Origin of the sequence: Pseudomonas sp. ANT_H4 (assembly GCF_008369295.1) — a bacterium.
GTDB lineage: Bacteria > Pseudomonadota > Gammaproteobacteria > Pseudomonadales > Pseudomonadaceae > Aquipseudomonas.
In genome coordinates, this window is sequence record NZ_VOBG01000002.1 from 340966 (window position 1) to 398636 (window position 57671).

The window sequence follows — 57671 nt, forward strand, 5'->3', positions numbered from 1 at the left end:
ATTTGCTCACCAGCTCCAGGGTTTCGGCCCATGGCTCTTCATTGACGATCACTGGCAGCACTTGCGCCGGGAAGAAGGGCCGATTGTGGATCGGGATGATGTAGACCTTGTCCGGCAGGTTTTGCCCAGGCAGGGCCAGGCCGGTGTTGGTGGAGGCGTGTTCGGCGTTTTCCGGATCGGCGTAGTCGTTGAGGTCGATATCAGGGAATTCTTGCTGGTCGCTCATGGGGCACCTGCATGGGGAAGTATGCAGGTTAGATGGGGCAGGTCAGCAGTGGTTTCAATGGTGGGGCGTTGTTAGCAACAAATTGCATGGTATTTGCTGCGACACATTTTGATCGGGTACATTCAGCTGATTTTGTTGAGGTAGCCTGGCAGCGGCTGTTCCGGCAGCACCGACAACACCTTCAAGCGCTGCAACATCCGCTGTCGGGCCCGTTGCAGGTGCTCGCGCAGGTTTAGCGCGGCGGCGTCGAACGCGCCGTGCAGCAGTAGCTCCAGGATCAGCCGGTGCTCGGCCAGCATCGCCGGATCGGCGCCGATACCCAACAGGCTGTAGAAGATCCGGCTGATGATCATCGGGCTCTGGCCCTGGCGGATCAGCGCGGCGATCTTGCGGTTTTGCAGGCCCGCCAGGCAGTGCTGGTGCAGATCTTCTTCAAGTTGTTCGATTTCTTCCAGGCTGCAATGGTCGCTGTTTTGCGCATCGATCACCCGCTGCAGCATGGCCTCCAGCATCTCGCGAGCAAGGCCCGGCGCGCTCTGGCGCAAGGCTTCGGGTTCCAGGCAGGCCCGCAACTCGTAGTCTTCGGTGACCTCCCGGGCGGTCAGCGGCCCGGCCAGCCATTGGGAATAGGGTTCCTTTTCCACCAGGCCGCGGTCTCGTAGGCGCATCAGTGCTTCACGCACCACCGCGCGGCTGACACCGTAGTGTTCGGCCGCGGCTTGTTCATCGAGGCGGTAATGACCAAAGGCAATGCAGGTGGACAGAGCCGCACCGATCTCCTCGACGATTCGCTCGCCCAGGGGCCGGGTGTCCATCAGTTCGGCCTCACCGTTAAGGCCCAGGTGCGCATGGCTCAAGGGCAGGCGCAGTGGCTCCATGTCCAGGCCATCGGGGTTGATCAGGTAGCCACGGCCATCGAAACGGCAGATCAGTCCTTCTTCATGCAGCAGGTCCAGGGCCTTGCGCACCGGGACGCGACTGGTGCCGAACAACTCGGCCAGCGGCGCTTCCAGCAGTACTAGGCCGTGGCGGGCGGTGCCGTTGACGATGGCGTCGCGCAATACCTGGTGGATCATCGCGTAACGGGAAGCCGAGGTTGACACTGCTTTCATCGGGTTCTCTGGAGCAAACGGGTCGGTGGCCTCGGATTCTCTCATAGATGTGCCTGTCACTCTGCGCCACGTCGGTGGCACTTTTTTGGGGCCTTGCAGGTAAGAATGTTACTTTTCTGCACCAAAATGTACTTATTAATAAATAATACATTATTTGACTCTGGGGGTGTTTCCGCAGGCCTGTGGGATTTTTGTTGCGGGGTTAAACCCATCTATCCCGTATGTCTGGGAGATATTCCTGATTCCCCTGAAGCGCTGTGTATCTCCATGTGACTGAGATTGGCACGAAAGCTGCCTTTGTAAAATGTATATTTTATTAATATGTACATTTATAAAGGGTCCTTCCTATGTCAGACGCCACTTCATTGGCCGAGGACTTCGCCAGCGGTCGCAGCGACCCGGTGCAAGCCCTCGAACAGGCACTCGATCAGGCGAGCCAAGTCCCAGGTGTATTTATCTCGCTGACCCCGGAGCGCGCCCTGCGGGAAGCCCAAGCGTCGGCCGCCCGCTGGCGCGCTGGGCAGCCGTTGAGTGTGTTCGATGGCGTGCCGTTGGCCTGGAAGGACCTGTTCGATGTGGCAGGCAGCGTTACCACTGCCGGTGCTGCATTTCGTCGTGATGCACCCGAAGCCCTGCTCGATGCGCCAAGCGTGGGCCTGTTGTGCCGCGCTGGCATGATCAGCGTCGGCAAGACCAATCTCAGTGAGCTGGCCTATTCCGGCCTGGGCCTGAACCCGCATTTCGGCACGCCCCACAACCCTCACGGCACCGATCAGCCACGCATTCCCGGTGGTTCGTCCTCAGGTTCCGCAGTGGCGGTGGCCGCCGGCATCGTGCCAATTGCCATGGGCACCGACACCGCCGGCTCGATCCGCATTCCCGCGGCCCTCAACGGCCTGGTGGGGTATCGCAGCAGTTGCCGGCGCTACAGCCGCGACGGTGTTTTTCCCCTGGCACATACCCTCGACAGCCTCGGCCCGTTGACCCGCAGCGTGCGTGATGCGCTGGTCATCGACGACGTGCTCAATGGTCGTGATAACCAGCAGCCGCGCAACGTACGCAGCATCAAAGGCCAACGCTTCTGGATAGAGCAAGGCGTGCTGGAGGATTCCGGGGTCGAACACAGCGTGCGTGAGAACCTTCAGCATTGTGTTGCGCAACTCCAAGCGAGCGGTGCGGTGCTGGACGTGCGTCCCTCAAAGACCTTTCAAACCACCCTTGAGCTGATCCAGCACCAAGGCTGGCTCGGCTCCTTTGAGGCCTTCGCCCTCCACGAAGCGCTGCTCGACAGCCCTGACGCAGCTCAACTCGACCCCCGCGTGCGCCGTCGCCTTGAAGCTGCTCGCACGCTGCCGGCCAGTCAGTTGCTCGGCCTGTATGACGCTCGTCGCCGTCTGCAACAGCAACTGATCGACGAACTCGACGGCGCCATCCTCATCACCCCCACCGTGGCCCATGTCGCCCCGGCTCTGGCACCGCTGGAAGCCGACGATCAACTGTTCGTCAGCACCAACCTTGCCACCCTGCGCCTGACTATGCCCGGCAGCCTGCTGGACATGCCCGGCGTGACCCTGCCCAGCGGCCGCGATGCACTGGGCCTGCCCACCGGCCTCTTGCTCAGCGCGCCCAGCGGCGAAGACGCACGCCTGCTCAGGGCTGCCCTGTCAGTCGAAACAGCACTCATTCTTTAAGGAGACACATCATGGCTAAAGACATCCTCTGTGCATTTGGCGTCGACGTCGACGCGGTCGCCGGCTGGCTCGGTTCCTACGGCGGCGAAGATTCCCCGGACGACATTTCCCGTGGCCTGTTCGCCGGTGAAATCGGCGCGCCGCGCCTGCTCAAGCTGTTCGAACGTTACGGCTTGCGCACCACCTGGTTTATCCCTGGCCACTCGATGGAAACCTTCCCCGAGCAGATGAAAGCGGTAGCCGACGCCGGCCACGAAATTGGTGTGCACGGCTACAGCCACGAAAACCCCATCGCCATGACCGCCGAGCAGGAAGAAATCGTCCTCGACAAGTCCATTGAACTGATCACCCAGGTCACCGGCAAACGGCCCACCGGCTATGTCGCGCCGTGGTGGGAATTCAGCAAGGTGACCAATGAGTTGCTGCTGAAAAAGGGCATCAAGTACGACCACAGCCTGATGCACAACGACTTCCACCCGTACTACGTGCGCAAGGGCGACAGCTGGACCAAGATCGATTACAGCCAGCACCCCGACACCTGGATGAAACCCTTGGTGCGTGGCGAAGAAACCGACCTGGTGGAGATCCCGGCCAACTGGTACCTCGACGACCTGCCGCCAATGATGTTTATCAAAAAGGCCCCCAACAGCCACGGCTTCGTCAACCCGCGCCACCTGGAAGAGATGTGGCGCGACCAGTTCGACTGGGTCTACCGCGAACACGAACATGCGGTGTTCACCATGACCATCCACCCCGACGTTTCCGGCCGCCCACAAGTGCTGTTGATGCTGGAACGGTTGATCGAACACATCCAGAGCCATGCCGGTGTGCGCTTCGTCACCTTCGACGAAATCGCCGATGACTTTATCCGCCGCCAACCCCGTACCTGACCCTTTGCCACCCCATCGAGGCGCGATTCATGTCTATCTACAACAAGCTTGATTTGACTGGCTGGAAACCCCGGCAACTGACGCCTAAGGAAGTGCGCTTCGCCACCTGGATCGCGTTTTTCGCCTGGGTATTTGCGGTGTACGACTTCATTCTGTTCGGCACCTTGCTTCCTGAGATTGGCCGGCATTTCGGCTGGGGTGAAGTGGAGCAGGCTGAAATCGCGACCTGGGTGGCGGTGGGCACCGCCGTCGTTGCACTGGCCATCGGCCCGCTGGTGGACAAACTGGGGCGGCGCACGGGGATTATCTTCACCGTCGCAGGTTCTGCCTTGTGCTCGGCGCTGACCGCCATCGGCGGCGCGTGGGGTAAGTCACCGTTGATCTTTATTCGCTCGTTGGGCGGCCTGGGGTATGCCGAGGAAACGGTCAACGCCACCTACCTGAGCGAGCTGTACGCCGCGTCGGATGATCCGAAACTGGCCAAGCGTCGTGGCTTTATCTATAGCCTGGTGCAGGGCGGCTGGCCGGTCGGCGCGCTGATCGCGGCGGGGTTGACTGCGTTGCTGCTGCCGGTCATTGGCTGGCAGGGCTGCTTCATCTTCGCGGCGGTCCCGGCCATCGTGATTGCGATCATGGCCCGCAAGCTCAAGGAGAGCCCGCAGTTCCAGATCCACCAGCGCATCACCCAACTGCGTAAAAGCGGCGCGGTGACTGAGGCGAAAAGCGTTGCCGTGACTTACGACGTCGACTACGACGAACACAGCAAGGCAGGCCTGAAAGCCGCGTTCCGTGGCCCGGCACGTCGTGCAACGTTGGTGATTGGCGCGGCGATCCTGCTCAACTGGGCGGCGATCCAGGTATTCAGTGTGCTCGGCACGTCAGTGATCGTCAGCGTGCACCACATCTCGTTTGAAAACTCGCTGATCATTCTGGTGCTGTCGAACTTGGTGGGTTACTGCGGTTACCTGAGCCACGGCTGGATGGGCGACAAGATTGGTCGGCGCAATGTCATCGGCCTGGGCTGGATGCTCGGCGGGCTGGCGTTTGCCGGCATGCTGTATGGCCCGAGCAATATGCCGATGGTGGTTGGGCTGTATAGCCTGGGCCTGTTCTTTCTGATCGGGCCGTACTCGGCGGCGCTGTTTTTCATCAGTGAAAGCTTTCCCACCAGCATCCGCGCTACCGGTGGCGCGATCATCCATGCCATGGGGCCGATTGGTGCTGTAGTCGCAGGTTTCGGTGCGACGCAGGTGTTGTCCGCCGGCGGTGACTGGCAGACCTCGGCCCTGTATTTCGGCGCGCTGCCGTGCTTTCTCTCTGGCGCGCTGATGTTTGCCGCGCGCCATGTGCGTCCGGAAACCGTTAAGTAAGGAGTCAGTTAGATGCTTCGTAAAGTTGCCTTGATTACCGGTGCCGCCAGCGGCATCGGCCAGGCCCTCGCGTTGGCCTATGCCCGCAGCGGCGTAGTAGTGGTTGGCGGGTATTACCCGGCCGACCCCCATGACCCGCGCGAAACTGTAGCCCTGGTGGAAGACGCCGGTGGCGAATGCCTGATGCTGGCGCTGGACGTGGGCGATACCGCCTCCGTCGATGCCCTGGCCGAGCAAGCCATCCAGCACTTCGGCCGCCTTGACTACGCCGTCGCCAACGCCGGCCTGCTGCGCCGCGCGCCGCTGCTGGAGATGACCGACGAGCTGTGGAACGAAATGCTCAATGTTGACCTGACGGGGGTGATGCGTACCTTCCGCGCGGCGACAAGGCATATGCACGAGGGCGGGGCGTTGGTGGCGATCTCCTCGATTGCCGGTGGTGTGTATGGCTGGCAGGAGCATTCCCATTACGCGGCGGCCAAGGCTGGGGTGCCGGGGTTGTGCCGTTCGCTGGCGGTGGAGCTGGCACCGTTGGGGATTCGCTGCAATGCGGTGATTCCGGGGTTGATCGAGACGCCGCAGTCGCTGGACGCGAAGAACTCCCTGGGACCGGAAGGTCTGGCGAAAGCGGCGCGGGCGATTCCATTGGGCCGGGTAGGGCGGGCGGATGAAGTCGCGTCACTGGTGCGGTTCTTGACCAGCGAGGAATCGAGTTACCTGACCGGGCAGAGCATTGTGATTGATGGTGGGCTGACGGTGCGCTGGCCGGATTAATACATTACCTATTTGTAGGCGATGGGGCTGTTGTGGCAAGCGGGCTTACTGTGGCGATCCGACAAGCCCGCTCGTCACAGGGAATGCAATCAGCCATAGATTTAGTGTGACTAACCAGGAGTTCAAAATGCCCCAACTGCATAACCGCCGCGCCGTGATTACCGGCGCTGCCAGCGGCATCGGTGCCGCCATCGCCCGCGCCTACGCTATTGAAGGCGCACGTCTGCTGCTGGCCGACCGCGACGGCTCACGGCTGGCAGAAACCGCCCGAACTTGCCGCGACCTGGGCGCCGAAGTCTTCGAGTGCGTGGCCGACGTAGGCACTGTCGAAGGTGCCCAGGCCAGCGTCGATGCCTGCGTCACCCACCTGGGCGGCATCGATATCCTGGTCAACAACGCCGGCATGCTGACCCAGGCCCGCTGCGTCGACCTGAGCATAGACATGTGGAACGACATGCTGCGTGTCGACCTCACCAGCGTCTTCGTCGCCAGCCAGCGCGCCTTGCCGCACATGCTCGCCCAGCGTTGGGGGCGGATCATCAATGTTGCCTCGCAACTGGGCATCAAGGGCGGCGCCGAGCTGACCCATTACGCGGCGGCCAAGGCAGGTGTGATTGGCTTCACCAAGTCCCTGGCCCTGGAAGTGGCCAAGGACAACGTGCTGGTCAATGCTATTGCCCCTGGCCCGATTGAAACGCCCTTGGTCGGTGGCATCAGCGACACCTGGAAACGCGCCAAGGCCGCCGAGTTGCCCCTGGGCCGTTTTGGTCTCGCGGACGAAGTGGCACCCACCGCCGTGCTGCTCGCCAGCGAGCCCGGTGGCAACCTATTTGTCGGCCAGACCCTGGGCCCGAACTCCGGCGACGTCATGCCATGAGCGAGCAATAACCATGTGCGGACTCTGCGGACTGCTGGGTGAAGACCTGCACTGGAGCGATCCCCTGGGCGATGAGCTGCCTCGTCGTCGCGAACGTTTGCGCCGGATCGCTGCGATCAATCAGGTGCTGGCGGTGTTTCGGCTCAAGGTCGAAGACTTCCAAGGTGCGTCCTACCTGCTGCTGGGCGCCACTGGAAAACAGGAACTGGCCAGCGGCCTGGATCAATTGTGGCGGGCGGCAGAAACCATGCTCGGCCGACCGCTGGACCCCCTCGACCCGCGCCTGCTAGACCACCTGGAGCAACAGGACGCCTAGTTCTTGCTCACGAAAAACTCAAAGGCCCCGCGTTTACTCAGACAGTACGCGTCATCGTTAACGACCATCGCGAGCAAGCTCGCTCTACAGGTGAACCTATGAGTATCGCCCTCAACGTCATCACCGGCTTTCTCGGCAGCGGCAAGACCACCTTGCTCAAACGCCTGCTGCAAGGCGAAAGCCTGGGCGACACGGCGTTGCTGATCAATGAGTTCGGTGACGTCGGAATCGACCATCTGCTTGTGGAGGAAGTGGCGCCAGACACGGTGTTGCTGCCCAGCGGTTGCGTCTGCTGCTCCATTCGTGGCGAGTTGAAAGACGCCCTGCTCGGGTTGTTGCAACGCCGCGAGCGCGGTGAGATCCCAGCCTTCAAACGGGTGATTCTGGAAACCACCGGCCTGGCTGACCCGGCGCCGATCCTCGCCACCTTGAACAACGACGTGCAACTGCGCGGGCGCTTTCATATTGGTCTGGTGGTGACGTTGGTGGATGCCAGGCACGCCGCGTTGCAAGAGCGCCTGCACCCGGAATGGTTGGCGCAGGTGGCGGCGGCGGATCGCTTGTTGTTGAGCAAGACCGATCTTGTCGACGACTGTGATCAGTTGCGCAAACACTTGCAGGCCCTGAATGCAGGCACGCCGATCCTTAACACCCATGAGGTCGACAGCGGCGATCAACTGCTGCTCGGTGAAGGGTTGCGCAGTTCGACACCCGCATTGGAAGTCAGCCGCTGGAAGCTGCATCAGGCCTCATCGACACCTTCGACCCATGGCGCGGCGCAAGTCTGCTGCCTGACCTTAGACCAGCCACTGGACTGGGTCGGCTTCGGGGTCTGGTTATCGATGCTGTTAAGATGCCACGGCGAACGTATTCTTCGCGTCAAAGGACTGCTCAACGTGAACGCAAGCTTGGCCCCTATCGTCATTCATGGCGTGCAGCATTGCCTGCATGCCCCGGTCCACTTGCCCGAGTGGCCGGGTACGGATCGCCAATCGCGCCTGGTGTTTATCTTGCGCGGCCTCGATCCGGCATTGTTGCGCCGCTCCTTTGAAGTCTTCTCTCGACGGTTCGCCGCATGATTACTTTACGTGTCCTCGGCACTTCGGTGACTTTGCTTGAAGCCTTGCGTGTACGCGCCGAACAGGATCTGGGCATTCGCCTGGTCTACCAGGTGCACGACGTCGAACAGGCCCAGCGCATCGCCGTGATGCAGCCCGACAGCTACGACCTGTACGACCAGTGGTTTCACAACGTCGACTTCGTCTGGCCGGCGCGGGCGATCCAGCCCATCGATACCCGACGTATCGCCCTGTGGCATGAAATCAACGACCTGCCCAAGCGCGGTCGGTTGTCGGCCGGCGACCGCCTCGGCAGCGGCAGCGTGCCCAGCGAGCGCTTGTTTGTACAGCACGACGGCAGCCTTGGCAGCACCGTTACCGAACGCATCAGCATGCTGCCCCTGACCCACAACGTCGACAGTTTTGCTTATCGCCCTGAGCGTCTGCCCGAGGGTTTTAGCCGTGCCAATGAAAGTTGGGGCTGGCTGCTCGACCCGGCCTGGAGTGCCCGCGCCGCGCTGCAAAGTGATGCTGCCATTGGCGCTCTGGATGCTGCGCTGGCGGTGCAGGGTGCTGGCCTTGCGAGCTTCAAGGACATCGGCAACATGAGCATCGAAGAGATCGATGTGCTGGCCGATATCCTGGTGCGCAAACAGAAGGAAGGCCACTTCGCCGCTTTCTGGTCCGATGATGAAGAAGCGGCGCAATTGATGCTCAGCCCCAGCATCGATATCCAGAGTCTGTGGTCACCCACTTTGATGCGCCTGCATCGGGCCGGGGTCAAATACCGTCTCGCGGTACCCAAGGAAGGCTATCGCGCCTGGTTTGGCGGCCTGTCCCTGTCGCGCCATGCCAAGGGGCCGGTGCTGGACGCCGCCTACGCCTATCTCAACTGGTGGCTCTGCGGTTGGCCCGGCGCGGTGATGGCTCGCCAGGGTTATTACATCGGTAACCCGGCTCGCAGTCGCGACCACTTGAGCAGCGCTGAATGGGACTACTGGTACGCAGGCCTGCCGGCCCGCGAGGAACTGCTGGGCAGCGATGGTTTGCCGCTGATCGACATCGGTGAAGTGCGCGATGGAGGCTCCTACGAGCAGCGCATGGGGCATATCGCGGTGTGGAACTCGGTGATGGATGAACACAACTACCTGGTGCGGCGCTGGGGCGATTTCATGCGGGCACGGATGTAAGTAGGCAGCGATCTGTCGCCAAATTAATGACAGTAAATCTCCCGTGTTTATTAGGTTTACTTCTGCTCGCTGACAGCTAATCTGGATCGATCAAATGTTCTTAATGAAAAGACATTTACTTGACGGCAGGTCTGTAGTCGCGAGGGACGCGTATGACGACGGGACGTTTCGGCTGGAGGGGACAGGCGCTGCCAGAGGGGAGGCGGATGAGGTGGCGCCACTCGTTTCAGACACGACTTGCCGCGGTGTTGGCCTTGCTGCTGTTGGTGGTGGTGGGTGCGGTGTATTTCGCGGTGAAGGCGGCCACCACTAGCGCCGTGGAAAACCAGGCTCAGGTGCAACTGGAAACCGGCAGCCGAGTGTTCGAACGCCTGCTGGACTTGCGCGGGCGCCGTCTTCAATACGGCCTGGACTGGCTCACGGTAGACGCGCAATTTCGCCAGGCTGTCGCCGAGGGCCGCACGGCAGACATCCTTGCTGCACTGCAGCGCCATGGCACCGGCATCCGCGCCAGCGAGGTGTTTGTGCTGGGGCTCGATGGGCAAGTTATCGTCAGTACCCTGCAAGGCGTTCCCCAGGGGCAGGCCTTTCCCTTTACCGATGCGTTGCGCCGGGCGCGGCGCAGCTCCCTGCAAATGTTGATCGTTGCTCTGGCCGGTCAGCCTTATCTGCTGGTCCAGGAAGAAGTCGTTGATTCACTGCCCATCGCCCGCGTGGTCATGGGCTTTGCCATGGACGAGATTTTCGCCAGCGAACTGCGCTCCATGAGCAACCTGGAAGTGTCGTTCATGACGCTGCAGAACGACCAGCCCGGTACGCTGTTCAGCACGCAGCCAGCGGCCGACCGGGCAAGCATCATCAGCATGCTGCAAGGTTCACGGATCAACCCGATGGCGCAGATGAGCCTGTTTCACGGCCAGCGCTTTCTCAGCCAAACCTTGCTATTGGCCAATACCGGTGACGGCGGGCAGGTGATGGTGCTGCTGCAAAGCCCTCTGGACCACGCATTGCAATCCTTCGCGCCCCTTGATCGGCAATTTCTCGGCATCGCGTTGGCGGCGTTGCTGGTGTCACTGGTCTGGGCGTTGTTCATGGCGCGGCGGGTGTCGCGCCCGCTCAATGCGCTGGTGCAAGCTGCCGAACGCATCGGCGCTGGCGACTATCGCTCGCCGGTGGTGGTGCGTAGTAACGATGAGTTTGGCCTGCTGGCCCGGGCCTTCAACGCCATGCAAAGTGGCATCGCCGTGCGCGAACGACAGTTGGCCCACAACGCCTTGCACGACCCGCTGACCGGCCTGCCCAACCGCGCGCTGGCCATGGAGCGCTTGGGCAGCGCCATCAGCGCCCGGCGGCCGGTGGTGTTGCTGTACCTGGGCATTGAAAATTATCGGGTGATCAACGAGGGATTTGGCCCACAGGGTGTCGAAGAAATGATGCGCGAAGCCAGCCGCTGCCTGCTGTCGAGCCTGTCAGCCAGCGATACGGCAGCGCGGATCACCGGCAGCGAATTCTTGCTGTTGCTGGAAAACACCGAGATCGACCGCGCCGTGGCTCGGGCCGACCGGTTGTACGGCCTGTTGACGGAGCCGCAGCGCATTGGTAACGATGAGCTCAGGCATGAAGTGAGTATCGGCATCGCCGCTTATCCTGCCGATGGCCAGCAGGTCGAGGAGCTGATCAGCCGCGCGGCCATTGCTCGCCACGATGCGGCGGCATTGCCTGGCCACTTGCAGATCTACCAACAGGACCGCGACCTGGCCCATCAGCGCCAGATCAGCCTGATCCGCGACCTGCGCCGGGCGGTGGTCGAGCGCGAGCTGTTCCTGTGTTATCAGCCCAAACTGGACTTGAACCACGGCCATGTGCGCCAGGCCGAAGCGTTATTGCGCTGGCAGCACCCGACCCTGGGCCTGGTCTCGCCCGCTGAGTTCATTCCCCTCGCTGAGCGCACCGGTAGCATGTCCAGCCTGACCCACTGGGTGATAGAAGAGGCCATTCGCCAACTGGCCGAGTGGGACCATCGGGGCCTGCAGGTGCAGTTGTCGGTGAATATCTCGGTGGATGACCTGGCGGATGATGGTCTGGCGCTGCGCGTCACCGATTTGCTGGGGCAGTACTCGGTATTGGCCGAGCAACTGATTTTCGAAATTACCGAAAGTGCGATCATGCACAACCCGGAGCAGGCGCTGCGGGTTCTGGAGCAACTGCGTGGTTGTGGTATCAGCCTGTCGGTGGACGACTTCGGCACTGGCTACTCGTCCCTGGCTCAACTGCAACGCTTGCCGGTGCAGGAACTGAAAATCGACCAGTCCTTCGTGCGTAATCTGGACAGCGCCAGCGGCGATGGGGTAATCGTGCGCTCGACCATCGAGATGAGCCACAACCTGGGGCTCAAGGTGGTGGCCGAAGGGGTGGAGTTCGAGCCCAGCCTGAAACTGCTCAGGCAATGGAAGTGCGACACCGCCCAGGGCTACTTGATCAGCCGACCGTTGAATGCCATGGCGTTTGAGATCTGGATGCGCCGCGAGCATATGCAGGTGTAACGGCACACAATCGACCCGTGGCGAGGGAGCTTGCTTCCTCGCCACAGGGGGGTAGGGCAAGCACAAAAAAAGGCGGCTACCCTGAGGTAGCCGCCTTTGTTTTACCGCCAGTCCCGCTTAATCCGGCAGTTTAAACGCCATCACATAGTCACCCTGCTTGGTGCCCAGGGAGCCGTGACCGCCGGCCATGACCAGCACGTATTGCTTGCCGTCCTTGCCGGTGTAGGTCATCGGTGTGGTTTGGGCGCCTGCTGGCAGGCGGCCTTCCCACAACTGCTTGCCGTTTTTCACGTCATAGGCACGCAGGTACTGGTCGAGGGTACCGCTGAGGAAGGCCACGCCACTGGCAGTGGTGAAAGGCCCGCCCATGCTTGGTACGCCCATGCTCAACGGGAGCGGAACCGGCGAGTTGTCACGCACGGTGCCGTTCTTGTGCATCCAGATGGTTTTGTGGGTGGTCAGGTCGACCGCCGCCACGTAACCCCAGGCAGGTGCCTGGCACGGCAGGCCGATCGGCGACAGCATCGCTTCCAGGACGACGCCATACGGAGTGCCTTTGTTTGGCTGCACGCCTTCGGTTTCGCTGACCCGTGGGCCCTGGGCGGCGATTTTTTCCGCCGGGATCATGGTCGACTTGAACGCCATGTAGCTTGGGTTGACGAAGGCGATCTGACGCACTGGGTCAACCGAGATGCCGCCCCAGTCGAACACACCAAAGTTGCCTGGATAAACGATCGAGCCTTGCAGCGACGGCGGAGTAAACGGGCCATCGTAGCGCAGGGACTTGAAGTCGATCCGGCAGAGCATTTGGTCGAACGGGGTCACGCCCCACATGTCACGCTCCTTGAGGGGCGGTGGCATGAAGTTCAGGTCCGACTTGGGTTGGGTTGGTGAGGTGTGATCGCCAGCCACAGCGCCTTGCGGCACAGGGATTTCATTGATCGGCACCACTGGCTCGCCGGTCGCACGGTCCAGCACGTAAATGCTGCCTTGCTTGGTCGATGTCATGACGGCTTGTTTCACGCCAGCGGCGGTCTTGATGTCGATCAGGCTTGGCTGGCCGCCCACGTCCATGTCCCACAGGTCATGGTGCGTGAACTGGTAGTGCCAGCGCACGTGGCCGGTGTCGATGTCCAGGGCAGTGAGGCCGGCGGCATGCAGTTCCGAGGCAGGAGTGCGATAGCCACCGAACTGGTCCGGGGTCTGGTTGCCCATTGGCAGGTAGAGCATGCCGAGCTTTTCATCGACTGCGAACATCGACCACATGTTGGGCGAGTTGCGGGTGTAGGTCTTGCCTTCGGCAATCGGCGTGGTGTCGTCCGGATTGCCGCTGTCCCAGTTCCACACCAGTTTGCCGGTGTGTACGTCGAACGCGCGGATCACGCCGCTTGGCTCGTCGATGGAAACGTTGTCGGTAACGTGACCGCCAATCACCACCAGGTTTTTGGTGACCGCAGGTGGCGAGGTGGAGTAGTAACCACCGGGTGCGAAGGTGCCGATGTTGGCGCCCAGGTCGACCTGGCCCTTGTCGCCGAAGTCTTCGCACATCTTGCCGGTGTCGGCGTTCAGGGCGATCAGGCGGGTGTCGGCGGTCGGCAGGAAGATCCGGCGTGGGCAAGCGTTGGCGGTCGGCGCAGCAGCGTCGGTGGCCGGGCTTTGCTCGGTGGCGGCATAGGCGGCGTCATCGTGATACGAAACGCCACGGCAGGTCATGTGCGCCCAACCCTTGAAGTTCTCGGCTTTTTGCGTCGAGAGCTTCGGATCGAAACGCCAGATTTCCTTGCCAGTGTCCGGATCAAGGGCAATCACCTGGCTGTGGGGCGTGCACACGTAGAGCATGCCGTTGACTTTCAGCGGGGTGTTTTCCGCGGTGGTTTCACCGGGATCGCCTGGGCCAGGAAGATCGCCGGTGCGATAGGTCCAGGCTGGTACCAGCTTGTGAGCGTTTTGCGGGGTGATCTGCGCCAGCGGCGAGTAACGGTCACCGAAGGCCGAGCGGCCGTAGGAATTCCAGTCGCCATCGGGTTGGGTCGGCGCGGCGTTGGCCATGCCCGGTACCGCATCACGGTCCAGTTGGCCTTTGATTTCACCAGGGTTGGTGAATTGGCTGGCCAAGGCGGCGGCGCCGGCCAACACCACGGCCACGCTCAGCGCGCCGGTGCCCAGCGGGGCCGTTTGGCCACGCAGCAATGGGCGACGGAACCACGGCAGCAGCATGACGATGCCCAGTGCAAACAACAGGGCCAGGCGCGGCACCAGTTGCCACCAGTCCAGGCCGACTTCCCATAGCGCCCAGACGGTGCTGGCAAACAGCACCAGCGCGTACAGGCCCAGGGCGGCGCGACGTGTGGCCAGCAGCAGGATGCCGGTCAGGGTGAGGCCAATACCGGCCAGCAGGTAGTACAGCGACCCGCCGAGCAGACTCAGCTTGATACCCCCGGCCAGCATGGCCAGGCCCATTATCAGCAGCAAAATCCCCAGCAGCCTGGGCAGCAGGCGGCTTGGACTCGAAGCACCATCAGCGCTCATAAGTGTGTTCTCCGTGACGTTCAAATGTTTCAAATGTTGTAGTCCCGTGCATGTTCACTGTAGATGACGATTCAGCACGGGCTTGGTTCAGCTTTAAAAAGCTCTGTTTGGCTTTTTTTCTCCAAAAAGCGCGCAAAACACTGCTCGCGAGTTATTCGATGGCGCTCTGTCTTTGAAAGACAGCGCTGTCCAGGGGCTGGATACATCGTTCAGGGGGCGACATCGAAAGGGATAAACCGCGTTCAGAAAGGTGGAGAAGGGTGATGAAACGTTTCAGTTTGTTGCCAGCAAGGATAAAGCGCCTGCTCTGGGAGAGAAAGGGGCATTCGCAAGATGGATCGTTTCGGATTTGGTAACAGTGAGGTGAAAGGTTGATATTTGTGGCGAGCGGGCAAGCCCGCTCGCCACAGTGGATTTAGAAGGTAGTACGCACGCCGAACTCAACACTACGTCTTGGCGCTGGCGCAATATCGCGCAGGATTGAGCTGGCATAGCGCACGGTCTGGTTGGTCAGGTTTTCGCCGTTGACGAAGGCCAGCCACTGGCTACCACCGACATTGAAGCGATAGCCGGCGCTGGCACCCAGGGTGGTGTAGCCGTCGGTGCCGCTTTCGTTGTCGGGCACCCGGCCTTGGCCTGCGGCGTGTTCGATGTCGATCCGTGCCTGCCAGCGGTCCAGTTCCCATAGCAGGCCGCTGTTCAAGCGCAATGGCGCAATGCGCGGCAAGGCTTCGCCGGTATCGAGGTTGGTGGCGCGGGTGTAATCACCCGACAGTTCCAGGGCGAACTTGCCGTAGGCACCTTCGCCCAGCTTCCAGTGATCCTGGGCTTCAAAACCGGCGAAACGGGCGCGCACGCCGGAGTATTTGTACTCAGGGATGCCGCCAGCGTCTTCCTTGTCTTCGTCGTTCAAGGTCCGCCCACTGCCCAGCAAGCCGATGTAGTTGGAGAAGTGGCTGTAGAACACCCCGAAGCTGCCCTTGTGGGTGCCGTTGTCAAAGCGCAGGGCCAGGTCGCTGGAGACGGCTTTTTCTTTCGACAGGTTGGCGTCGCCCACTTCATACGTGCCGGTGGCAACGTGGGCACCGTTGGCATACAGCTCGTAGAAGGTCGGGGCGCGTTCGGTGTAGCTCAGGGTGGCGGCCAGGGACCAGATCGGCGTTAGGGTATACACCGCGCCGGACGACAGGCTGCCGGCGGTGAAGCTGTTGGAACTGTCGGCACTGGCGAAGCGCTCGTTGCCTTTGCCGTCCGGGTCGACCGTGGTGTGTTCCAGCCGCCCGCCCAGGCTCAGTTTCAGGCGTTCGGTGGCCTGCATTTCTTCGAGGATAAACAGCGCGCCGGCATTGGTGTCGGTTTGCGGTACGAAGGCTTCTTCGCCCAGCGCGGAAAACTCATTGCGACTGACCTGGGCGCCAATCACCCCGTTGAATGGTCCGATGGGCAGGTGCCGCGCCTCGATCCGCGCCTCATAACCCTTGTTCTTGAAGGTGGTGCCGGTTTCGCCACCTTCGATTTCCCGATGTTCGTAGTCGGTGTAACCGGCATCGAGTTTCACCGAAGTGAAGGGGCCTTGCAGGTTACGGATCTCGGATGCGAAGGCGTAGTGATCCTGCTTCATGCGGATGCGCACGTCCTGTTCGGCGGGCGAGCCGTAGTTGCTGTCGTAGTTGCTGTAGGAAAGTCCAGCGTAACCATCGTCCCAGGTGTAGGAACCGCCGAGCGCACCGCCGTCCTGACGCCCGTCGCTGTTGCCCAGCCGGCCGCGCTTGCCATCACCATTATCACTTGGCGCGGCGTGGCGGCTGCGGGCGTAGCCTGGGATTTTCAGGTCGTTGAATTGCCGGGAGTTGGCGTCCAGGTGCAAGGCGAAGCTGCCGTTGCCGGCTTCCAGTTTGCCGGCGCTGCTGCGGGTGGTGTCGGCGCCGCCGTAGCGCAATTCACCGGCACCGTGGATGCCTTCGATGGCTTCGGTGGGGATGCGGTTGTCGAAGGTGTTGACCACGCCACCGATGGCACTGCCGCCGTAGAGCAGGGCGGCCGGGCCACGGACAATTTCGATGCGTTCGACGTTGACCGGGTCCAGCGGTACAGCGTGGTCATAGGACAGCGACGAGGCATCTAGCGCGCCAACGCCGTTACGCAGGATGCGAATGCGGTCACCGTCCTGGCCCCGAATGATCGGACGGCTGGCGCCCGGGCCGAAGTAGGACGACGACACGCCGGGCTGCTTGTTCAAGGTTTCACCGAGGCTGCCTTTTTGTTGCAGGGTCAGGTCGTCGCCTTCCAGCACGGTGGTGGGCGAGGCGAGTTGTTCGCTGCCCAGCGGGTTGCCGGTGATGACTTGAGGTTGCAGCTCCAGGGCATGGGCTTCGCTGCTGATCAACAGCGCGGCAGCTACGGGGGTAAGGCGCCACAGCAATGGACGGGGAGATGAGCTAGACATCGGTTATTCCTTGGCAAGCGGCGCACATACGCACGCCCTGAGTCGAAAAGAGAAGGATGAAGACGGTAATTTTGATAGCTATAGTTACAATATAACATTACTTTCCTCTCTGAGGATGGGAACTTTTTTCAAGGGCTATAGTGAAGGCATCGCTTCCACCGGCATCGCCCCTCGGCTAAGGTGCGCGGCTTCATTCTTGAATTCTTGGCAAAGGCCCGGCATGACTGCACAAAATAACGACCCCCTGCACGGCGTCACCCTGGAACAGGTTCTCACCGCACTGGTGACTCACTATCAATGGGAAGGGCTGGCCGAGCGCATCAACATCCGCTGTTTTTCCAGCGACCCGAGCATCAAGTCGAGCCTGTCGTTTTTGCGCAAGACGCCATGGGCACGGGAGAAGGTCGAAGGGCTGTACGTCAAGCTGATGCGCACCAAACGTCCGCAGGATTGATGGCGTGAGTGGCAGGTTGCCTGGCTATGTGGCAGTGGCGGCACTCACCGGTTGGACGGGCCTGGTGATTCAGCAGTACCTGATTTTTTATTCCCGTTGGACTTCAGGCGCCAGCTTGCTGGGCGGCCTGGTCAACTTCTTCAGCTTCTTCACTGTGCTGACCAACATCCTGGCGGTGGTGGTCTTGAGTTATGCACGGGTGAATCATCCTTCAGCCGGTCGACGGTTTTTCCTGCAGCCTGCGGTGAGCAGCGCGATAGCAGTGAGCATCGTTGTGGTGGGTTTGGCCTACAACCTGTTGCTGCGACATTTATGGCACCCGCAGGGTTTTCAGTTCATCGCCGACGAGTTGCTGCACGACGTGATGCCCCTACTGTTTCTTGGCTATTGGTGGTTCGGCGTGCCCAAAGGCACCTTGCGCCTCAAACACATTGGCCTGTGGGTGATCTACCCCCTGGTGTACTTTGCTTACGCGCTATTGCGCGGGCATTTGCTGGGGCAGTATCAGTACCCGTTCATTGATGTGGATACCCTGGGTTATCCACAGGTGTTTGTGAATGCCGGGGCGATATTGCTGGGATTTGTGGTGATTGCCTTGGCGATAGTCGGGCTGGACAGGGTCGCTAAATCACCGCAGGGCTAATGTGGCAGACTTGCCAGTCGCCACCTCTATTTGATCTTCATTGTGGTTGAGTCCGGCTTACGCTTTATTCGTCTTCGCTGCTGTCGGCACGCCAGTACCCGACGGCCTTGACGAACGAGTCATCGAGCTTGTGCTCATCGAGCAGCACCCGGCGAACTTGCCGCGACAGCTTGGTTTCTGTTGCCACCCAGGCATACAACGATCCGTCCGGTACGCGCAATTGCTGGACGGTGGCGAGCAAGTTGTCCACACCGCGTAGAACCCAGATCACCTCCACATCTGCAGCACTCTCCAGTGTTTGTCGTTCAGCCGCATTGGCCACTTCAATCACCGCCAGCACCTCGCGCCCTGCTGGTAATTCTTCCAGGCGCCGGGCAATGGCCGGCAGGGCGGTTTCATCGCCGATCAGCAAGTAGCTGTCGAAGATGTCCGGCACGATCATCGAGCCTCGAGGTCCGCCGATGTACAGGTGTTGGCCGACCGCTGCCTGTTCGGCCCAGGTCGATGCGGGGCCATCACCGTGCAAGACGAAGTCGATGTCCAGTTCGCCAATGGCCAGGTCGAACCGCCGCGGGGTGTAGTCGCGCATGGCCGGTTGTGGCCCGTCGCCCTTGATACTGAAGGTCGGGCTTTGCAGCGCCACGTACTCGGCGGCGGTCTGCGGGAACAGCAGCTTGATGTGATCATCACTGCCCAGGCTGACAAACCCTGCCAGTTGCTCACCGCTGAGGGTAATCCTGCGCATGCGCGGGGTGATATCGACCACCCGCAGCACGTCCAGGCGACGGCGTTTTATCTCGTGGGTGACGCGGTGGATGACGGGTGTGTTCATGGATTTTCCCCCTGTACAGGTTGGACGACCGGGCCGTCGACGATGGCGTGGGCGGTGCCGTTGAGCAGGCCCGCGACGCGGGTGATTTCTTGCGCGCTCCAGCGCCCGTGATGCAGTTGCAGGGCATGGCGCAGGTTGTGTACCGCCTCGTGAATTTCCGGCGGCCGGTCATGGCCGCGCAGCGAACGCTTGCTGACATCGATGCGCATGCGTACGCCGTCCAGTGCAACGGCTTGTTCACTTAAAGAAAGACGTCCAGCGTCGGTGATTGTGTAGCGTTTTTTTCCGCCATCGACGTCGCCGGTGATCAATTCGCTTTCTTCCAGGAACGTCAGGGTTGGGTAGATCACCCCTGGGCTGGGGCTGTAGGCGCCGTCGAACAAACCTTCAATCTGGCGGATCAGGTCGTAGCCGTGGCACGGCTGCTCGGCAATCAGCGCTAGCAACAGTAGTTTCAAATCCCCCGGTGCGAAGACCCGTGGGCCACGACCACCGCGTTCGCGGCCTGGGCGTTTCTCGAAGCCATCGCGGCCGTCACCGGGTTCACGGTGGGAATGAGGGTCTCTCATGGTCATGCTCTCTGCGTATTAGTTAGACATAACTTAAGATATATCTTACTGGCTGAGCAAGATCCATTCCGACGAACGGTTTTCCGACAGGGTCGAGCCAGGTACGGTGATTAGATTGTCCGCAAACGCAAATAACTATTGAATAGAGTAACTATTGTTCCAGGACGTGAATGTCTTCACTTTTGCTATGTTCAGGGCGCCTGACACGCGGTGTGCTCGCCAGGTTGCAGGTAAGGCGTCAGGAGGGGCGCCATGCCCTTAAGTACCTGTACGGGCAGTGCCGAGGTGAACGTGAAGGTTTGCGCCGAGCTGCCTGGCACAAACGCCGTCAGGGTGCCGAAGTGCTGCTCGCCAATGTAGAACACGAAGGTGGCGGTGCGATTGATGGACTTGGAACTGAGAATGCGTCCACCGGCACCGATGGCTTCGATGCGGTTGTCACCTGTGCCGGTTTTACCGCCCATGGTCAGGGGCGTGCCATCCGCCAGTTTGAAACTGCCGGAAACCCGTTTCGCGGTACCGGCGTCCACCACTTGCGATAGCGCTGCGCGCAAGGCGCTGGCGACGTCGCTGGGCATCACCCGTTTACTGCGATTGGGGTCATTGATCAAGCGCGTTTCATAGGGAGTGCCTGCAGCAAAATGCAGGCTGTCGATGCGCAGTGTCGGCTCGCGCACGCCATCGTTGAGGATAACTCCCACCAGTTCCGCCAGGGCGGCCGGGCGATCACCTGAGCTGCCAATCGCGGTGGCGAGGGACGGCACCAGGTGGTCGAAGGGGTAGCCGACGGCCTGCCAGCGTTGATGAATATCGAGAAACGCTTCGATCTCCAGCATGGTGCGGATACGACTGTCCCGGGCGCTTTTGTGCCGGCTCTTGAACAGCCAGCCATAGACTTCCTGACGCTCATACTCGCTGGCGGCGACGGCCTGGGTGAAGGTGGCGTCGGGGTTGTTCAACAAGTAGCCGAGCAGCCACAAGTCCAGGGGGTGGACCTTGGCGATGTAGCCTTGGTCCGGCAGGTCGTAGGCACCGGGGCCGTAGTTTTGATAGAGCTTTTCCAGGCGCTCATCGGTGAGTTTTTCCGGGGCCTTGGTGCTGGTCAAATGGGCACGGACAAAACTGTTGAAACTCTTTTGACTGGCCTGGGGCAGCAGGTAGCGGTGCACGGCGGCCAGGCGGATGGCGGTGGGGTGCAGGCTGTCGAGGAAGGTGTCGAGCCGGGCCTGGGTGTCCTTGTTGCGGTACTTTTTCCAGAAGCGCAGTAGGAACGAGGTGCCTTCGCGGTCGGCAAATTTCGCCAGGTATTCCTGACGGCGCGGGTCGCTGTCGTCCTTGAGCAATTGGGCACTGCTGCCTGGTGCCTGGTAGGTGCTGTAGCGCACCAGGTCGCGCATCAGGCGAATGAAGGGCAGGTTGATCGATTCGCGCAGTGCTTCACGCAGGGTAGGGTTACGGCCGTTGTCTTCGTTGCGAAAGTTATGGAAGCGATGCAAGCCGCCACCGGTGAAAAAGCTTTCGCCGGGGTTGGCGGAATACTGCCGGTTGAGTGCCGCGTCGAGCATTATCGGCAGGCTTTGATCGGTGTTTTGCGCCAGGTAATCCAGGGCCCAGCGGGACAGGCGATCCTGGTCGCCGACCTCGACTTTCTGCAACGCGGCAGGCGTTTGGCCGGCATAGCGGTCGTGCAGTTCGCTGATGATTTGCAGGTAGGTAGTCAGCACCCGCAGCTTGGCGGTGGAGCCCAACTCCAGCTTGCTGCCTTCGTTGATGTCAAAGGGCTGGTCGGTGCTGTCGGTCTGCACCCGTACACGGGCGCCGTCGGCTGTCATCTCGTACAAGGTGAAGCTGTAGCGTACCTGGGCGGTGCTGGCGGGGGTCAGCAGGCGCGGGCCGAGCAGGCCCAGTTGGCCAGCGAAGGCCGGGTCGGCCAGGTGCTTGAGGTAGGCGGTGGCCTGGGTTTGCAGGTCACTTTGCAGGGTGCTGGTGGCGGACAGGTCAAGGCGGTCCAGGTCGTACAGAGGCCGCTTGAGCAGCGCGGCCAGGCGGCTGCGGGCGACGCTGATGCCCTTGTTGGTTTCGATGGGTTGGATCGTGGGCTGTTGCTGCCAGTCGCGGTAACTTACTTTGCTGGCCAGGGCGGCAGCGGACAGAGCCGGGTCGATCACGTTGTTTTGCGCCAACAGGCGGATATGGCTGTCGGTGAGGTCGGCCAGCTCCGCGCGGCCCTTGGACAAATAGTGGGAGGGCCGGCGCTGGGCGATCATCAGCGATAACACTTCACGCAGGGCCAGGGCTTTTTGCGTCAGGTTTTTTGGGTCTGTGCTGGTCAGGAGGGCATTGCTCTGGTTGAAGTCGGCGCCGTACCAGACACGTAGCCCTTCGGCCATGCCATGGACCTCGCCGTGGCCCGGAACGGCGGACAGCGGCACGCTATTGAGGTAGTCGCGCACGATGTTCTGCCGCGCCTGTAAGGTGCCCGGGCCGTCCTGGTAGGTGCGCACGCTGGCGGAAATCATCTGGCGAATTTTCTCGCCACCGGACAGGGTCAGGCCGTCAGGAGAGTGGCGGTACTTTTCCAATTGTGTGGCCAGGGTACTGCCGCCCGCCGTCTGGCCAGGTAGGTGCAGCAGCTTTGCCACCTGGGACCAGGCCGCCCTGGCAAAGCGAGGCCAATCCACGGCGGGGTTGGCCTGGGGCTGGGCGGGGTCCAGCAGGTCCCGGTTTTCGATAAACAGCAGGCTGTTGACTACCACCTGCGGAATGGCCGCGAAGGTCGGGTAAAACTGTTGGGGATAACTGAAACGGTACAGCGGTTCAGCGCGGCAATCGGTGATCGACAGGCCTGCCTGGATTTTTTCGGGGTAGGGCACAAACAAGCCGTGGCGGGTGTAGTCCATCAGGGCCTCGGAGAAGCGGGCCTGATTCTGTATCACATAGTCGCGCTTGAGCAGGCGCGGCAAAAAATCACCGAGCGCGCTGTAGCCCAGACGCTGGTCGAAGGGGCCTGCACCGGGGTAGACGATGGCATCGCTGGGGCCGGGTTGCAGGTCGTACGTCAAGTTCGCCGCGACCCGACTGAACTCTCGGGCTTGCCACTTGGACGTACGCATTTCCCGAGAGACGGCGAAACCGAGGGCGATCAACCCGATCACCAGCAACAGCCACAACAGCCGCCATCCCAGCCACCGCTGGCGGGGGCTTTGTGGCAATGGCTGTTCACCCGTGCTGTCGGTTGGCACCGCAGTCTTGGTCGAACCGGTTTGCCATAAAGCGCCCATAGTCGATTGATCCATTCACGCAGATTGATCGGACTTGCCTGAAGCTTAGACGGTGGTGGGCATGTAGGAAGGATTTGTGTAGGCAATCGATAGTTGAGGTGAGTGCTTGTTGTGGCGAGTGGGCTTGCCCGCGCTGGGCGGCGAAGCCGCCCTAAAACCGGCCATGGAGATCTGCCTGGAAAAACGCAGTGACTTTATTGGGTCTGCTACGCAGCCCAACGCGGGCAAGCCCGCTCGCCACAACAGGCCCTTTTGCCAACAGGGGTAGATGTCTGGCTCAGAGCCAAGCGGCGTCCCAGAGTGGATAGTCGCCAATATTTTCCACCAGTCCAGCGCGAAGTGGATTGGCGATGATGTAGCGGGCAATCGGGCAAAGGTCTTCTTCTGCTCGAACCGCACGATCGTGATAGCCCCGTTGCCAGAAAGCACCTGAGCTGCCGCAAGCACGGTTGATGGTCAGCGTACTCCGGGACTTGGTTCTTCCCATTACCTGAGATAGCGGCGCTTCTTGCAGTTCAAATAACCAGTGAAAGTGATCCGGCATGACGACCCACGCCAATGAGTTGACCAAGCCCAGGTCATGGCTTTGCTTGAGTTCGGCAACCAGCAACCTTCCCAGGTGAAAGTCGCGAAACAGTGGCCGTCTGTCATGAACCACGACAGTGATCAGGTAGGCGCGACCTGATTGTGAATATCGGCCACGGCGTAGCAGGTGAGAGTTGGGGTGATGGGGCAATCCTTTGCTCCTTTGAATGGATGAGTAGCCCATTGACGCTAGCACCTGGCAGCGGAGGGCGATCGTGAGATCAATGTGCGGATATATCTGTGATCAGACTCTTGTGACTAGCAGGCTGGCTCTTGTGGCAAGCGGGCCTGTTGTGGCGAGCGGGCTTGCCCGCGTTGGGTGGCGAAGCCGCCCTAAAACCGGTCATGGAGATCTGTCTGGAAAAATGCGGTGACTTTATTAGGACTGCTACGCAGCCCAACGCGGGCAAGCCCGCTCGCCACAACAACTCGGTGACTGGCTACAGAAGGTCCGTCCTAGAGCCTTCTTTCCAGGTAAATACACCCAAGGTAGGGGCATGACGGTGCACCATTGCTGTGCAATACTCGCCGCCGTTTATTGAGGGTGATTTCTGCATCCTCCAGGCGATGACCCTTCGTATAGGGGGCTTTTTCCAAGAGTTCTAGCTGAATTTTACTGTTTATAGAGTGAAAAGCCCTGCTCATGGCTTTTTATACTGCACGCCCGCTGAGCTGGCCGGTTTACTCGGCCAGGCAGGTTCGCCCAAAAGGTGAGCCTGGCAGGAAGGCGTCATGGCGACCTGCTGTGACGTCGAACGCTCGGTGATTCATATCCAATAACAACATGAGGTTGTACTCCTATGCCCGCTGGCAATCACCTGCCCCACGGCGAGACCGCTTCGGGCGGCCCGCTTAAACGCGAATTGGGCGAACGGCATATTCGCCTGATGGCGCTCGGCGCCTGTATCGGTGTCGGCCTGTTTCTCGGATCGGCCAAGGCCATCGAAATGGCCGGCCCGGCGATCATGCTGTCTTACATCATTGGTGGCCTGGCCATCCTGGTGATCATGCGCGCCCTCGGCGAGATGGCTGTGCATAACCCAGTCGCCGGCTCGTTCAGTCGTTATGCCCAGGATTACCTCGGCCCGCTGGCGGGCTTTCTCACCGGCTGGAACTACTGGTTCCTGTGGCTGGTGACCTGTGTCGCAGAGATCACTGCGGTGGCCGTGTACATGGGCGTCTGGTTCCCCGATGTGCCGCGCTGGATCTGGGCCCTGGCGGCCCTGATCAGCATGGGCACCATCAACCTGATCGCGGTCAAGGCCTTTGGTGAGTTCGAATTCTGGTTCGCCCTGATCAAGATCGTCACCATCATTGCCATGGTCATCGGCGGCATTGGGGTGATCGCCTTCGGCTTCGGCAACGATGGCGTGGCGTTGGGGATTTCCAACCTGTGGGCCCACGGCGGCTTCATGCCCAATGGCGTGCAGGGCGTGCTGATGTCCCTGCAAATGGTGATGTTTGCCTACCTGGGCGTAGAGATGATCGGCCTGACCGCCGGTGAAGCGAAGAACCCGCAGAAGACCATTCCCAATGCCATCGGCTCGGTATTCTGGCGCATCCTGTTGTTCTACGTGGGTGCGTTGTTCGTGATTCTGTCGATTTACCCGTGGAATGAAATCGGCACCCAGGGCAGTCCGTTCGTGATGACGTTCGAGCGCCTGGGCATCAAGACCGCCGCAGGCATCATCAACTTCGTGGTGATCACTGCCGCTCTGTCGTCCTGTAATGGCGGGATCTTCAGCACCGGGCGCATGCTCTACAGCCTGGCGCAGAACGGCCAGGCTCCAGCAACGTTCGGCACCACTTCCAGCAATGGCGTACCGCGCCGTGCGCTGCTGTTGTCGATTGTGGCCTTGTTGCTGGGCGTGCTGCTCAACTACCTGGTACCGGAAAAAGTCTTCGTCTGGGTCACCGCCATCGCTACTTTTGGCGCGATCTGGACTTGGGCGATGATCCTCCTGGCCCAGCTCAGGTTCCGCCAAGGCCTGAGCCCGGCTGAACGAGCCGCCTTGAAGTACCGCATGTGGCTGTACCCGTTCAGCTCCTGGCTGGCGCTGGCGTTCCTGGTATTAGTGGTGGGCCTGATGGCGTACTTCCCGGACACCCGTGTTGCGCTGTATGTGGGCCCGGCGTTCCTGGTGCTGCTGACGGTGCTGTTCTACGCGTTCAAGCTGCAACCGATCAACACCACCCAAGGCGCGGTGCGTTCAGCGTCCTGACCCACACGTGAGTCACAAAAAAGCCCCGGTCAGATGATCGGGGCTTTTGTTTTTACGGCGATGATCAGGCCGTTGTGGCCCGTGCCGGTTGCGTCAAACGCTTGTTCAAGTCCAACCAGGCGCCGAGCAAGGCCATCAAGCCGGCACCTACCAGCGCGGTGAATATCTGCATGGCGAAGGCATCGCCGGCCATGGCGTTGACCATATCTGCCAAAGGTGCCAGCAACACACCCAGGCAAAACACTTCCAGGGAGTAGCGTCCCATCCGGCTGGTTTGTTGCGCCAGCCAGTTTTGCGTCCACTCGCGACCGGGCAGCAGCTTGGCGGTGACGTAGGCCAGGGCCAGGAAGTGCAGCAGGCGCACTGGCGACAGATCGGTCTTGCTGATGGGGTACAACACATCGCTCAACACGCTGGGCATGAATGCATCGTGAATGTGCGGCCAGCGCCAGGAGACAGTGATGATCCCGGTCACCACTACGTAGCTGGCCGCCGCGATAAACAATGGCTGGCGCGACAGCGGGCGGGTTTGTGGCAAGCGTGGCCGCTGCCCGTGAATCGCCGCAGCGCCGCCGAGCACAAACAGCAACTGCCAGGTGACCGGGTTGAAGTACCACACGCCGTCGGCAATCGCCGCCAGGTTCCAGCCAAGCCTTGGCGCCAGCAGGTACACCGCCAGCGACACCGCCACCACCGCCCAGGTCTTGCGCACCAGCAATGGCAATACCAGTGGCAGGCCAGCCAGCAGCACGATATAGAGCGGTAACGGGTCCATGAGGTTGGGTTTGAAACGCAGCAGCAACTCATCCGTCAGGGCTTGCTGAGGGTTGGTGATGAAGTGGGTCAGGCCCATTTCCTGGACCAGGTCGCGGGTTTCTACATGGCTGTTGGCAAAGAACACGATGCCCATCAGCATCGCCAGCAGGAAGATGTGCACCACGTACAGCACCCAGGCGCGCCGAAGGATTTTCACGCAGGCGATCCAATAGCCTTCGCGCTGCAGGATCTTGCCGTAGGCCAGCACTGCTGCGTAGCCAGCGAGGAACACGAAGATTTCCGCTGCATCGCTGAAACCGAAGTTACGCAGGGTGATTTGACCGAGGGGGTTGTGGGGGACGTGATCCCAGAAAATGAAGATCAACGCCAGGCCCCGAAAAAAGTCGATGCGCGGGTCGCGTCCGTTAAGCATGGCAGCGGGCTCTTGAATAGATGGTTTAGTAATGACAAGCGGACGGCGGCGATCGCTCACACCGCACGTCGGGCGCAGGTTGGCGCTATTTATAAGCAATTGCAAAGCTTAGGTTTTACTGGATGTCTCATTGCTTCGACTAAACATCGATGATCACCAGCGTACTGTGGCTGCCCGCGAGGAATAACCGGGACGCGCAATAGCCGGGTTCAGCGGGAAGTGGGTGTTGTTAAAAAGCGTCCATCAGCAGCACTCGGCAGGGCTTGGCCTGATAGGCATTGATCTGCGGCACCAGCCGGGTGAAATGCTCAGTCTGGCAGTGGGTGTCCAGCGCGGCCTGGTCGGGCCATTGCTCGATAAAGATAAAGTGCCCCGGGTCTTTCTGGTCGACGAACAGATCGTAGGCAATGCACAGCGCCTCCAGGCGGGTTTTTTCCACTAGCTCCAGGTACCAGGGGTGCACGGTGTCGAGGTGTTCGTGTTTGATGAAGTCTTCGGCAATCACTTTCAACATGGGTCAGTCCTTTGGGAGGCGCCGTTTCCGGCGCCTGGATCATTTTTAAGCGGCAGCCACTTCATGAGGTTCGAAGCTGTCGGCACGTGCCATCTGCCACATCCGTGAATAAAACTCGCCGTTCACTTCACCGGTGAGCAACTCACCGGGTTTGAGGAACACGTGCAGTTGCGAGAACAGCTTGATCTCGGTGGCCGACATGCGTCGCACCAAATGCTTGGCTGACAGTTGCGACGGGTGATCCAGCCCCGCGGCGGCAAGCATTTCCGCCAGGGACTTGAGGGTGTTGCGGTGGAAGTTGAACACCCGCTGGGCCTTGTCCGGCACCACCAGCGCCCGTTGGCGCAGTGGGTCCTGGGTGGCGACGCCGGTGGGGCATTTGTTGGTGTGGCAGCTTTGTGACTGGATGCAGCCGATGGCGAACATGAAGCCCCGCGCCGAGTTGGCCCAGTCGGCGCCGATGGCCAGGACGCTGGCGATGTCGAAGGCGCTGACGATCTTGCCGCTGGCACCGAGTTTGATCTTGTCCCGCAGGTTCAGGCCCACCAGGGTGTTGTGTACGAACAGCAAGCCTTCACGCAGCGGCACGCCGATGTGGTCGGTGAACTCCACGGGCGCAGCACCTGTGCCGCCTTCCTTGCCGTCGACCACGATAAAGTCCGGCAGGATGCCGGTTTCCAGCATGGCCTTGGCGATGCCCATGAATTCCCATGGGTGGCCCAGGCAAAACTTGAACCCCACCGGTTTGCCGCCGGACAGTTCACGCAGTTGCGCGATGAACTGCATCAGCTCAATGGGGGTGGAAAACGCGCTGTGGCGCGACGGTGAGATGCAGTCCTCACCCATCATGATGCCGCGGGTCTCGGCGATTTCTCGGGTGACCTTGTGCTTGGGCAGAATCCCGCCGTGACCAGGCTTGGCGCCCTGGCTCATCTTGATTTCGATCATTCGCACTTGCGGGCTCTGTGCTTGCACGGCGAAGCGTTCCGGGTCGAAGCGGCCGTCGCTGGTGCGGCAACCGAAGTAACCGCTGCCCAGTTCCCACGTCAGGTCGCCGCCGTTTTCCCGGTGATAGGCGCTGATGCTGCCTTCGCCAGTGTCATGGGCAAAGTTGCCCAGCTTGGCGCCCTGGTTTAGCGCGCGAATGGCATTGGCGCTCAGGGAACCGAAACTCATGGCCGAGATGTTGAACACCGATGCCGAATACGGCTGCTTGCATTGCGGGCCGCCGACTATCACGCGAAAGGCGCTGGGGTCGCTCAACGGCGCCGGGCGCATGGAGTGGCCGATAAATTCGAAACCGGACTGGTACACGTCGATCAGCGTGCCGAAGGGTTTGTCGGCGCTTTCATTCTTGGCCCGCGAATACACCAGCGAGCGCTGGGCCCGGGAGAAGGGCAGGGCATCACTGTCGGATTCCAGCAGGTATTGGCGGATTTCCGGACGAATAGCCTCCACCAGGTAACGAATATTGCCCAGGATCGGATAGTTGCGGCGCACCGCGTGGGGGCTTTGCAGCAGATCGAAGATGCCAATCAGGCTGAGCACACCGGTGATCAGGGTGATGGGCCACAACCATTCGTGTTGGATAAAGGGGATGCTGGCGAGGGTGAAAATGACACAGACAGCAAAAAAGGCGTAACGGCTTAGCAACGACAGGCTCATTCTGTTTTCCTTGGTTCGGACTCATCAGGCATACGGTTTTTCAGGCGTTCTGTGCCTGGAGAAAAATCGATAACAGCTCGGACCGGGATTTGATCCCTGGCTTGCTGTACAGATGCCTTTTATGGGCTTTCACGGTTTCAACACAGGCTTGCAGCTTACGAGTGATTTCCTTGCTGGAGCAACTGCCAAGCATGACCCTACATCTCTTTTTGTGAGCGCTGATACCTATGCCCATCGCAGGCAAGCTCGGCTCCCACATTAGATCTTCATCAGCTTGTAGATAGAGGGTATTGCTCCACCGCCGTCTGACGGATCGGCAATATCACCCGAAACGTAGTGCCCTTGCCCACTTCGCTGGTCACCGAAATATCGCCGTGGTGTTTCTTGACGATGCCATAGGACAGCGACAGCCCCAGCCCTGTCCCTTCCCCCACCGGCTTGGTAGTGAAGAATGGATCAAAGATTTTCTGCACACTTTCTGGCGCAATCCCGCAGCCGTTGTCCGCGACTTCCAGCCAGACCCGATCGCCCTCGGTGCCATTGCTGATGGTGATGGTGCCGCGCTCCGGGCCCATGGCCTGGGCGGCGTTGATCACCAGGTTCATCACCACCTGATTGATCTGTGAAGCCAGGCATTCGATGTCCGGCAACGGCTGGTAGCGTTTGACCACATCCGCCTTGTACTTGAGTTCGCTGGCGACAATGTTGAGGGTCGAGTCGATGCCCTGCTGCAGGTTTGCCCATTGCCATTTGTCGTCGTTATCAACCCGGGAGAAATCCTTCAGGTCCTTGACGATTTGCGCCACACGGCCGATGCCTTCCTTGGTTTCGCGGATCAGAATCGGGATGTCTTCCTTGAGAAACTCCAGGTCCATGCCTTTGCGCAGGGTTTGCAAGTGCTCAAGGCATTCCCCTGGCGCCAGGGCTTCTTCGGCCTGTTGATAGGCGTCGAACATTTGTTGTAGCTGCTTGAAATAGCCGTCCAGGGTGCCTAGGTTGGAGGAGATAAACCCCACCGGGTTGTTGATTTCATGGGCTACGCCCGCTGCCAACTGCCCCAGGGACGCCAGCTTTTCCGACTGCACCAGTTGGCTTTCCAGCTGCTTGCGCTCGTCGATTTCCAGTTGCAGTGCATGGCTGCGTTGCTCCACCAACTGCTCCAGGTGACTGGTTTGCAGGCTGGCACGACGGGCCATTTCCCATTTGGCGGCCAGGGTGTTGGCCATTTGCTGGACTTCGATGTTGTCGAAGGGTTTTTTCAGGATCAGCAGGCGGTCGTGGGCCTGCAGGCGAAACAGTAGCTCTTCCCAGGAATAATCCGAGTACGCGGTACACACCACTACTTGCAGGTCCGGATCGACTTTCCACAGTTCTTCGATGGTTTGTGCACCGTCCCAACCCTGAGGCATGCGCATGTCGACAAACGCCAGGGCATAGGGGCGATCCTGCTCCATGGCCGCGCACAGCCGTTGCAGGCCCTCCTGCCCGCCGTAGGCCGAGTCCAGCTCAAAGGCCTGGACCTGGGCCTGGGGTTTGACGGTGCCGCCGAACAGTGCGGCTTCCATCTCATCGAGTTCCAGGTTCTGCTCCACGGGCGGGGTTAGGATCTTGCGAAAATCCTCGTGAATCGACGGTGTGTCGTCGATCAGCAGAATGCGCCGGTTCGGCAGTTGATTCATGGTCAGGTCTCTGCGCGGTCAAGGGGGATGTGCAAGGTGAACAGCGCGCCTTTGCCGGGCCCATCGCTGTGGGCGCTCAGGCGGCCTTTCATTTCCAGGGCGGCCAGTGCGCAGCTGTGTAGGCCGAAGCCGTGACCTTCCTTACGGGTGGTGAAGCCGTGGGTGAAGATCCGCGTCATGTTCTCGGCCGGGATGCCTTCGCCTTCGTCCTTAACGCTGATCTGCAAGGTGCCGTCATCCAGGGGGAGGATCGACAGGGTCATCTGCCGTGGTCGGTCGGCGAGGTTGGACATGGCGTACTTGGCGTTGCTGATCAGGTTGACCAGAATCAGCAGCAGACGATGCTTGTCGACCATGATCTCTGGCACTTCGTGGTAGTCCTTGACCACCGTCACATGGTGGCGGCTCAGGGCCCCTGAATTCATGCGCAGGGCGTCTTCCATCAACGCGCTGATGTGCACCGGTTCCAGCAGGCTGGAGGCGCCGGCATAGGACTGCTGGGTGGAGACGATGTCCTTGATGTGATCGACGCTCTTGCTCAACTGCGCCAGTTCGTCGGCGATGCCTTGCTGTTCGACGGCGATGGCGTCCACCAACTGGTTCAGGTAACCGGGCAACAGCTTGCCTTTTTCATCCTCGGTGATGAAGGTGCCCAGGTCATGGCGGTGCTCGTTGATCAGTTGCATGGCCTTGCCCAGCCCCAACGCCTTGCTGGTGCGCAGCTTGCGGGCCACCAGGTCGGCGGAGATGTTCACGCTGTTGAGCACATTGCCGACGTTGTGCAGCACGTTGGTGGCGATTTCCGCCATGCCGGCCTGGCGAGCGCTGTCCAGCAGTTCGCTTTGGGCGTCCTTGAGTTCCTGGGTTCGTTCTTCGACCCGTTGTTCGAGGCTTTCGTTGACCGAGTGCAAGGCACGATTGCCCCGGTTGATCTCGGCGAAACTGCGCAACAGGCGAACCGCCAGGTAGAGCAGCAACACCACCAGCAAGGTCGAGAATACCAGCAGGTAGCGGTGGTATTTCTGGTCGACCAGGTCGGCGGCCTGCTGGTCCTGGTTGAGCTGGTTGGTCAGATCGTCCAGGTGCACGGACAGCGGAATTGCGGCGATACGCTCCAGCAAGTCGTTAACCAGCGGTTGCTCGCGCAAAATCAGTGAGATGTGGTTGCTGAGGATCTCCACCGGTGCCTGGAATTCCTCGGGCAGTCGCTCCTTGTTAAGCACCAGCTTGTTCAGCCCGACGAGGATATCGGCCGCCTTTTCGTCGCTGGTTACCTGGGCGAATTCCAGGCTGCTGAGCAGCAGGTCATAGGTGTCGGTGGCGACGTTTTGCAGTGCCAGTTTCTCACTGTCATCCAGGCGGGCGAACTGCTCCTGGATGTCGTCCTCGGCGGTCGGCAGAAACGCCAGTGAGTTGCGCAGCAGCGCATTGTGTGACTTGAACTGGTCGACCAGCCGGGCCTTTTCCTGGATCGCCTGGCGATAGGCATCCTCGATTGCATTCCAGCGGGCGAGGTCCGCATGATTGTGTTGCGACTCTCTCGCCTCAAGGCTCGCCCACAGGCTGGTCATCTCGGTGAGGGGCGCCACCAGCGGGTCATAGTTGTGGGTCAGGGCAATTCGTGCCTTGAGCACCTCACTGTCCCATTGCGCGTTCAGTTGCTTGATATGGCGAATCAGGTCCCGTGACTGGGTGTAGCTGGTGGTCTGGTCCATCGAGGTTTTGACGTACAAAAACAACAGGGTCGAGGCCAGCACCAGGGTTATGGCGCTGAGCAGAAGCTGGCTGGCGCGGCGGGATATTTTCATAAAGGCCTGTTCATAACGGTTTGCCCGCCCATTCGCCGGTCAGTGTCTTGAGAAATTGGATGATAAGGGTTTTGTCTTCAGTCGAAGGCGTGCGTCCCAACTGGTACTTGAACATCACGTCGACCGCCTCTTCCAGGGTCCTGGCCGAGGCATCGTGAAAATACGGGGCGGTGACGGCCACGTTGCGCAGGCTCGGCACCTTGAATACGTTGCGATCCTCGTCGTCCTTGGTCAGCAGGTAGCGCCCCAGGTCGGTTTCGCTGGGGGTGCCCCGGGCTTTGAAGTAGTCGCCCATCACGCCGAACTTCTGGTACATGTTGCCGCCGATGTTGATCCCCTGATGGCAGGCGATGCAGCCGTAGTCCTTGAAGCGTTGGTAGCCGTATTTTTCCTCGCGGGTGAGGATCTCGGTGTTGCCCAGCAGGTACTGGTCAAAGCGCGAATTGGGTGTGAGCAGGGTGCGCTCATAGGTGGCCAGGGCATTTTGCACGTTGGCCGCCGTGATGCCATCGGGGTAGGAATGGGTGAATGCGCTCTGGTAAACGGGCAGGGCGGCCAGGGTTTCGACCACCTTCTCCCAGTCGCTGCCCATCTCCATGGGGCTGGTGACCACCTGTTCAATCTGCTTCTCCAGGGTGTCCACCCGAGCGTTCCAGAACTGTTTGAAGTTCAGGCTGGCGTTAAACACGGTTGGCGTGTTGAGCACCACCGGCTTGCCGTCGTAACCCAGGGAAAACGCCTTGTTGTCGGCGCCACCCGTTTCCAGGTGATGACAGCTGGCGCAGGATAGGGTGTTGTTGACTGACAAGCGGTTTTCGTTGAACAGTTGTCGCCCCAGTTCGACCCGCGCCGCATCCAGAATGGGCATGGCGGGCAGCGGTTTCAGAGCCTCGTCCAAGGGCGCCGCAACCGCCGGCCCGCAACTGCCCAGCCATAGGCCCAAGGCAAGGCTGATCCTGTGTGACGGCCGATAACAATGAGGGTGTGGTGCTTCGCTCAACGTGAATTCCTTGTGAGCAGGGGGTTATTGATTGGGCATGAGGGTGCGTTTTCCAGTTTCCAACAGCCGGGCAAAGTCCTCTGCGGCGATAGCTTTGCTGAACAGGTAGCCCTGGCCTTCTTCGCAGTGTTTGGCTAGCAGGACGTTCAGTTGTTCGACGGTCTCCACCCCTTCGGCGATAACGGTCAGGTCCAGGCTCTTGCCCAGGCTGATAATGGCACTGATCAACTGCAAGTCCTGGTCGTTTTCCCCCAGGCCGCGAATAAACGATTGATCGATCTTTAGCACATCAATGGGGAAACGACGCAGGTAACTGAGGCTGGAGTAGCCGGTGCCGAAATCATCGATAGCCAGGCGCACGCCCATGGTCTTGATCGACCGCAGGGTGTTCACGGTGTCGTCGACGTTTTGCATCAGCACGTTCTCGGTAATCTCCAGTTCCAGCAAGGCGGGCGCCAGGCCAGTCTGTTCGAGGATGGCGGCGAGGTTGGCGACAAAATCCCGCTGGCGGAAATCAATGGCCGAGATATTTACCGAAATACAGATCGGCGCCAGGCCCTGGTCTTGCCAGCGTTGCGCCTGCTCGCAAGCCTGGCGTAGCACCCATTGGCTCATGGGGATGATCAGGCCGCTGTCCTCGGCCACCGGAATGAACGCCGACGGGTAGATCCAGCCATGGTCGGGTTGATGCCAGCGAATCAAGGCCTCGGCGCCGACGATCCGTCCGGTCTTCAGGTTCAGTTTCGGCTGGTAGTGCAAGACAAATTCTTTGCGCTCCAGGGCCAGCCGAATCTCGGCCTCCAGGGTTTGTTGCTGGCGGGCGATCAGGTTCATGTCGTCGATGAAGAAACTAAAGTCGTTGGGGCCGTGATCCTTGATGTTACGCATGGCGGTTTCGGCTTTCTTGATCAACTCCATGGCGCTGAAACTGTCATTGGGGTACACGCTGATGCCCAGGCTGGCCGTGATGCTCAGGTCATGGCCGGCCACATGGCGGGTACTGCTGATAGCTTTGAGCACTTTCTCGGCAATGATCTGGGTCTGCTGGGGGTGATGAACGTCGTTGAGGATCATCACGAACTCGTCGGAACCGTAGCGGAACACCGAGTCGGACTCGCGCACCGTCGCCACCAGGTCCCGGCTGACCTGCTGCAGCACCTCATCACCCACCGGATGACCGAGGGCGTTATTGATGCGCTTGAAGCGATCCAGGCCGATAAACATCACCGCCAACTGGGTATCGTGACGCCGACACAGGGCGATGGCCTGGGTCAGCCGGTCACCCAGCAGGGTGCTGTTGGGCAGGCCGGTGAGGCTGTCGTATTGCAGCAAGTGCGAGACCTTGAGCAGTTCCTGAACCCGTTCCTCGATGGTGCGTTCAAGGCTCAACAGCTTGAGAGCGGCGTCCTGCGCCAACTGCCATTTCCAGGTCAGGGCACTGGCCATCTGGCGGATTTCCAGGTTATCGAAGGGTTTTTTCAGGATCAGCAACTGATCGTCGAACTTCAGGCGCGCTTCGATGGCTTCGAAGGAATAATCGGAATAGGCGGTACACAGGGCGATTTGCAGGTTGGGGTCGACGTTCCACAGCTGTTCGATGGTTTCCAGGCCATCCCAACCCGGCGGCATGCGCATGTCGATGAACACCAGGGCGTAGGGTGAGACGTCGGCCAGGGCCTGAATTACCAGGCCGAGGGCTTCCTGACCCTGGTAGGCGGAGTCCAGCAGGTAGGTCTGGCGCAACGCAGGTGCGGTGCCAAACAGCGTTTCCTCGATGCTGTCCAGGGACTGTCCGCCGTTGGCGTCGGCACAGAGTATCTTGCGAAAGTCTTCGTGGATCGATGCTGTGTCATCGACGATCAGGATCCGTCGATTGGCCCGCCCTGAACGCGGGTTCATGGGTGGTACCCGGAGGCGCGCGACTGCATATTCTGGCGCATGTGGCTTCCTTACCTTAATGACTGCATGGCTGTGCGCGGGCGCTTATCGGCTTCTTGCCCTAAGCGTAGTAGGCTCCTTGAATAAGTCGGCAAGTTGGCGTCAAATCGACGTCAGTTTCCCCGGTGAGCCATCTAGCGCCCATTGGCGCCCGCAAGTACAGCGGTTGATCAACACAGGGTCACAATGGTTCAAATTGGTATTATTGGAAGGAGGTGTCGCCATGGATGAGCAGTTCGCTACGACGTCCCCTTACAGACCCACCGTTTTGCTGGTCGACGATGAAGAGTCGATCCTCAATAGCCTGCGCCGCCTGTTGCGTGGCCAACCCTACGACGTGTTGCTGGCTGGCAGTGGTGCCCAGGCCCTGGATATCATGGCCGCCCAGCCTGTCGACCTGGTGATGACCGACGCCCGCATGCCGGCGATGGACGGTGCGATGCTGCTGGCCGAAACCCACCGGCTCTATCCGACCACCACCCGCATCCTGCTGACGGGCTATGCCGACCTGACGATGATCATCAAGGCGATCAACGAAGGGCAGATCCACCGCTACATCAGCAAGCCCTGGAATGACGAGGAAATGCTCCTGACCCTGCGTCAGTCCCTCGATCACCAGCACTCCGAGCGTGAAAGGCTGCGCCTGGAGCAACTGACCCGCGAGCAAAACGACCAGTTGAAGGGCCTCAACGCCACCCTGGAAAAGCGCGTGGTGGCCCGTACGTCCGAGTTGCAGCAGACCGCCGACATGCTTGACCTGGCCTACGATGAGCTCAAGCGCAGCTATGTCACCGGCACCGAGGTGTTTTCCTTGCTGGCCAACCTGCGTCTGCCCAAGGAGAAACAGACCAACCGCCAGTTGATCGAGTTGATCCGGGTTTATTGCAAAGCCCAATCGATGGACGAGGCCAGTGTTCGCGACCTGACCATGGCTGCGGCGCTGTACAACATCGGAAAATTGAGCTGGAGCGACAGCATGATGATCGCCCCGGCCGACCAGCTGCACAGCACCGACCGCGAGCGTTATCGGGCCTATCCCACGCAAAGTGAGTCGCTGCTGATGACTCTGGAGCCGATGAAGGATGCAGCGCGGCTGATCCGTCATCACCAGGAGCGCTGGGACGGCACCGGCTTCCCCGATCATCTTAAGGGCGAGGCGATTCCATTTGGCTCTCGGCTGCTGAAACTGGCAGTGGACTTTATCGAGTTGCAGCGCGGGTTGATCCTCGAACGGCAGATGAACAGCGACGAAGCACTGTTGTACATCCGCAAATACGCGGGTCGACTCTATGACCCGGACCTGGTGGAAGATTTCGTTCAGGCCTGCGCGGCGTTCCTCAGTGATGTGACATTGGGCGATCCAACGGTCAAAGTGCTCACTACCCGTGAGCTGGCCGAAGGCATGATCCTGGCGCGTAACCTCAACGCCGATAACGGCATGCTGCTGCTCAACGCAGGCAAGGTGCTGAACCTGCCGCTGGTGGACAAGCTGATTGCCTTCGAGGCGATGGAGGGGGCCAAGTACAGTGTATTTATCAAGGAACCCGAAGAGGCAGTGATCCTGGGATAAGTGGGATCGAGTGTGGGCTGGGGGGGCTATCCGTTATTTTGGTCAGGGCGGATTAGGGTTACGCCCTTACGGCGTGTCACTTTTGGAAAAGAGCCCCAAAAGTAACCAAAAGGGCTCTTGCCCCACCACTTGGTGCCTCGCTGTGGCTCGGCATGCCCTCTCTGCGGCATTTCTCCGTGGGCCGCCGCGATGGGCCATCCTTGGCCCAACACGGCTAAACCGGCGTCCTGCCGGTTTACCCACGGCTCAATGCCTGCGTTCAGCCATCGTGGTTAACGGGGCGCCTTAGATCAAGATCAAGATCAAAAGCACGGCGGCCTGGTAGCCGACCTGAGTGGTGAGAAGCAAGAGCGGATCGACTGCCACTGTAGGAGCGAGCTTGCTCGCGATGGTCGTTAACGATTACACGGGCTTCCTGGATGAACGCGGTGCCTGTAAGCCCATCGAAGGCAAGCCATCTCCCACATTGGATTGCAGTACGCCGGATACTCATGTGATCCTTGCGCCTTTGCTTTCAAGGCTCACCTCTCATGACCTCCACCACCATTCGCATCGCCGCCGCCCTGTTGATCGGCAGCGACGGCCAAACCCTGCTGGTGCGCAAGCGCGGCACCCTGGCCTTCATGCAGCCGGGCGGCAAGATCGACGCCGGGGAGCAGCCGGCCGAAGCCCTGGCTCGTGAGCTGCACGAAGAGTTGGGGCTGCGCATCGATCCGGCAGAGTCTGTGTACCTTGGCCACTTCTCGGCACCGGCGGCCAATGAGCCGGGTTTCGTCGTGGAAGCCGAGCTGTTTCAGGTCAACATTGATGTGGCCGTAACCCCCGCTGCCGAGATTGAGGAAGTACGCTGGATCGACCCGGCTGGCGACGGTGACCTGCTGTTGGCACCCTTGACACGTGACCTTATCCTGCCGTTTTATCGTTCATCGCTGGCCACAATCGCCTGAAGCGCCAGGCTCGAAGGACTGAACCGTGATTCCCCTCAACGAATTGTTGATTTTCGCTGCTGCCTCCTTATTGCTGGTGCTGACGCCCGGCCCGAACATGATTTATCTGATCTCCCGTTCGATCTGCCAGGGCCGCAAGGCCGGGGTCACTTCGCTGCTGGGGGTGGTCGCCGGGTTTTTTGTTCATCTGTTTGCGGCGGCAGTCGGTTTGACTGCGGTGTTTCTGGCGGTGCCAATGGCCTATGAAGCGCTGAAATGGGCCGGCGCCCTGTACCTGCTGTGGCTGGCCTGGCAGGCGGTCAAGCCTGGCGCTCGCTCACCGTTCGAGGCTCAGCAACTGCCGCCGGACTCGTCACGCAAGCTGGTGACGATGGGTTTTCTGACCAGTGCACTAAACCCGAAAATCGCCGTGTTCTACCTGTCGGTGTTCCCGCAGTTCATCTCCCCGGAGCACGGCTCGGTGTTCACCCAGAGCCTGGTGCTGGGGATCACCCAGATCAGCGTCAGCTTCACGGTCAACCTGCTGATCTCGTTGTTCGCCGCGACCATCGCCGGCTGGTTTATCAACAATCCAACCTGGCTGTCGGTGCAGCGTTATTTTATGGGTTTTGTCCTCGCGGCCTTGGCGATTCGCCTGATGCTTGAGCAGCGTCGCGGCGCATGATTATTCAGCCGCTGGATGCCAGCCACGCGCAGGCCTATCGGGCGTTGATGCTCCAGGCCTATGAAACTTATCCACAGGCGTTTACCTCCAGCGTCGCCGAGCGTGCGGCATTGCCGTTGAGCTGGTGGCGGAAGCGACTGGAGAGTCCGCTGGATCGGGTGCTCGGCGGGTTTGCAGGGGATCAGTTGGCGGGCATTGTTGGCCTGGCGTTCGAACCCAGGGAAAAAGCCCGGCACAAGGTGACGCTATTTGGCATGTACGTCGCCGAAGGTTTCCAGCGGCGTGGGCTGGGCCGGCAATTGGTGGAAGCCGCGTTCGTTGAGGCGCGTCATCATGCCGGGGTAAAGTTGATCCAACTGACCGTCACCGCCGGCAATGACGCGGCGTTTGCGCTTTATCAGCGATGCGGTTTCGTGCAGTACGGGCTGGAGCCGTTGGCGGTGCGGGTGGGGATCGAGTATTTCGACAAGATTCACCTGTGGCGCGAACTGTACGGCGACTGAATTTCAGCGAACCGCGCTCACCCCATCCAATGTCGAAAACGACGTGTCCTTGGCCGTCAGCAAGAAGTCACGCATATACGGCGCATCCAGCATGTCGGCGCGGATACCCGCATACAGCGTGGCAAACAACCCTTTTTCCCCCAGCCGCTTGGCCTTCACATAACCCCGTGAGCTGTATTCATGCAGCGCCCAATGGGGCATGCCGCACACGCCGCGACCGCTGGCCACCAGTTGCATCATCATCACCGTCAGCTCCGACGTGCGGACCTGGGCTGGTTCCACGTCGGCCGGCTCCAGGAAGCGGGTGAAGATGTCCAGCCGATCCCGTTCCACCGGGTAGGTGATCAGGGTTTCGTTAAGCAAGTCCTCAGGTACGATGTAGGGCTTGTTCGCCAGCGGGTGCTGGTTGGCCACCGCGAGCATGGCTTCGTAGGTGAACAGCGGCACATAGGTAATGCCCGCCAGCTCCAGCGGGTCGGAGGTCACCACCAGGTCCAGGTCGCCACGAGCCAGGGCCGGCAGTGGCGCGAAGGCGAAACCAGAGGCCAGGTCCAGCTCGACTTCCGGCCAGGCATCGCGGAACTGGTCGATGGTCGGCATCAGCCATTGGAAGCAGCTGTGGCATTCGATGGCCATGTGCAAGCGCCCGGCAGTGCCGCCGGCCAGGCGCGCGATATCGCGCTCGGCGCCACGCAGCAAGGGCAGGGTGGCGTCCGCCAGTTGCAGCAGGCGCAGGCCGGCGCTGGTGAAACGCACCGGCTTGGTCTTGCGCACAAACAACTGCATGCCCATGCGCTCTTCCAGTTCCTTGAACTGGTGGGACAGCGCGGACTGGGTCAGGTGCAGGCGCTCAGCGGCTTCCACCAGGCTTTCGGCCTCGCGCAAAGCGTGCAGGGTCTTGAGATGACGGATTTCGAGCATGGGCTCTCCATGAGAATAACTTGTGACAAATTCGGATGGGTTGAGTTTGTCTCATGTTGCGTTAGCTGTCGACACCGACCGCTGGGCGCTCTTCATCAAACTGTCACGTAACTGTGGCAGCGCGCTTGAACAAACTTCATCAGACTCGGGCTCTACTGGGGTTCTGCGTTTCGGTGTTTTTCATGCGCGTGTTGCTATTTCTGGCCGCTCTCTTGTTCGGCCTGCCGTCTTTTGCGGCTTCTCGATGTGATGTCAATGTCCCGACGGAACACGTCGATCTGGAACAGGTCAGCCTGGCCTACCAGAGCATCGGTCGTGCTTCCGATCCGGCGTTGTTGCTGGTGATGGGCCTGGGCGGGCAATTGATCCACTGGCCGGACGAAGTGGTAGTTGCCCTGTGTCAGCAAGGCTTTCGGGTGATTCGCTACGACAACCGCGACGTCGGCCTGTCCACTTGGCGCCAGGCGCCTGCCAGTGCCAACCTGACCTTTGAAGTGCTGCGCTACAAATTGGGCCTGCCGGTGGCGGCGCCCTACACCCTGACAGACATGGCCGACGATGCGCTGGGCTTGATGGATGCATTGCAGGTCCGGCAGTTCCATGTGCTGGGCGCGAGCATGGGCGGGATGATCGCCCAGCACCTGGCGGCCATGGCGCCTGAGCGGGTGGAAAGCTTGACGCTGATCATGACCAGCTCCGGGGCCGAAGGCCTGCCTGCGCCCAATTCGGCGCTGGTGCAATTGCTTTCGCGACGTGGCGCGCCCAATCGCGAAGCTGCCCTGGAGCAGCAGGCCGATTTACTGGCGGCGCTGGGCAGCCCTGAGGTCACGGATGATCGTCAGGCTTTGCTGCACCAGGCGGCGCTATCCTACGACCGGGCGTTCAACCCGCAAGGGGTGAAACGTCAGATCATGGCGATCCTCGCGGAGCCGAGCCGGGTGCCGCTGCTCAACCAACTGCGTGTGCCGACCCTGGTGGTCCACGGCACCGCTGACCCGTTACTGCCAGTGATGCACGGCGTGCACCTGGCGGCGCACATTCAGGGCAGCCAGTTGCGACTGATTCCCGGTTTGGCCCACCGTTTCCAGGAGGCGTTCAAGGCGCCGTTGCTGGGGGCGGTGTTGCCGTACTTGCAAGCCCATCGCGAAGACGCGGCGCATTGGGCCCAGATCGAGCCGGTGGCGCCTTCGAAGCTTTTGTGAGGCTGGCGCGGGGTGTATGGTGCGACCTTTGCGGCGCGTTTTAGCCAGCGAGGTTGCGTTATGAGTACTCCCCTGAAAATCGATTTCGTCAGCGACGTGTCCTGCCCCTGGTGCATCATTGGCCTGCGCGGCTTGACCGAAGCCCTGGACCAGTTGGGTGTTGAGGTGCAAGCCGAGATCCACTTCCAGCCCTTCGAGCTGAACCCGAACATGCCTGCCGAAGGGCAGAACATCACCGAGCACATCACCGAGAAATACGGCTCCACCGCTGAACAGTCCCAGGCCAATCGGGCGATGATCCGCGACCGTGGCGCAGAGGTTGGCTTTGCCTTCCGTACCGACGGCCAAAGTCGCATCTACAACACCTTCGACGCCCATCGCCTGCTGCATTGGGCCGGGCTTGAAGGGTTGCAGTACAACCTCAAGGAAGCGCTCTTCAAAGCTTACTTCACCGACCAGCAGAACCCTTCCGATCACGCCACCCTGGCGCTGATTGCCGAAAGTGTTGGCCTGGACCTGCAACGTGCGGCACAGATTCTGGCGTCGGATGAATACGCCGCCGAGGTTCGCGAGCAGGAGCAGTTGTGGGTGTCCCGTGGTGTGACTTCGGTGCCGACCATTGTCTTCAACGATCAGTACGCGGTCAGCGGTGGGCAACCGGCCGAAGCCTTTGTCGGCGCGATTCGGCAGATTCTCAGCGAGGCCAAAGGCTAACCCCTGGCCCGTCCCTTGCATTCACCCTGCAAAGCCCATTCGGCTGGTGTTCATGAGTGATGAGCCCAGTGTCTGAATGGGCACTGCCATGGGTGAAACATTACCTTGAACATTCTTGACCTCGACCACAGCCTCACGGCCCAGGCACCGATTGCCCGGCGTCTTTCCAGCGGCCAGGCGACACGCATGGACCTGCTCGACCTTGGCCCGAAACTGCGCCTGTGGTCCACCGAAAAAACCTATAAGCGCTTCGCCGAACGCCTGGTACAACGGCCCCGGCCCATCGATGCGCGGCCGGAAATTTTCTTTGTTGGCTCCGGCGATTATCACCATCTGACCCCCGCGTTTCTCGCCGACTTGAAAGAGCCGGTCAGCCTGATCCACTTCGACAACCATCCCGATTGGGTCCGCTTGGCCCCGCGTCGACACTGCGGTTCCTGGGTTAACCGGGCGCTGAAGATGCCGGCGATCAAACGCATCGTCACCCTCGGCCCGTGCAGCGATGACCTGCATAACCCGCAACTGCGTGGCGGTAACCTTGGCGCCCTCAAACGCGGGGATTTGCAGCTGTTTCCCTGGCAGCACGCGCCCTCGAAAGTCTGGGGGCGAGTGGGCGATGGCGCCGGTCACCAGCAACAGGAAAATCACTTGCACTGGCGCAACCTGGCCGAGTTGGATTGGGTGCAGTTCCTCGAGCAGATGATCGCCAGTCTGCCCACCGAGGCGATCTGGATCACCATCGACAAGGATGTGTTGGCCAGCGAAGACGCCGCCACCAACTGGGACCAGGGCGGCATGCGCCTGACCCACCTGCTGCAAGCCTTGCGGGCGTTGGCGGCGAGCAAGCGGATCATCGGCATCGATGTCTGCGGCGAGTTTGCTCAACCGGCCTTCAGCAACGCCTTCAAACGCTGGGAAGCCAAGTCCGACCAACCGCCCGCCGAGCGCTGGAGCGAGGAGGATTTGCTGCGCAACTCGGCCACCAATGAAGCGTTGATTAACCTGTTCGAGGAGCTGTTCCCGTGACCCTGACCGTGGTGTTGCTGGTGGCCTTTTCCATCGTCCTCGATGTGATTGGCCAATTGTGTTTCAAACTGGGCCTGGACCGTTTGCCAGAACTGGACGGTGGTTTTCGCCTGACTGCCTTCTGGGGCCAGGTGTTTAACGCGCCGTTGCTGTGGGCCGGGATCGGCGCCTATGTCATCGAGTTTTTCGTCTGGCTTGAGGCCTTGTCCCGTGCGCCGTTGAGCTTGTTGTTTCCGGCGGCGGCGCTGGCATATTGCGGGGTGGTGTTCGCCGGGAAAATGATCCTCGGCGAGACCGTCAGCCGCCGTCGTTGGATGGGCACGTTGGTCATTACGGCCGGCGTGATGCTGGTGGCTATTGCAGGGACTCAATCATGAATTCAGAAAATATTTCCATGAGCCCGGTCGGCTGGCTGCATGGGCGCTTGGGCACCGTGGTGCTGTGGGCGTTGCTGATTTGCACCGAAAGCGCCGGGCAGCTGTTTACCAAGATCGCCGGTGATCAACTGGGACAGATGGATTTTACCGTGCAATGGCTGTTGGCCGTGGCCGGCAATCCGGGAATCCTCGCGGCGATTGCCTGCTACATCGGCGCGTTTTTCGTGTGGATGCTGATTCTGCGGCGCAGCAGCCTGTCCCTGGCGTTTCCGCTGAGTTCGCTGGTGTTTGTGGTGGTGCTACTCGGCTCGTGGCTGGGCCTGGGCGAGCACATCAGCGTGCTGCACTGGGTGGGCGTGGTGGTGATTATTGGCGGGATAGCGTTGTTGGCCGAGGGTGAAGAGAACTGACCAGTCCGTTGGTTGACGCGAACCCTGTGGCGAGCGGGCTTGCCCGCTCGTCACAGAGGTGTGGTCAATCAAATGTGTAGCTGATCGCCGTCTGCACCTGCCCTTGGTTCACCTCGCCGGTCTGCCTGACGATGCTGCTGTCCGCCGCCGAGCCCACCAGATGTACCCAACTGGCGCTGGTCAGCAATGACCATTTTGGCGCCAGGGGAAACTTGAAGCTCTGGGTCAATGTGAGGTTCTGGAAACCGCCGCTGGCGTTATAAGGCCCAATCCCCGACGCCGCCGCTTCATGATCATCAACGCCGAAAAACGTCTGCGCCTGGCGATCATCGGCAAAGCGCGCCATCAGGCCGCTGCTGCCAATGATCCCGCCGCCCAGCGGATAACCCAGCTCACCGCCGACCTTGCCCAACACGCCGCTCTGCTCGCGAGCGCCGCCCACGGCTCGGCCCAGTTGGGCATAGACCCGCCAGAAATCGGCCGGCGCGTACTGGATAAACCCTCCCACTTCGGCCATGTCCGACACATCCCGCAAGCCCTGCAACGAACCATTGGCGGTACGCCCCGGCAGATAATTGAGGTAAGGGCCGACGCTTAAACCGTTGCGGTTGAAGGCGCTCCAGGTCAGGCCGTCGTCGGTGCCCAGGCTGACATTCCCCCAATCCAGGTCGAAGTAGGGAACGGGTACCGTTTCATGGCGGCTGCCGCTGGGTTCGCGCGGTTGATAGCTGACGCCCAGGCCGGCTTCGCCGGTGATCCCTTCGGCCAATGCCGAACAGGCGCACAGACCGAGCACGCCTGCGAGTACAGCTGAAGTAACCCTGAGCATGGTGCCTTTCCCTTCTCTGAACATGCGCGTATGAACGCGCAGGCGTGAGGGCTTGTGCAAGCACTCATGTTGTTTGTAGCAACCTACAAAAATTGTAGCTAGGTCGATACATTTTCTGCCTAGAATGCCGCAAGAGCCCAGCCCCGCTGGGCTTTAATCAGTTGGCACACTCCCTGCTCTATCCCTCTGCAAGCGCAACAGCGCGCTCCTACTTCATAGGTAAATGCAGATGATTGACTGGCATATCGTGTGTGACTTCGACGGGACCATCACGCCCACCGATGTCATTGACAACGTCCTCCAACGCTTCGCTGATCCTTCGTGGGAAACCATCGAGCAGCAATGGCTGGATGGTCATATCGGTTCCCGCGAATGCCTGAGCCGCCAACTGGCGCTGATCAAGGCGACGCCTGCCGAGCTGCTGGCGTACTTCGACAGCGTCGAGATCGACCCGGACTTCCCCGACTTCGTCGACCACGTCATCGGCCTGGGCGCCTCCCTCGAAGTGGTCAGCGACGGTATCGAACAAGGCATCGCGCGGATTCTGTCGCGCAACTACGTGACCTTGCTGCCGATCCTCGCCAACCGCTTGCGCCAGGTCGACCAGAACAGCTGGCGCATCGACTTCCCGTATTCCAGCGATGCCTGCCGTGCCGCCTCCGGCAACTGCAAGTGCAAATCCACGCCGCGCAACAAGCGGGTGTTGGTGATCGGCGACGGACAGTCCGATATGTGCGTGGCTTCCACTGCCGACTTCGTCTTCGCCAAGAGCCGCCTGGCCGAGCATTGCCAGCGCAACCAGATTCCTTACGCACGCTTCGACACCTTTGCCGAGCTGCCTGCATTGCTGGCCAAGCTACCCCAGGGCATCGCCGCCAACACTACTTCCTTCAACTCGTCTTCCGACAATCAGGAACTCTTCCATCATGTCTGATATCCGTATCGCTACCGCCGAAGACCAGGTGCTTCTGGATAAAGAAGCCAAGTACTGCTCCTACGGCGACACCGTTCACTACATCGACCCGCCGCGTATTTTTAGTCGTTGCGAAGGCTCCTATGTCTGGGACACCGAAGACCAGGCCTACCTCGACCTGCAAATGTGGTACTCGGCGGTCAACTTCGGTTACGCCAACCCACGCCTGAACAACGCGCTGAAACAGCAGATCGACACCCTGCCGCAGATCGCCAGCCAGTACCTGCACAAGGGCAAGATTGAGCTGTCAGAAATGATCGCCGTCGACGCCAAGAAAAAATTCGGCCTGGACGGGCGCGTGCACTTCAACGTCGGCGGCTCGCAGTCCATCGAGGACTCGCTGAAAGTGGTGCGTAACGCCACCAACGGCAAGAGCATGATGTTCGCCTTTGAAGGCGGCTACCACGGCCGTACCCTCGGCGCTTCGTCGATCACCTCCAGCTACCGCTACCGTCGCCGCTACGGCCACTTCGGCGAGCGCGCCAATTTCATTCCGTTCCCGTACCACTTCCGTGGCCCCAAAGGCATGACCAAGGAAGAATACGGCAGCCACTGCGTGCAGCAGTTTGCCCGTCTGTTCGAGACCGAATACAACGGTGTATGGGACCCGAAAGTCGGCCAGTGCGAATACGCAGCTTTCTACGTCGAGCCGATTCAGGGCACCGGTGGCTACGTGATCCCGCCGATGAACTTCTACAGCGAACTCAAACATGTGCTGGATCAGCACGGCATCCTGATGGTGGTCGACGAAATCCAGATGGGTTTCTGGCGCACCGGCAAGCTGTGGTCCATCGAGCACTTCGACGTCAAACCGGACGTCATTGTGTTCGGTAAGGCCTTGACCAATGGCCTCAACCCACTGGGCGGCATCTGGGCCAAGGAAGCATTGATCAACCCGAAAATATTCCCGCCAGGCTCGACACATTCCACCTTCGCCTCCAACCCGTTGGGCACGGCGGTGGGCCTGGAAATGTTCAAGATGACCAGCGAAGTCGACTACGGCGCGATGGTCATGGCCAAGGGCAAATACTTCCTCGATGGCCTGCAAGAGTTGCAGAAGCGCTTCCCGATCATCGGCGATGTCGACGGCCTGGGCCTGGCCCTGCGCTGCGAAATCTGCGGCCCGGACGGTTTCACTCCGGACAAGGCAGCGCTGGACTACATGGTCGACGAAGGCATGAAGGGTGACATGGTGGTTGACGGTCAGCGTTTGGGCTTGATCCTCGACGTGGGCGGCTACTACAAAAACGTGATTACCCTGGCGCCGTCCCTGGAAATCAGCTACCCGGAAATCGACCTGGGGCTGAAGTTGCTTGAGCAGTTGCTGAATCGGGTAATGAAGCGGTGAACCGCGCTGAGATCGATCTGGGCGAAGGTGACTCAGGCTTCGTTCTCGGCAACGGTCCGGTTGGGGTTCTGTTGATTCACGGCCTGACCGGCACCCCGACGGAACTGCGTCGGGTGGCCCAGGGCCTGGCCAAGGACGGGACGTGCACGGTGTACGTGCCGACCCTGGCCGGGCATTGCGGGGGCAACAGCGACCTGCAGGCCACCGGCTGGCTGGACTGGTACGAAGGCGTGCGCAAAACCTTCGTCGGTGTGCGGCAGCACCACGACCAGGCGTTCGTCGGCGGCCTGTCCATGGGCGCGGTGATGTCGATGTACCTGGCCTCGGAATTTGCGGGCCAGGTGACGGGGTTGTTGATGTACTCCACGACGTTGAAGTACGACGGCTGGAGCATCAACAAGCTGGCGTTCCTCACGCCGTTGCTGATGAAGATCCCATTCGGCGTGCATCTGTGCAGCTTCGAAGAGAAACCGCCCTATGGCATCAAGAACGAACGCCTGCGGGCCATCGTCGAACGGCAGATGAAGGCGGGGGAGAGCAGCCAGGCTGGTTTGTTGACCATGGAAGGTGTGACGGTGCGCGAGTTGCACCGGATGAATGCCGTGGTCAAAAAACGTATGCCGTCGATCAAGACGCCGGCGCTGGTGCTGCATTCTGTCGAGGACGACATTACTAGCCGCTGGAACGCCGATTATGTGGAGCGCCATCTTGGTGGGCCGGTGACCAAGATCCTGCTGGACAACTGCTACCACATGATCACCGTCGACCTGCAATACCGTCGGGTGATCGAGTTGAGTGCTGACTTTATCCAACAGCATGCCGCCCCTGTAGTCGCGAGCTTGCTCGAGAGGGTCGTTAACGATAACGCAGGCTGCCTGGTTTGATGCGGTGCCTTCAAGTCCATCGCGAGTAAGAACTAAACGTCCCCCTCTCTACACAAGGAAAACCCGTGATTAGCGCCCAAGCCTTTTCGACTATTCGGGCCATCGAGCGCAGTGCCTGGAATGACTGCTTTCCCGGTGCCCTGGAGGATTGGGATTACTACGTCGCCGTGGAAAGCGCCGCCATTGATGATTTTCAGTGGCGTTACCTGGCGGTGTTCGAGGCCGGGACGCTGGTAGCAGTCGCCCCGGCGTTCATCACCCATTACCGCCTCGACACCACTGTGTCGGGCATCGGCAAGCGCTTTACCCAGCGCCTGGAGCGACTGTGGCCGGGCGTCTTGCGCCTGGGCCTGTACGCCATTGGTTCGCCCGTGGCCGAGCAGTGCAATACCGGCATTGCCAGTCATATTCCTGAGTCGCGGCGCCAGGCGTTACTGGAGCAGTTGCTGGTAGCCGCTCGGCGGGATGCCGATGATTTCGACATTGGCCTGCTGGCGGTCAAGGATGCACCGACCAAGGATGAACACTGGGCTAACAGCTGCAAGGCGGCAGGCTTTCAACGGATGCAAAGCTTGCCGTCGGCCTCGTTGCCGGTGCCCTACGGCTCGGTAGATGCCTACCTCGGCTCCTTGGGGAAATCCACCCGCAAGGACCTGCGCCGCAAACTGCGGGCGCCGGGGCCACGGGTCGAGTGGCGGCGCAATATCGATGATGTGTTGCCCGAAATCATGCGCCTGTACGAAGCCACCCTGGCCCGCGCCGACCTGCAGTTCGAGCGTTTACCTGCGGGCTATTTCACCGCGATCCTCGAACAGCTTGAAGAGCGGGCGGTCTGTGTACTTTACTGGGTGGACGAGCAACTGGTGGCATTCAACCTGATCCTGCTGGACCAGCATCGCCTGATCGACAAGTTCTTTGCCCATGACCTGGCCCGTAGCCGCGAGCACAACTTGTACTTTCGCAGCTGGCTGACCAACGTCGACTACTGCATTGCACACAATATTGCGGTGTATGAGTGCGGGCAGGCCGGTTATGCCAGTAAGCTGCGCCTGGGCTGTGAGTTCCAGGGCAATAGCGTGTTCTTCCGTCATCGCAACTGGCTGCTCAACACCTTGCTCAACGTCGTAAAAGTGTTTATTCGTCCGGACCGTTCCGACCCTGCCATGGCTGCTGCGATAAGCGAAACCTGATGATCAACAAGACCCGCCGAAAAGCCCGCCCCTTTGCCATTTCGCGCTGGAGCGTCCAGCGCAAGCTGGTCCTGGCGTTCTGGCTGGTCAGCGTTATTCCGACCATGATTGCCGCCGAGTTGGCCGCCACCACCCTGTCGCAGATTTTCGACAGCAACGTGCGCATCTGGCTGCAGGAGTCGACCCGTATCGTCAAGGATGAGATCGGCGACATCCTTCACGACAACGCACGGGTCGCGCAGTTGTTCCTGCGCTACATCCGCCCGCCGTCGACCCATCAGGATCAGCGCCACGACAAGCTCACCGCCGACATCGCCAGCGCCACCGACATCGACGTGGTGGCGCTGATCCGCAGTAGCGATCACAAAGTTGTGTACAGCACCGCCTCCGACGATGTGATCAGCCAGATCAGCCTGGCGCCGAATGCGGTATTGCAGACGGTTCAGGTCGGCGGTGTGCCCATCGGCGCGGTGATCTCCACGTTTGAAACCACTCAGGACGGGGTTGATTACAAACTGTTGGTCGGTACCTACCTGGACAGCAGTTTTCTCACCAGCGTCGCCGAGGTGCATTCCCTGGACTTGCGGCTGTACCTGGGCAACACCGCCGGCTTCTCGGAAATCTTTTCCACCCAGCGCTTCGAAGATCATCCGACCCAGATCCCGAAAACCATCGAAGCCCTGCTGCGCAGCACCAGGCAGCCCAGCGAGCAGTTCACCAGCAACTACAGCGGCCTGTACTGGCCGATCTTCAACGACACCGGCGAGTTGCAGGGCGTGATCTTCAGCGGCCTGCTGCGCCACACCAGCCTGGTAGGACTGGTCAACCAGAGCAACCTGTTCGTGCTGATCTTCCTGCTTAGCTCGGCGCTGTCCCTGGGCACAGGCTGGCTGGTCTCCCAGCGCCTGACCCGCCCGTTACGGGATTTATCCCAAGGGGTCAGCGCGGTGATTTGCGGCGATTATCGACATCGCGTCGCCGTCAGTGGCGGTGACGAATTGGCCCAGTTGAGCAGCACCTTCAACCACATGACTGAACGCCTCGGTGAACTGCATCACCTGGAAGCCCAACTGCGCCGACGTGATCGCCTGCATGCCCTGGGTGAAGTGGCTATGGGTCTGGCCCATGAAATCCGTAACCCATTGGGGATTATCAAGACTGCCACGCAGCTGCTGCACCGCCGTGCCGACCTGGCAGACACCGACAAGCGTCACTTGGAATACGTGATCAGCGAAGTCAGCCGGATCAACGACCTGATCACCGAATTCCTCGACTTCGCCAAACCCAGCGAGCCGTTGCGCAGCGTGCAGTTGGCCCGTCCGTTGGTGGAAGAAATCCTTGGGTTTTGTGCCCCAGAGTTGTCCACCCACACCATCGACGCCCACATCGACGACCAGGCCCCTGGCGCGACGATCTACGTTGATGCCAAGCAACTCAAGCAGGCCTGCCTTAACCTGATCCTCAACGCCATCGACGCCATGCCCGAAGGTGGGCGCTTGACTGTGGGCATCAGCACTGTGGGCGACAACACGGTGATCAGCATCGCCGATACCGGCCAGGGCATCCCCGCCGAGATGGTCGAACGGATCTTCACGCCATTCGTCACCACCAAGGCGTCGGGCACCGGACTGGGCCTGGCAAAAGTGTTCTCGATCATGGAGAGTCATGACGCCAGCATCGAATGCGTGAGCGAGAAAGATGCCGGCGCCACCTTCAGTCTGTACATTCCGGCTAACGGTGAAGACGAAGGCGATGATGAGGACAGTCATGACGCATAACGTATTAGTGGTCGACGACGAGCCCAAACTCTGCGACCTGCTATCCTCGGCCCTGAGCCAGAACGGCATCCAGGTATTCACCGCCGGCAACGGCCTGCACGCCCTCAAGGTGCTGGAGCAGGAAGACATCGACCTGGTGATCAGCGACTGGCGCATGCCCGGCATGGACGGGCCGGCGCTGCTGGCTGAGATCAAAGTGCGCTACCCGCAGTTGCCGGTGATCGTCATGACCGCCTACAGCACCGTGAAAAACGCCGTGCAATCGATGCGCAACGGTGCCTACGACTACATCGCCAAGCCCTTCGATATTGACGAGCTGGACATCACCGTGGCCAAGGCCCTGCAGTTTCGCGACATCATGCGCGACAACGCGCGGATGCGTGCCGAGCTGGATGAACATCAACAATTCGATAGCCTGGTGGGCGACAGTCCGGCCTTTCGCCGTGTGTTGCAGGCGGTGGATTCGGTGCGCGAGAGCAACGCGACCATTTTGCTGACCGGCGAAAGTGGCACAGGCAAGGAAATGGTCGCCCGGGCCATCCACAAACATGGCAACCGCGCCGACAAGGCGTTTGTAGCGGTCAACTGCGCGGCGATTCCCGAAGGCTTGCTGGAAAGCGAAATGTTCGGCCACCGCAAGGGCGCCTTTACCGGCGCTGTGGCGGATCGGGTCGGGCGTTTTATGCAGGCCGACAAGGGCACGCTGTTTCTCGACGAAGTGGGCGACATGCCCCTGGCGTTGCAGGCGAAGATCCTGCGGGCCTTGCAGGAGCGAGTGATCGAGCCGGTGGGCGACCCGCGCGAGCGCAAGGTCGATGTACGGGTGATTGCCGCTACCAACAAAAACCTGCTGGAGGCGGTGGCCAACAAGGAGTTTCGCGAGGATCTCTACTACCGCCTCAATGTGTTTCCAATCCCCTTGCCAGCCCTGCGCGAACGGGTGGAAGACATCGCGCCCCTGGCCCGGCATTTCGCCCAGACCTTGAGCGCCACCGCAGGCAAACGCATCACCGGCTTTAGCCCCGAAGCGTTGCAGGCCATGGCCGCCTATGCCTGGCCGGGCAATATCCGTGAACTGCAGAACTGCGTGGAGAGGGCGACTATTGTGGCGGCCAGCCCGGTGATTGAAGACATCGACTTACCGACGTATCTGTTTGCCTCAAGGCCTTCGGACAATAGCGTCGGGGCGATACTCAGCGACGGGCCAGGGGTGCCCCAGGACTTGGATGCGGCGCTGGCGCAAGTGGAGAAGGCCTATATTCTGGCTGCATTGCAGGAGAGCAATGGCGTGCAGGCAGCGGCGGCCCAGAAGATCGGCATCTCCGAACGCAGCTTTTGGTATCGGTTGAAGAAGTTGGGGATTCAGGTGGACAAGATCGTTCGCTGAAGATCGTTCCCATGCTTTGAACTGACCCCGCAAAGTCAGGCGTGAATGCGGACCCACACCGTCACCAACACCGTCGCCGCCATCAACCACGCCACCGCGGCGACAGCCAGCGATGCCTCCAGCCGCATCCGGTCCACCATCACATACAACGTCGCCAGGTACACAAAGTACGGAATGATCGACCACATCCCAAACACGATGGTGGTCTTCAAGTCATCCACCGACCGGCCTTTGCCGACGATGTAATGGGCGATCAGTGCAAAGGTCGGAAACAGCGGCACCAGGCCTGCGATGTAATAGTTTTTGGTCTTGGCCAGCGCTGCGAGAATCAGCACCACGCCAGCGCCCAAGGCGGCTTTAAATACTAAATCCACAACGCGCTCCTAGTGGCTCAGACCGTATTTCTTGACCTTGTCGAAGAGGGTGGTCTTGGCCATCCCCAGTTCCTGGCTGGCCTGGGTCAGGTTGCCCCCGCTGCGTTGCAAGGCGTCGCTGAGCAGGTTGCGTTCAAAGGCTTCCACCGCTTCGGTAAAGGCCAGGCCGTGGTTGTCGCTGCTGGCGCCGCTTTTCTTGAAGGCCGGCAGCCCCAGGGCGAAGCGTTCGGCGACGTTGCGCAGTTCGCGCACGTTGCCTGGCCAGTCGAGGCTCATCAGGTTGGACAGGGTCTGGTTGTCCAGGTCCGGCACGGTACGGTCGAAACGCAGGGACGACTGCTGCAGGAAATGCTCGAACAGTTGCAGGATGTCTTCCCGGCGCTCACGCAAAGGCGGCAGTTCCAGGGTCACCACATTCAGGCGGTAATACAGGTCGCTGCGAAACTGGTTGGCGCGGCTCAGCTCATCGAGGTCGGACTTGGTGGCGGCGATCACCCGGCAATCCACCGCCACGCTCTGGTTCGAGCCCAGGCGTTCCAGGGTGCGCTCCTGCAAGACCCGCAGCAGTTTGATTTGCAGGTTCAGCGGCATGCTTTCCACTTCATCGAGGAACAACGTGCCGTTGTGGGCATGTTCGATCTTGCCGATACGGCGCTTGCCGGCGCCGGTAAAGGCGTTGGCTTCGTGGCCGAAAATTTCGCTTTCGAACAGGTTCTCCGGCAGGCCACCGCAGTTCAACGCGACGAATTGTTGGGAATGGCGACGGCTGAAATCATGCAGGCAGCGAGCGACCAGTTCCTTGCCGGTTCCGGTTTCACCTTCGATCAGCACGTTGGCCGAGGTGTCGGCGACGTTGGCGATCAACTCCCGCAGGTTCTGCATGGCGGGTGAACGGCCGATGATCCGGCCTTCCAACGAGTCGCGCTCGGCCAGTTGCCTACGCAGCGACCAGACCTCCCGTGCCAGCCCGCGTTGCTCCAGGGCGCGTCGGGCGACGTCCACCAAGCGCTCGGGGGAGAAGGGTTTCTCCATGAAGTCATAAGCGCCATCGCGCATCGCGCCGACAGCCATGGAGATATCGCCGTGACCGGTAATCAGCACCACCGGCAGGCTTTTGTCCAGGGCCTTGAGGCGGGTCAACAGCTCCAGCCCATCAATGCCGGGCAGGCGAATATCGCTGATGACAATGCCAGCGAAATTTTCGCCGACCCGGGTCAGGGCCTCTTCGGCGCTGCCCACGCCAACGCTTGGAATGTCCTCCAGAGCCAGGGCTTGCTGGCAGCCGAGCAACACATGGGGATCGTCTTCGACGATCAGGACGGTCAGGTCGGTGTTTAGGTCGGTGTTCATTTCGACTCGGCTTGATGAGGGCTCGCCAGGGGCAAGCTCAGGACAAAGGCAGTACCGCCACCGGTCGGGTGCTCGACGGCGAGGTTGCCGCCGGTGGCCGCTGCGAGGCTGGCCGAAAGGGTCAGGCCCAGGCCCAGGCCCAGCTCGCCGGGTTTGGTGGTAAAGAATGGTTCGAACAAATGCTTGCGGGCCTCGGGGTCGATACCGTGACCGTTGTCGCGTACCCGCAGGCGGTATTTACCGTCAACGGTCTTGCCTTCCAGCCACAGCTGCGGGGCCGGTTGCGCCTGCATGGCGTCCAGGGCGTTGCCGATCAGGTTGACCAGAATCTGCTCCAGACGGGTCTGGTCGATCAGCAATTGCACGCTGGCGAAGTCGCGGTGCAGGGTTATCGGCAGGCTGTCCAGGCGACTGCCCAGTACCTGGAAGGCGGCATCTACCGCCTTGCCCAGGCTGGCTTCACCTTGGTCGTCACCGCGCCGAGCAAAGGAGCGCAGGCTGGCGGTGATGCGACCCATGCGGTCGATCAGTTCGTTGATGGTCTTGAGGTTGGCGCTGGCGGTATCCAGGGCACCGCGCTCCAGAAAGCGCACGGTATTGCCGGATAAGGTTCGCAGGGCCGCCAGCGGTTGGTTCAATTCATGGGCGATGCTGGTGGACATCTGGCCGATGGCTGCCAGTTTTCCGGCCTGGACCAGCTCGTCCTGGGCTCGGCGCAGGGTTTCTTCGGCCTGGCGCCGTTCGCGAATCTGCGCCTTGAGCCGCTCGTTGCTGGCGCGCAGGTCGGTGGTGCGCTCGGCAATCCGTCGTTCCAGTTGGTTGTTGGCTTCCTGCAAGGCTTCCCGGGCGGCGAGGCGGGTGGCGATAACCTTGCGCCGCTCATTCCAGGCGATCAGCAGGAAGGCCACCAAGGCAAAGGCCACGGCCACAAGAATGCCTTGATTGACTGCTGCCTGGCGCAGATCTTTCAGGGGCGTGAGCAGGGTGAAGTTCCAGGGCGTGTCGCTCAGGGGCCGGGTCTGGGCCAGGTAGCTGACTTCCTTGTCGTCGGCCACCACCTCGCTGTTGGCCGGGAAGGTCAGTTTTTCCGTACCTTCGTTCAGTTGCTCGCGGGCCAGGGGTTGCAGTTCGTTGAGGGTCGCCCAGTAATATTGCAGGCTGCGGGCCAGGCGTTCCTTGGTGTCTTCGCTCAGGGGGCGTAGGGCCTTGAGGCGGCGGGCCGGGTCGCTGGACAGGATAATGATGCCGTTCTCGTCACTGACGAAGGCTTCTAGGCGCGCCCGCTGCCAGCGTTCTTCCAACGCTTCCAGGCGAACCTTGACCACCGCTACGCCGATGATCTTGCCGTGTTCTTCCAACCCATGGGCCAGGTAGTAGCCGGGTTCGCCATTGGTGCTGCCGATGCCATAGAAACGGCCGGGCTGGCCGCGTACGGCATTCTGGAAGTAGGCGCGAAAGGACAGGTCTTCGCCCAGGTAACTGTCGACATCGCGCCAGTTGCTGGTGGCCAGCACGCGGCCGGTGGTGTCCATCACATAAATGGCCCGACTGCGGCTGCGCCGGTTCAGGCCTTCGAGGTAATCGTTGACCTTCTGCCGGTGTTCTGGATTCGGGTCGGCCAGCAGCCTGGAGACGCTGGACTCCAGCTCCAGCAGGCTGGGCAGGTAGGTGTATTTGCTGATCTCACTCTCGACGGTTCGTGCGTGCAGTTCCAACTGGCGCTCGCCGTTCTCGCTCAGGGCACGGATCCCATAGTATTCGCTGGTCCAGAAGCCGATATAGCCCAGGCCGATCATCAGCAGGATGATCAACGGTGGCAGGAACAATTGGCGAATCAGACGAGGCTTCACGGCAAGGGATGGCGGCGCGGCGCGATAGAGAGTGGGGTCGCATTTCATCACAGATGCCTTGGGTCAGCTACCGTTCGCCTGGCTTCTGTAGGAGCGAGCTTGCTCGCGAAAGAACTCAAGGACACCGCGTTTATCCAGGATGCACGCGTTATCGTTGAGGTCTTTCGCGAGCAAGCTTGCTCCTACAGGGAGGGGCGAGTTGCGGCTTGGCTTTTTAGTGCTGCAGGATTTTCTCAAGGAAGTGCTGCGCACGTTCGGAGCGGGCGCTGATGTCGCCGAAGAACTCTTCTTTCTGGCAGTCTTCGATGATCTTGCCCTGGTCCATGAAGATCACGCGGTCGGCCACCTTACGGGCGAAGCCCATTTCGTGGGTCACGCACATCATGGTCATGCCTTCCTGGGCCAGTTGCACCATCACGTCCAGTACTTCGTTGACCATTTCCGGGTCCAGGGCCGAGGTCGGTTCGTCGAACAGCATGACGATCGGGTCCATGGCCAGGGCGCGGGCAATCGCCACACGTTGTTGCTGGCCGCCGGAGAGCTGGCCAGGGTGCTTGTGGGCATGGGCCGACAGACCGACGCGCTCCAGCAGTTGCAGGCCTTTCTGGGTGGCTTCTTCCTTGCTGCGACCCAGCACCTTGATCTGCGCGATGGTCAGGTTTTCGGTGATGGTCAGGTGCGGGAACAGTTCGAAGTGTTGGAACACCATGCCCACACGCGAACGCAGCTTTGGCAGGTTGGTCTTCGGATCGGCGATGGAGGTGCCATCGACGATCACGTCACCCTTCTGGAACGGTTCCAGGGCGTTGACGCACTTGATCAGGGTGGACTTGCCCGAGCCGGAAGGCCCGCACACCACGATCACTTCGCCTTTCTTGACCTCGGTGCTGCAATCGGTCAGCACCTGGAAGTCGCCATACCACTTGTTGACGTTCTTGATAGAGATCATACGGCAAACCTTTTTTGCAGACGCTTGACCAGCAGCGAGGCGGCAAAGCTGATGATGAAGTAGACGACACCGGCGAAAATCAGGAACTCATTGGAACGACCGATGATGTCGCCATTGGCTCGCGAAGCATTGAGGAAGTCCACCAGGCCGACGGTGTACACCAGCGAGGTGTCCTGGAACAGGATGATGCTCTGTTGCAGCAACAGCGGCGTCATCTTGCGAAACGCTTGGGGCAGGATGATCAGTCGCATGGTCTGGCTGTAGGTCATGCCCATGGCTTGCGCGGCGGCCATCTGGCCCTTGGCGATTGACTGCACGCCGGCCCGCACGATTTCGCAGAAGTACGCCGCTTCGAACATCATGAAAGCCACGACGCAGGAAGTGAACGCACCGATCGGCGTGTCTTCGCCGGTGATCCAGCGCAGCACGAACGGTACCGCCAGGTAGAACCAGGTGATCACCAGCAGCAGCGGGATCGAGCGGAAGTAGTTCACATAGGCGCCGGCCACGCGAGACATCAGCTTGCTGGAGGACAGGCGCATCAGCGCCAGGATCGTGCCGAGGACAATCCCGCCGACCACGCCCATGACCATCAGTTGCAGGGTCATGACCATGCCGTTCCACAAACCTGGAATAGCCGGGATGATGCCGCTGAAATCGAAGTCCATTATTTACCCCCCACGGAAATCAAGCCGGGCACTGCGACTTTCTTCTCGATCACGCGCATCAGCAGCATCAGGCTCATGTTCAGGGTGAAGTAGATCAGCGTGGCCAGGGTGAAGGCTTCAAACAGGTTGGCCGAGAACTCGGCGGTTTGTTTGGTTTGCGCCAGCAGTTCCATCAGGCCGATCAGGGACGCCACGGAGGAGTTCTTGAAGACGTTGAGGAATTCCGAGGTAAGCGGTGGAATGATGATCCGGTAAGCCTGGGGCAGCAGCACGTTCCAGTAGACTTGCGGCAGCTTGAAGCCCATGGCTCGGGCAGCAGACTCCTGGCCTGGTGGCAGCGCCTGGATGCCGGTGCG

The 57671-nt window shown here is 60.6% G+C and carries 50 protein-coding genes and 1 pseudogene (2 of these 51 only partly in view); 27 read left to right on the forward strand and 24 right to left on the reverse strand.

Translation table 11 applies throughout. The features are described from left to right. Both lon and FQ182_RS04220 read right to left on the reverse strand, forming a co-directional pair. Window positions 1-226 carry the 5' end (the start) of an endopeptidase La gene (lon, locus tag FQ182_RS04215; protein ID WP_149411001.1) on the reverse strand. 2195 nt of this gene lie to the left of the window's left edge, so only the first 226 of its 2421 coding nucleotides appear in the window; it begins with the start codon at window positions 224-226; its stop codon lies beyond the left edge, outside the window. 122 nt (window positions 227-348) lie between these two features. Further along, entirely contained in the window at window positions 349-1338 is a 990-nt protein-coding gene (locus FQ182_RS04220; protein WP_149411062.1) for a GntR family transcriptional regulator, read from the reverse strand. Between the two features lie 347 nt (window positions 1339-1685). Here FQ182_RS04220 and FQ182_RS04225 point away from each other — a divergent pair, with 347 nt between their 5' ends. The 9 genes from FQ182_RS04225 (at window position 1686) to FQ182_RS04265 (ending at window position 12047) form a co-directional block, all read left to right on the forward strand. Next, on the forward strand, window positions 1686-3029 hold the full coding sequence (locus tag FQ182_RS04225; RefSeq protein WP_149411002.1) for an amidase: 1344 nt from the start codon (window positions 1686-1688) through the stop codon (window positions 3027-3029). Window positions 3030-3040: 11 nt separating this feature from the next. Next, the gene (locus tag FQ182_RS04230) at window positions 3041-3919 is read left to right on the forward strand and encodes a polysaccharide deacetylase (protein ID WP_003234086.1); all 879 of its coding nucleotides are present in this window, start codon (window positions 3041-3043) and stop codon (window positions 3917-3919) included. A 29-nt stretch (window positions 3920-3948) separates the two neighbouring features. Continuing rightward, window positions 3949-5289, forward strand: coding sequence for an MFS transporter (locus FQ182_RS04235; protein ID WP_149411003.1), 1341 nt, complete (start codon window positions 3949-3951; stop codon window positions 5287-5289). A gap of 12 nt (window positions 5290-5301) precedes the next feature. Further along, window positions 5302-6063, forward strand: a complete 762-nt coding sequence (locus tag FQ182_RS04240; RefSeq protein WP_149411004.1) for an SDR family NAD(P)-dependent oxidoreductase — start codon at window positions 5302-5304, stop codon at window positions 6061-6063. A 127-nt stretch (window positions 6064-6190) separates the two neighbouring features. Then, window positions 6191-6940: an SDR family NAD(P)-dependent oxidoreductase gene (locus tag FQ182_RS04245; RefSeq protein ID WP_149411005.1), complete on the forward strand. Its 750-nt coding sequence runs from the start codon at window positions 6191-6193 to the stop codon at window positions 6938-6940. Window positions 6941-6953: 13 nt separating this feature from the next. Continuing rightward, on the forward strand, window positions 6954-7256 hold the full coding sequence (locus FQ182_RS04250) for a hypothetical protein (protein ID WP_149411006.1): 303 nt from the start codon (window positions 6954-6956) through the stop codon (window positions 7254-7256). 98 nt (window positions 7257-7354) lie between these two features. Next, entirely contained in the window at window positions 7355-8335 is a 981-nt protein-coding gene (locus tag FQ182_RS04255) for a GTP-binding protein (protein ID WP_149411007.1), read from the forward strand. Continuing rightward, the gene (locus tag FQ182_RS04260) at window positions 8332-9504 is read left to right on the forward strand and encodes a PotD/PotF family extracellular solute-binding protein (RefSeq protein WP_149411008.1); all 1173 of its coding nucleotides are present in this window, start codon (window positions 8332-8334) and stop codon (window positions 9502-9504) included. Before FQ182_RS04255 ends, FQ182_RS04260 begins: the two co-directional genes overlap by 4 nt. 206 nt (window positions 9505-9710) lie before the next feature. Then, window positions 9711-12047: a bifunctional diguanylate cyclase/phosphodiesterase gene (locus tag FQ182_RS04265; RefSeq protein ID WP_149411009.1), complete on the forward strand. Its 2337-nt coding sequence runs from the start codon at window positions 9711-9713 to the stop codon at window positions 12045-12047. Window positions 12048-12164: 117 nt separating this feature from the next. Here FQ182_RS04265 and FQ182_RS04270 read toward each other — a convergent pair whose 3' ends face one another. Together FQ182_RS04270 and FQ182_RS04275 are read right to left on the reverse strand one after the other, a co-directional pair. Then, window positions 12165-14576, reverse strand: coding sequence for a glucose/quinate/shikimate family membrane-bound PQQ-dependent dehydrogenase (locus FQ182_RS04270; RefSeq protein WP_149411010.1), 2412 nt, complete (start codon window positions 14574-14576; stop codon window positions 12165-12167). Window positions 14577-14991: 415 nt separating this feature from the next. Then, window positions 14992-17022 carry a TonB-dependent receptor gene (locus FQ182_RS04275; RefSeq protein ID WP_149411011.1) on the reverse strand — a complete coding sequence of 677 codons (2031 nt, stop codon included), beginning with the start codon at window positions 17020-17022 and terminating at the stop codon, window positions 14992-14994. Window positions 17023-17242: 220 nt separating this feature from the next. Between FQ182_RS04275 and FQ182_RS04280 the strand changes: the two genes are divergently transcribed. Further along, entirely contained in the window at window positions 17243-17476 is a 234-nt protein-coding gene (locus FQ182_RS04280) for a VF530 family DNA-binding protein (protein ID WP_149411012.1), read from the forward strand. A 16-nt stretch (window positions 17477-17492) separates the two neighbouring features. After that, window positions 17493-18119: a Pr6Pr family membrane protein gene (locus FQ182_RS04285; RefSeq protein ID WP_149411063.1), complete on the forward strand. Its 627-nt coding sequence runs from the start codon at window positions 17493-17495 to the stop codon at window positions 18117-18119. 64 nt (window positions 18120-18183) lie between these two features. On the opposite strand, the gene FQ182_RS04290 is transcribed toward FQ182_RS04285, so the two are convergent. The 4 genes from FQ182_RS04290 to FQ182_RS04305 form a co-directional block, all read right to left on the reverse strand. Further along, window positions 18184-18951 (reverse strand): siderophore-interacting protein, encoded by a 768-nt coding sequence (locus FQ182_RS04290; protein ID WP_149411013.1) that lies wholly within the window; start codon window positions 18949-18951, stop codon window positions 18184-18186. Next, window positions 18948-19520: a PadR family transcriptional regulator gene (locus FQ182_RS04295; protein ID WP_149411014.1), complete on the reverse strand. Its 573-nt coding sequence runs from the start codon at window positions 19518-19520 to the stop codon at window positions 18948-18950. Before FQ182_RS04295 ends, FQ182_RS04290 begins: the two co-directional genes overlap by 4 nt. Window positions 19521-19711: 191 nt before the next feature. After that, entirely contained in the window at window positions 19712-22801 is a 3090-nt protein-coding gene (locus FQ182_RS04300) for a transglycosylase domain-containing protein (RefSeq protein WP_149411015.1), read from the reverse strand. A gap of 277 nt (window positions 22802-23078) precedes the next feature. Beyond that, window positions 23079-23537 carry a transposase gene (locus FQ182_RS04305; RefSeq protein ID WP_149411064.1) on the reverse strand — a complete coding sequence of 153 codons (459 nt, stop codon included), beginning with the start codon at window positions 23535-23537 and terminating at the stop codon, window positions 23079-23081. Between the two features lie 649 nt (window positions 23538-24186). Between FQ182_RS04305 and FQ182_RS04310 the strand changes: the two genes are divergently transcribed. After that, a complete protein-coding gene (locus FQ182_RS04310; RefSeq protein ID WP_149411016.1) occupies window positions 24187-25608 on the forward strand; it encodes an amino acid permease in 1422 nt (473 codons plus the stop codon). Window positions 25609-25672: 64 nt separating this feature from the next. Here the strand turns inward: FQ182_RS04310 and FQ182_RS04315 are convergent, their stop codons facing one another. From FQ182_RS04315 to FQ182_RS04350, 8 genes and pseudogenes are all read right to left on the reverse strand, one after another. Further along, on the reverse strand, window positions 25673-26797 hold the full coding sequence (locus FQ182_RS04315) for an OpgC family protein (protein WP_149411017.1): 1125 nt from the start codon (window positions 26795-26797) through the stop codon (window positions 25673-25675). 229 nt (window positions 26798-27026) lie between these two features. After that, window positions 27027-27311, reverse strand: a complete 285-nt coding sequence (locus tag FQ182_RS04320) for a putative quinol monooxygenase (RefSeq protein ID WP_149411018.1) — start codon at window positions 27309-27311, stop codon at window positions 27027-27029. Window positions 27312-27356: 45 nt separating this feature from the next. Beyond that, window positions 27357-28976: an FMN-binding glutamate synthase family protein gene (locus FQ182_RS04325; RefSeq protein ID WP_149411019.1), complete on the reverse strand. Its 1620-nt coding sequence runs from the start codon at window positions 28974-28976 to the stop codon at window positions 27357-27359. A 40-nt stretch (window positions 28977-29016) separates the two neighbouring features. Continuing rightward, a pseudogene (locus FQ182_RS04330) lies at window positions 29017-29175 on the reverse strand (LuxR C-terminal-related transcriptional regulator); the annotation flags it as partial. A 70-nt stretch (window positions 29176-29245) separates the two neighbouring features. Continuing rightward, complete coding sequence (locus FQ182_RS04335) at window positions 29246-30655, reverse strand: ATP-binding protein (RefSeq protein WP_149411021.1); 1410 nt, start codon at window positions 30653-30655, stop codon at window positions 29246-29248. A gap of 2 nt (window positions 30656-30657) precedes the next feature. Further along, a complete protein-coding gene (locus FQ182_RS04340; protein WP_149411022.1) occupies window positions 30658-32463 on the reverse strand; it encodes a DAHL domain-containing protein in 1806 nt (601 codons plus the stop codon). Window positions 32464-32473: 10 nt separating this feature from the next. Next, window positions 32474-33406: a cytochrome-c peroxidase gene (locus FQ182_RS04345; RefSeq protein WP_256666110.1), complete on the reverse strand. Its 933-nt coding sequence runs from the start codon at window positions 33404-33406 to the stop codon at window positions 32474-32476. An 81-nt stretch (window positions 33407-33487) separates the two neighbouring features. Next, complete coding sequence (locus FQ182_RS04350; RefSeq protein ID WP_149411023.1) at window positions 33488-35362, reverse strand: bifunctional diguanylate cyclase/phosphodiesterase; 1875 nt, start codon at window positions 35360-35362, stop codon at window positions 33488-33490. A 262-nt stretch (window positions 35363-35624) separates the two neighbouring features. Between FQ182_RS04350 and FQ182_RS04355 the strand changes: the two genes are divergently transcribed. From FQ182_RS04355 to FQ182_RS04375, 4 genes are all read left to right on the forward strand, one after another. Next, the gene (locus FQ182_RS04355; RefSeq protein WP_149411024.1) at window positions 35625-36971 is read left to right on the forward strand and encodes an HD domain-containing phosphohydrolase; all 1347 of its coding nucleotides are present in this window, start codon (window positions 35625-35627) and stop codon (window positions 36969-36971) included. Between the two features lie 530 nt (window positions 36972-37501). Continuing rightward, a complete protein-coding gene (locus FQ182_RS04365; RefSeq protein ID WP_149411026.1) occupies window positions 37502-37918 on the forward strand; it encodes an NUDIX domain-containing protein in 417 nt (138 codons plus the stop codon). Window positions 37919-37943: 25 nt separating this feature from the next. Then, window positions 37944-38582 carry a LysE family translocator gene (locus FQ182_RS04370; protein ID WP_149411027.1) on the forward strand — a complete coding sequence of 213 codons (639 nt, stop codon included), beginning with the start codon at window positions 37944-37946 and terminating at the stop codon, window positions 38580-38582. Continuing rightward, complete coding sequence (locus FQ182_RS04375) at window positions 38579-39085, forward strand: GNAT family N-acetyltransferase (RefSeq protein ID WP_149411028.1); 507 nt, start codon at window positions 38579-38581, stop codon at window positions 39083-39085. Before FQ182_RS04370 ends, FQ182_RS04375 begins: the two co-directional genes overlap by 4 nt. A gap of 3 nt (window positions 39086-39088) precedes the next feature. Here the strand turns inward: FQ182_RS04375 and metR are convergent, their stop codons facing one another. After that, entirely contained in the window at window positions 39089-40006 is a 918-nt protein-coding gene (gene metR / locus FQ182_RS04380) for a transcriptional regulator MetR (protein ID WP_133099722.1), read from the reverse strand. 182 nt (window positions 40007-40188) lie between these two features. Between metR and FQ182_RS04385 the strand changes: the two genes are divergently transcribed. The 5 genes from FQ182_RS04385 (at window position 40189) to FQ182_RS04405 (ending at window position 43735) form a co-directional block, all read left to right on the forward strand. Next, window positions 40189-41208, forward strand: coding sequence for an alpha/beta fold hydrolase (locus FQ182_RS04385; protein ID WP_149411029.1), 1020 nt, complete (start codon window positions 40189-40191; stop codon window positions 41206-41208). A 60-nt stretch (window positions 41209-41268) separates the two neighbouring features. After that, window positions 41269-41922 (forward strand): DsbA family oxidoreductase, encoded by a 654-nt coding sequence (locus FQ182_RS04390; protein WP_149411030.1) that lies wholly within the window; start codon window positions 41269-41271, stop codon window positions 41920-41922. Window positions 41923-42027: 105 nt separating this feature from the next. After that, complete coding sequence (locus FQ182_RS04395; RefSeq protein WP_149411031.1) at window positions 42028-42948, forward strand: arginase; 921 nt, start codon at window positions 42028-42030, stop codon at window positions 42946-42948. Next, on the forward strand, window positions 42945-43325 hold the full coding sequence (locus FQ182_RS04400) for a transporter (RefSeq protein WP_149411032.1): 381 nt from the start codon (window positions 42945-42947) through the stop codon (window positions 43323-43325). Before FQ182_RS04395 ends, FQ182_RS04400 begins: the two co-directional genes overlap by 4 nt. A 17-nt stretch (window positions 43326-43342) precedes the next feature. Then, complete coding sequence (locus tag FQ182_RS04405; protein ID WP_371923851.1) at window positions 43343-43735, forward strand: EamA family transporter; 393 nt, start codon at window positions 43343-43345, stop codon at window positions 43733-43735. Between the two features lie 64 nt (window positions 43736-43799). On the opposite strand, the gene FQ182_RS04410 is transcribed toward FQ182_RS04405, so the two are convergent. Continuing rightward, a complete protein-coding gene (locus FQ182_RS04410) occupies window positions 43800-44564 on the reverse strand; it encodes a MipA/OmpV family protein (RefSeq protein ID WP_149411034.1) in 765 nt (254 codons plus the stop codon). A gap of 229 nt (window positions 44565-44793) precedes the next feature. On the opposite strand from FQ182_RS04410, the gene FQ182_RS04415 reads away from it, so the two are divergent. The 6 genes from FQ182_RS04415 to FQ182_RS04440 all read left to right on the forward strand — a co-directional run bounded on the left by FQ182_RS04415 (window position 44794) and on the right by FQ182_RS04440 (window position 52124). Continuing rightward, entirely contained in the window at window positions 44794-45498 is a 705-nt protein-coding gene (locus tag FQ182_RS04415; RefSeq protein ID WP_149411035.1) for an MtnX-like HAD-IB family phosphatase, read from the forward strand. Beyond that, window positions 45491-46885: an aspartate aminotransferase family protein gene (locus tag FQ182_RS04420; protein ID WP_149411036.1), complete on the forward strand. Its 1395-nt coding sequence runs from the start codon at window positions 45491-45493 to the stop codon at window positions 46883-46885. Before FQ182_RS04415 ends, FQ182_RS04420 begins: the two co-directional genes overlap by 8 nt. Continuing rightward, window positions 46882-47769: a carboxylesterase gene (locus FQ182_RS04425; RefSeq protein WP_149411037.1), complete on the forward strand. Its 888-nt coding sequence runs from the start codon at window positions 46882-46884 to the stop codon at window positions 47767-47769. Before FQ182_RS04420 ends, FQ182_RS04425 begins: the two co-directional genes overlap by 4 nt. A gap of 65 nt (window positions 47770-47834) precedes the next feature. Further along, window positions 47835-48959 (forward strand): GNAT family N-acetyltransferase, encoded by a 1125-nt coding sequence (locus FQ182_RS04430; protein ID WP_149411038.1) that lies wholly within the window; start codon window positions 47835-47837, stop codon window positions 48957-48959. Further along, a complete protein-coding gene (locus FQ182_RS04435) occupies window positions 48959-50737 on the forward strand; it encodes a HAMP domain-containing sensor histidine kinase (RefSeq protein WP_149411039.1) in 1779 nt (592 codons plus the stop codon). The genes FQ182_RS04430 and FQ182_RS04435 overlap by 1 nt, the downstream gene beginning before the upstream one ends. After that, on the forward strand, window positions 50727-52124 hold the full coding sequence (locus FQ182_RS04440; protein WP_149411040.1) for a sigma-54 dependent transcriptional regulator: 1398 nt from the start codon (window positions 50727-50729) through the stop codon (window positions 52122-52124). The genes FQ182_RS04435 and FQ182_RS04440 overlap by 11 nt, the downstream gene beginning before the upstream one ends. Before the next feature lie 35 nt (window positions 52125-52159). Here FQ182_RS04440 and FQ182_RS04445 read toward each other — a convergent pair whose 3' ends face one another. From FQ182_RS04445 to FQ182_RS04470, 6 genes are all read right to left on the reverse strand, one after another. Next, window positions 52160-52498: a GlpM family protein gene (locus FQ182_RS04445; RefSeq protein ID WP_149411041.1), complete on the reverse strand. Its 339-nt coding sequence runs from the start codon at window positions 52496-52498 to the stop codon at window positions 52160-52162. 9 nt (window positions 52499-52507) lie between these two features. Then, window positions 52508-53848 carry a sigma-54 dependent transcriptional regulator gene (locus FQ182_RS04450; RefSeq protein ID WP_149411042.1) on the reverse strand — a complete coding sequence of 447 codons (1341 nt, stop codon included), beginning with the start codon at window positions 53846-53848 and terminating at the stop codon, window positions 52508-52510. Further along, the gene (locus tag FQ182_RS04455; protein ID WP_149411043.1) at window positions 53845-55746 is read right to left on the reverse strand and encodes an ATP-binding protein; all 1902 of its coding nucleotides are present in this window, start codon (window positions 55744-55746) and stop codon (window positions 53845-53847) included. The genes FQ182_RS04450 and FQ182_RS04455 overlap by 4 nt, the downstream gene beginning before the upstream one ends. Before the next feature lie 166 nt (window positions 55747-55912). Continuing rightward, window positions 55913-56647: an amino acid ABC transporter ATP-binding protein gene (locus FQ182_RS04460; RefSeq protein ID WP_133099706.1), complete on the reverse strand. Its 735-nt coding sequence runs from the start codon at window positions 56645-56647 to the stop codon at window positions 55913-55915. Next, window positions 56644-57315 carry an amino acid ABC transporter permease gene (locus FQ182_RS04465; RefSeq protein ID WP_133099705.1) on the reverse strand — a complete coding sequence of 224 codons (672 nt, stop codon included), beginning with the start codon at window positions 57313-57315 and terminating at the stop codon, window positions 56644-56646. The genes FQ182_RS04460 and FQ182_RS04465 overlap by 4 nt, the downstream gene beginning before the upstream one ends. Further along, window positions 57315-57671: the end of an amino acid ABC transporter permease gene (locus tag FQ182_RS04470; protein ID WP_149411044.1), read on the reverse strand. It continues 390 nt past the right edge of the window; only the last 357 of its 747 coding nucleotides appear in the window; its start codon lies off the right edge, out of view; it ends in the stop codon at window positions 57315-57317. The genes FQ182_RS04465 and FQ182_RS04470 overlap by 1 nt, the downstream gene beginning before the upstream one ends.

Excerpts from the sequence above, each read along its gene's own strand:
- FQ182_RS04265 (WP_149411009.1), top strand. The coding sequence starts at position 9,711 with ATGAGGTGGCGCCACTCGTTTCAGACACGACTTGCCGCGGTGTTGGCC.
- FQ182_RS04270 (WP_149411010.1), bottom strand. The coding sequence starts at position 14,576 with ATGAGCGCTGATGGTGCTTCGAGTCCAAGCCGCCTGCTGCCCAGGCTG.
- FQ182_RS04300 (WP_149411015.1), bottom strand. The coding sequence starts at position 22,801 with ATGGGCGCTTTATGGCAAACCGGTTCGACCAAGACTGCGGTGCCAACC.
- FQ182_RS04390 (WP_149411030.1), top strand. The coding sequence starts at position 41,269 with ATGAGTACTCCCCTGAAAATCGATTTCGTCAGCGACGTGTCCTGCCCC.
- FQ182_RS04220 (WP_149411062.1), bottom strand. The coding sequence starts at position 1,338 with ATGAAAGCAGTGTCAACCTCGGCTTCCCGTTACGCGATGATCCACCAG.
- FQ182_RS04420 (WP_149411036.1), top strand. The coding sequence starts at position 45,491 with ATGTCTGATATCCGTATCGCTACCGCCGAAGACCAGGTGCTTCTGGAT.
- FQ182_RS04295 (WP_149411014.1), bottom strand. The coding sequence starts at position 19,520 with ATGAGAGACCCTCATTCCCACCGTGAACCCGGTGACGGCCGCGATGGC.
- metR (WP_133099722.1), bottom strand. The coding sequence starts at position 40,006 with ATGCTCGAAATCCGTCATCTCAAGACCCTGCACGCTTTGCGCGAGGCC.
- FQ182_RS04340 (WP_149411022.1), bottom strand. The coding sequence starts at position 32,463 with ATGAAAATATCCCGCCGCGCCAGCCAGCTTCTGCTCAGCGCCATAACC.
- FQ182_RS04240 (WP_149411004.1), top strand. The coding sequence starts at position 5,302 with ATGCTTCGTAAAGTTGCCTTGATTACCGGTGCCGCCAGCGGCATCGGC.
- FQ182_RS04250 (WP_149411006.1), top strand. The coding sequence starts at position 6,954 with ATGTGCGGACTCTGCGGACTGCTGGGTGAAGACCTGCACTGGAGCGAT.
- FQ182_RS04410 (WP_149411034.1), bottom strand. The coding sequence starts at position 44,564 with ATGCTCAGGGTTACTTCAGCTGTACTCGCAGGCGTGCTCGGTCTGTGC.
- FQ182_RS04455 (WP_149411043.1), bottom strand. The coding sequence starts at position 55,746 with ATGAAATGCGACCCCACTCTCTATCGCGCCGCGCCGCCATCCCTTGCC.
- FQ182_RS04435 (WP_149411039.1), top strand. The coding sequence starts at position 48,959 with ATGATCAACAAGACCCGCCGAAAAGCCCGCCCCTTTGCCATTTCGCGC.
- FQ182_RS04440 (WP_149411040.1), top strand. The coding sequence starts at position 50,727 with ATGACGCATAACGTATTAGTGGTCGACGACGAGCCCAAACTCTGCGAC.
- FQ182_RS04385 (WP_149411029.1), top strand. The coding sequence starts at position 40,189 with ATGCGCGTGTTGCTATTTCTGGCCGCTCTCTTGTTCGGCCTGCCGTCT.
- FQ182_RS04275 (WP_149411011.1), bottom strand. The coding sequence starts at position 17,022 with ATGTCTAGCTCATCTCCCCGTCCATTGCTGTGGCGCCTTACCCCCGTA.
- FQ182_RS04465 (WP_133099705.1), bottom strand. The coding sequence starts at position 57,315 with ATGGACTTCGATTTCAGCGGCATCATCCCGGCTATTCCAGGTTTGTGG.
- FQ182_RS04235 (WP_149411003.1), top strand. The coding sequence starts at position 3,949 with ATGTCTATCTACAACAAGCTTGATTTGACTGGCTGGAAACCCCGGCAA.
- FQ182_RS04355 (WP_149411024.1), top strand. The coding sequence starts at position 35,625 with ATGGATGAGCAGTTCGCTACGACGTCCCCTTACAGACCCACCGTTTTG.
- FQ182_RS04230 (WP_003234086.1), top strand. The coding sequence starts at position 3,041 with ATGGCTAAAGACATCCTCTGTGCATTTGGCGTCGACGTCGACGCGGTC.
- FQ182_RS04350 (WP_149411023.1), bottom strand. The coding sequence starts at position 35,362 with ATGAACCCGCGTTCAGGGCGGGCCAATCGACGGATCCTGATCGTCGAT.
- FQ182_RS04315 (WP_149411017.1), bottom strand. The coding sequence starts at position 26,797 with ATGCTTAACGGACGCGACCCGCGCATCGACTTTTTTCGGGGCCTGGCG.
- FQ182_RS04225 (WP_149411002.1), top strand. The coding sequence starts at position 1,686 with ATGTCAGACGCCACTTCATTGGCCGAGGACTTCGCCAGCGGTCGCAGC.
- FQ182_RS04365 (WP_149411026.1), top strand. The coding sequence starts at position 37,502 with ATGACCTCCACCACCATTCGCATCGCCGCCGCCCTGTTGATCGGCAGC.
- FQ182_RS04260 (WP_149411008.1), top strand. The coding sequence starts at position 8,332 with ATGATTACTTTACGTGTCCTCGGCACTTCGGTGACTTTGCTTGAAGCC.
- FQ182_RS04415 (WP_149411035.1), top strand. The coding sequence starts at position 44,794 with ATGATTGACTGGCATATCGTGTGTGACTTCGACGGGACCATCACGCCC.
- FQ182_RS04290 (WP_149411013.1), bottom strand. The coding sequence starts at position 18,951 with ATGAACACACCCGTCATCCACCGCGTCACCCACGAGATAAAACGCCGT.
- FQ182_RS04375 (WP_149411028.1), top strand. The coding sequence starts at position 38,579 with ATGATTATTCAGCCGCTGGATGCCAGCCACGCGCAGGCCTATCGGGCG.
- FQ182_RS04335 (WP_149411021.1), bottom strand. The coding sequence starts at position 30,655 with ATGAATCAACTGCCGAACCGGCGCATTCTGCTGATCGACGACACACCG.
- FQ182_RS04245 (WP_149411005.1), top strand. The coding sequence starts at position 6,191 with ATGCCCCAACTGCATAACCGCCGCGCCGTGATTACCGGCGCTGCCAGC.
- FQ182_RS04310 (WP_149411016.1), top strand. The coding sequence starts at position 24,187 with ATGCCCGCTGGCAATCACCTGCCCCACGGCGAGACCGCTTCGGGCGGC.
- FQ182_RS04460 (WP_133099706.1), bottom strand. The coding sequence starts at position 56,647 with ATGATCTCTATCAAGAACGTCAACAAGTGGTATGGCGACTTCCAGGTG.
- FQ182_RS04280 (WP_149411012.1), top strand. The coding sequence starts at position 17,243 with ATGACTGCACAAAATAACGACCCCCTGCACGGCGTCACCCTGGAACAG.
- FQ182_RS04320 (WP_149411018.1), bottom strand. The coding sequence starts at position 27,311 with ATGTTGAAAGTGATTGCCGAAGACTTCATCAAACACGAACACCTCGAC.
- FQ182_RS04405 (WP_371923851.1), top strand. The coding sequence starts at position 43,343 with ATGAGCCCGGTCGGCTGGCTGCATGGGCGCTTGGGCACCGTGGTGCTG.
- FQ182_RS04255 (WP_149411007.1), top strand. The coding sequence starts at position 7,355 with ATGAGTATCGCCCTCAACGTCATCACCGGCTTTCTCGGCAGCGGCAAG.
- FQ182_RS04450 (WP_149411042.1), bottom strand. The coding sequence starts at position 53,848 with ATGAACACCGACCTAAACACCGACCTGACCGTCCTGATCGTCGAAGAC.
- FQ182_RS04325 (WP_149411019.1), bottom strand. The coding sequence starts at position 28,976 with ATGAGCCTGTCGTTGCTAAGCCGTTACGCCTTTTTTGCTGTCTGTGTC.